Source organism: Planotetraspora phitsanulokensis (genome assembly GCF_016863295.1).
GTDB lineage: Bacteria > Actinomycetota > Actinomycetes > Streptosporangiales > Streptosporangiaceae > Planotetraspora > Planotetraspora phitsanulokensis.
On record NZ_BOOP01000035.1, the window covers coordinates 57,672 to 115,342 of the forward strand.

Genomic DNA, 57,671 nt, shown 5'->3' on the forward strand with positions numbered 1-57,671 from the left:
GCGAACGGGCTGATCGCCGCGGAGAACTCCGGATAGAGGTCGCTGTTCCGGAAGCCTTCGAGGTGGTCCTTCGCCGATGTCCACGTGATGCGCAGGATGTAGGAGCTCGGCTCCGCCGTGCTGCGGGCGAGCTCGTAGTCCACACACTGCGGGGCACGCGAAAGGCAGGCTGCCGCCCGCTCGTAGGCCCTCTCGAAATCGTCACTCAGCTCGGATGGAACGCGATAGCGGACGTACTGGACGATCACGACCTGTCACCTCGTCGGGGAGCGAATGCGTCTGTCAGCCGGAAGGCCTCCTGCAGCAGTGTAATCAAGTAAGCATCCACAAGAGGCCTCGGGCGTGTGGCGTTCGGCACCGTAGCGCCGACCGCGTAGGCCCCCCATAAGGGCCGGGCCGGCGGCGGCGGATCACGTCTCTTCGGGGTCGCGGCCGGCGGCGGACCGGCCGCCGTCGACAGGCACGATCGCGCCGTTGACGAAGCTCGCGTCGTCGGACAACAGGTAGGCCACCGCCGCCGCCACCTCGTCGGCCCGCCCGACCCTGCCCAGCGGATGCAGCAGGCCCATCTCGCCTTCGATCCGCGCGGCCTTCTCAGGAGACTGGCTCCCGAGAAGGTTCTCGTATCTCTCGGTGCTGATCGAGCCGAGCGCGACGGCGTTGGTCCTGACGCCCGAGGGTCCGTAGTCGACCGCCAGCGCCCGGGTCAGCCCCTCCACCGCGGCCTTGGCCGTCACGTACGGCAGAGCACCTCGGACGGCCCGCTGCGCCTGGTGCGAGGAGACGTTCACGATCGCGCCGCCCCGGCCGCGTGCCAGAAACCGGCGCACCGCCGTGCCGCAGCCGGTCACCGCCGGGGCGAGGTTCAACGTGATGAGGTCGAGGACGTCCCGCGCCGCCGCCGAATGCAGCGCGGCGTCGCGGAAGACCGCGGCGTTGTTCACCCACCCCGCGAGCGCGCCGGAGGACTCCGCCAGGTCGGCGGCCCGCTCGGTCACGGCCTCGTCGGCGGCGTCGCCCGCCACTGCCGTCAGACGAGACCCGGCGGGGTGGTCGTCGGTCCACGCCAGCGCCGCCGGGTCGAACTCGATGACGACGACGCCGCTCCCCCCGCCCAGCAGTCGCTCGGCTATGGCACGTCCGATGCCATGGCCGCCTCCGGTGACGATGTAGGTGTCGCCCATGATCCCTCCTCGGTCGGGCTCGCACCTACCCGAAGGAGCACGGGAATGTCGCCCGCAGGCCACAAACCGCATCGCCTCATTCCCCATCTCTTCTCTCAGTGGCGACGTGACCGGGGACGGCAGGCGGCCCGGGGAAGGACGCGCGATGAGAACAAGGATGTTGTACGGCCTGGCCGCCGCGACGTTGGTCGTCGGCCTCACGACGACGGCAGGTCAGGCACAGGCGGTGCCCACGCTGAAAGCGGCGGCGGCCCCACCCGCCTGGAAGATCTTCTACGCGGGCAGGCTGACGGAGGGATACCTCCACTCGGTGGCCGCCCCGAGCCCGTCGAGCGCATGGGCGGTCGGCCAGTACCAGGACGCGAACGGCGGCCACCACGCGGCGGTCCTGCGCTGGAACGGGCGCGCCTGGAGCCTGACACCACCCGGCTCGCTGCCGGACATGAAGTACTGGTACTCCGTCAGCGCGTCCTCGCCCCGAGACGTCTGGATCTATGGATGGAACGAGGAGCGGGCGGGGATCGCCCACTTCGACGGGCGGAAATGGCGCGAGGTCGCCTTCCCCGAGCTCCCTGAGAGCGCGCCCGTCTCCTACGCCGAACTGGCCTCAGCGCACAATGCCACGTGGCTGGTCGGAGAGACCTGGGTGTCGCGGCGCGTCCACGGAGGCTGGAAGACCACGACCTTGCCCGCGGGCGTGCGCATCAGCTCGATCGATGCCCGGTCCGCCCACGACGCGTGGATCGCCGGGACCGTCTACACCGAGGCCAGGGGGCTCCAGCCGTACACCGCGCGGTGGAACGGCCATGCCTGGAAGCGGGTGAAGACCCCGGCGAACAAGCTGGGCGTCAACGACGTGTGGGCCCAGTCCAGGAAGAGCGTGTGGGTGACCGGGCTGATCCCGAAGGGCGAGGGCTGGGTCCCGACCGTCCTGCACTGGAACGGCAGGCGCTGGAAGAACGTCAAGATGCCCGACCAGGGCCAGTGGCCGCTCGCCATCAGCGGCAACGGCGGCAAGGTGTGGGTGACCGGCGACCCGGCCGGGTTCGACGGGCCGCCGCTCTACTGGCGCTTCGACGGCAGGCGCTGGACGACGGTCGCGGGCGCCGTTCCCGCCGGCGGCCGGGTCGAAGCGGTGAACGCGTTGGCTCCGATCAAGGGAACGGCCCGTTTGTGGGGCGTCGGCAACTACATCGTCGACGACGGCCAGGTCGCCCACAGCTTCGGGCTCGTCCAGCGCGATCGCTGAACCGGGACCTGCCACCGGGGGCACATCGGAGGCCCACCGGCCCCCGGTGGCACTCCGCCCGATGCGCACGCCCGGCACACCCCGCCTGACGCGCGCGCGGGCTGGATCAGTGGGCCTTCTTGTCGATCTCCTTGCCCTTCGGCGTGATGGCGTGCCAGGCGCCCTGGGCCAGCTGGCCCTTGACGTCTCCCGGCGCCTTGTCCCCGGCGTAGAGGTAGACCGGGTGGTCGTTGATGGTGAGCTGCTGGGATCCGTCCTGGCGGGTCAGCGAGCCGACCAGCGCGGAGTCGATCCCGGCGACGTCGGTGGTGGCGGGAACGGGGGGCCACTGGGCGGCGCACTGGGCGTTGCAGTCCGACGTCGCGGGCTGGGTCTTGTCCTTGTCGTACGCGTAGACCGTGCGGCCCGTGCCGTCGACCACGATCAGTCCGAGGGACGACGTCGAGGTGCCGACCGGTCCGCCCACGACGGGGCCGGGGGACGCCGTCGCGTCCGCGGCGGCGGAGCCCGCGGTCGAATCGGGAGCGGCGGCCTTGGTGGCGGGGGCCGGGGCGGCGCCCTTCGTCTCGTCACCGGACGAGCAGGCGGTCGCGAGCCCGACGACGGCGAATGTGGCGGCCACGAGACGGCCCGCACGGGCACGAGTGTTCATCAGGGTGGTCCTTCGCATGATGGACGGCGAATGGCGTTCCGGCATGTACGGCAAGCCGCTCAGGATAGTCCCGCGTGTACGGCGAGCCGCTCAGGGTGGTCCGGCGTCCTGTGCCGCCGGCCCTTCCTGAGACGTCCATCTCACCAGCACCGGCCGGACCCCCGTCCGCCGGGTGGGGCGATCTTTACCGCCGCCTCTCTCCCGTCAGCCGACGCCCAGGCGGCGGGCGACGGCCGCGGCCTCGCCCCTGCCCGCCACCCCGAGCTTGGTGAGGATGTTCGACACGTGGACACTGGCGGTCTTGGCCGAGATGAACAGCGCGCCGGCGATCTCGCGGTTGCTCCGGCCCTCCGCGATCAGGCGGAGCACCTCGCGCTCCCGCGGAGTCAGCCCGAACGAGTCGTCCCCGGATCGCGGGCCGATCGACACGCGAACGCGGCGGGCCCGGGTCTCGATCTCCTCGAGCAGCGGCTGCGCGCCGACCGAGTGGGCCAGCTCGGCCGCACGGTGGAGCCGGGCCGCCGCGTCCTCCTTGCCTGCGGCCTCCGCCGCGCGGAGCAGCGCGTAGGCCTCCGAGTACGGTTCGCCCAGCGCCTTCCATTCCGCGGCCGCGGCGTCCCACTCGCTCTGGCTGGAACGGCCTTCGGCCCGCGCGGCCTCGGCGTGGAACACGAGGGCGTAGGCCTGCTGGATGCGGACGCGCACGGGCGTCCTGGACGCCTGCCCGCGCAGCTCGCCCAGCAGCCCGGCCGCGCGTTCTCCGCCCGCCTCGGCGCAGGCGCGTGCGGCGCTCGCCAGCACCGGCCAGCCGTACCGGGGGCTGGCGCAGAGGCAGAGCTCCTTCAGCACGTAGTCGACGACGTCGAGAGCGCCCGGCAGGTCGCCCTGGGCGACGCGGAGGTCCATCCGCAGCCGCTCGGGCGGGAAGAAGTCCTGGACGAGTGAGGAGGAGGACGCCCGCACCGTGTCGAGGGCGGCCACCGCGTCGGCGGCGGCGTCGAGGTCGCCGCGCGCCACCGCGACGCACCCGATCAGCCAGTGCAGCGAGATCCGGGTCAGCCGGGGAGGCGACAACTCCAGCGCGTGCTCGACCAGCTCGAGGACCTCGTCCCAGCAGCCGAGCGCGAACAGCGGCTCCGCCAGGTTCATCGTGAGGAACGAGCCTGACGTGCGGGCCTGGCCGTGCCGGCCCGCGGCCTCGATGCCCCGCCGCGCCGCGGCCGCGGCGCGTTCGTGCTCGCCCATCCCCTCGAGGACGTGCGCCTCGTTGGTCGCCACCCTGAGCAGCACGGAGTCGGCGGCCCCGCGCTCGGAGACCCGTACGGCCTCCGCCAGGGCGGCCACGTGCCGCTCCGCGTCCCCTTCGTCGAAGTCGCACCCGGCGAGCGTGATGAGCGCGTGGGCCTCGACGGTGGCGTCGCCCACCGCGCGGGCCATGGCCAGCGCCTCCGCGGCGAGGGCGCGGGCCTCGTCCCGGCCCGACGGCATCAGGTAGAGCCGCTGTGCCAGGGTGGACAACACCCGCGCCCGGGGCAGGCTGGGCGGGTGCGCGGGCACCAGCCTGGCCGCCTCGTGCAGGTCGTCGAGAACCGTGGCGTCCCCCAGCTTGATCTTGATCCTGGCCCGCTGTTCGAGGATTCCCGCGGCGCGCACCGGGTCGTCGATCTCCCTCAGCGCCTCCCGGGCGTACGCGATCCCCCGATCGGTCTCGCCCGCCACGTTGGCCGCCTCGATCGCCGCCTCCAGCACCGACGTGTGGTCGACCCCGAGACGCTCCTGCGCGTCCGGCACCTTCTTCCACAGGTCGAGGACGCGGTCGAGCATCTGCAGCGACTCGGTGGAGGCGGCCGCCTCCTTCGCGACCCACGCGGCCTTCCACGCGCTGACCAGCGCCCCGGTGTCGTCGTGCACGGAGTACCAGTGGAAGGCCAGCGCCGCGGGCGCGCGGCCCGGCGGCACCAGGGACGGGTCGGCCTCGAGGGCCTCGGCGAACCTGGCGTGGCTGCGGGCGTGCTCGCCCGGCAGCAGGTCGCCGTGGACCGCGTCGCGCAGCAGGGCGTGCCGGAAGGAGTACGCCTCACCGTCCACGACCACGACGTTGCCGGAGACCGCCGGCCGGAGCACCCGTGACAGGGCGGCGTCGTCGAGCCCGCTGACCGCCGCGAGCAAGGCGTGCTCGACCCGGGCGCCTCCCGCACTGGCCAGCCGCAGGATCTCCTGGGTCTCCTCGGGAAGCTTGTGCACGGCTCCGAGCATGAGATCGCGCAGCGACTCGGGCAGTTCGCCCTCGATCCTGCCGTCGCCGAGCAGTGCCTCGACGAACAGCGGGTTGCCCTCGCTGCGCTCGTAGATCCGGTCGAGCAGCCGCGGGTCGAGCTCGCGGCCGAGGATGCTGCGCGCCTGTTCCGCGACCGCCCGGCGGGGCAGGCGGTCGAGCTCGAGCCTGCGCACCCAGGGGATCCGGTCGAGGTCGGCGACCAGCGGCCGGAGCGGATGCGTGCGGTGCAGTTCGTCCGACCGGAAGGCGACGATCGCCAGGACTCCGGGAGGCAGGTTGCCGATCAGGTAGCTGAGCAGGTCGCGGGTCGAGCGTTCCGCCCACTGCGCGTCCTCGATGACCAGGATCACCGGCCTGTCCTCGGCCAGCCGCTCGAAGAGCAGCAGGACGTGGTCGAACAGGCGCGTCCTGGCCGTCGACGTGCCGGACTCGGTGTCCGGCTCGCCGAACTCGGGGAGCAGGCGGGCGAGCCCACGGGGCGAGCCGCCGGGCAACAGCGCGGTGACCCCCTCCACGCCGATCTGCCTGACGAGCCGGCGGAGCACGCCGCTGAAGGGCGCGTACGGCAGGCCCTCCGCGCTGATCTGGTGGCAGGCGCCGATCAGCGCCAGCGCCCCCTCCGCCCCCCTGCGCTGCCGGACCCGTTGCAGGAACTCCCTGATCAGCCTGCTCTTCCCGACGCCCGCCTCGCCCCCGACGAGCAGCGCCGTGGGAAGCTCCTCCATGGCCGCGTCGAGGAAGGCGAGCTCACCGGAGCGCCCCACCAGAGTCGAACTAATCCCCCGAGTAGCTGACACAAGGTAAGGATGCCATCAAAGGTCTCTCATTCGGGGCCGGCCGCCCGTTCGATCGCCTTCTCCACCCCGCCCACCCGGTCGGCGAGCAGGCCGATGGCGCCGACGGCCCGGGTCACCGGGTCGTCCCCGTCCCCGCCGAGGGCCTTCGAGCGCAGGTAGGCGGACTTCACCTCGGCCCAGCGCTCGGCCTGGCCGGGTGTCATCGTGCCGCGCAGCTCAGCCAGCTTGAGCAGGTTGGCCTCGGCCCCGGAGGTGAGCGTCTGGGCCTCCCCCAGGTAGTGGTCGTTGATCACCGCCTGGAGTTCGGCCTCGTTCATGATCGGGATGATCCGCTCGGCCAGCTTGTTCATGTTCCGGTACGACCCCTGGAGCTGGAAGGGCGGCTCGGTCCTGGAGGCGTCCGCCTGGGCCGCCGAGGCGATGTACGCCTGGTTGACGGACAACACGATCTCCTGGACCCGCAGCAGCTTGGCCAGCACCGCGACGATCTGGTCGAGCTCGACCTTCGAGTACGGATGGCTCAACTGGTCGGCGCGCACTCCCGAGTCGCCCCGGGCCAGCCGTACGAGCGACTCGACGTCGCCGCGGTCGCGTGTCGACAGCGGCGCGAGAACGGGGTTGGAAGTCAGCGCGTTCTCGATGTAGCTGAGCGCGAACAACTCCTCCTTGCCCGACAACACGTCGCCGAGGTTCCACACGTCGGCCCGGTTGGCGAGCATGTCGGGGATGCGGAAGCGCCTGCCCGCCTCGGTGTACGGGTTGCCCGCCATGCAGACGGCGAAGCGCTTGCCGCGCAGGTCGTAGGTGCGGGTCCGGCCGTTCCAGACGCCCTCCATGCGGCGCTGGGCGTCGCACAACGAGATGAACTTCTGCAGCAGTTCGGGAGAGGTGTGCTGGATGTCGTCGAGGTAGAGCAGCACGTTGTTCGAGCACTCCAACGCGAACGAGACCTTCTCGATCTCCTGCCGCGCGGTGGCGTCCGGAGCCTGGGCCGGATCGAGCGAGGTGACCGCGTTCCCCAGCGCCGGGCCGTTGACCTTCACGAAGACCAGGCCGAGCCGGCTCGCGACGTACTCCATCAGCGTCGTCTTGCCGTACCCCGGCGGGGAGATCAGCAGCAGCAGGCCCATCTGGTCGGTGCGCTTGGCGTCTCCCGCCGCGCCCAGCTGCTTGGCGAGGTTGTCGCCGATGAGCGGCAGGTAGACCTCGTCGAGCAGCCGGTTGCGCACGAACGCGCTCATCACCGAGGGCTTGTACTCCTCGAGCCGCAGCCGCGCCCGCTCACGCTCGACCAGTTCGCCTCGCCGCCGCTGATAGGCGCGGTAGGCGGGCACCCGCTCGGTGCGGAAGCGCCGGGTGCGGGCGAGCACCTCGTCGAGGCGCAGGTCGAGGCTCCGCCCGGTCAACCGGGGATGCGTGCCCAGCAGGTTCTCGACGGTGGCCGTCAGGGCCGCCGACGAGTCGTGCCGCGGCAGGTCGCACAGCTGCACGGCGACGGCCTCGGCCAGATCTCCCGCCTGTACGGCCGGCCGTCCGCCGGAGGCGTCGAGGTAGGCCCCGAGCCAGGCGTCGACCAGCTGGTGGCGGGCTCTCAGGTCGTCGCCGAGTGCCCGCAGATCGGATTCGAGCTCCCTCGCGGAACCGCCGAGCGCCCCCCGGAAACCGTCGAGGAGGCCTCTGGCGGCGGCGCTCGTGACGAAACCGGTGGGCGTGCTCGACAACTCCTCGAAGAGGTACTCCCCCGCGAGGCCGGTCTCGCGGCCCGGCAGTCCCGCGCCGCGCAGGAAGGCGTCCACGGCCGAGCCCAGCTCCGCGTGCATCTCACCGACGGCGGAGCTCCCGCGGAACATGGCCCGGGCCCTGGCCAGGGAACGGGCGCGCGTCGTCCACGTGGCGCGGGTGGCCTCCTCGGCGCCGAACGCCCAGAACAGCTGCGCGGCGGCACGTGCCTCCGGCGGGTAACGCAGCAGGCCGGCGCCGGCGTGGAGGCGTAGCAGAGCGTCGAGGACGGCCGCCGCGTCGTGATCGTGCACTCCGCGCTCGTACCCCTCGTCGTAGCGGGTCTCCACGACGCGGCGGACCACGTCGAGCAGTCCGCCGTCGGCGAGCGCGGCCGCCTGGAGCGCGTCGAGCGTGACCGCCTGGCCGTCCGTTCCGGCCTCGGCGAGGATCGCGGCGGCGAGGTGCTCCGCCCGGTAGACGTCGGCGGACTCCGAGACGAGCAGCTGGTCCCAGAACGGCCGGGTGGCGTCGAAGGACTCGTCGCCGACCGGCGCCCGGTAGTCGGTCCCGGTGATCGCGAACGCCATCCGCTCGTCCAGCGGGACGAGCGTGAGGTCGAGCGGCTGCGTGTTGACGGCGAAGCGGTGCCGGCCGAGCCGGATGGTCTCGCCGCCGTCGGCGTAGAGGTCGAGCCGGTCGCGCAGCGCACGGCCCGCGTCGAGCCGGGCCGCCTTGATCCGGCCGTCGAGCTCCTCGGCCCTGACCTGGTCGCCGAGCTCGCGCAACTCGCCGGAGACGGCGCGCAGCTTGGCCACCATGGGATCGGAGGCGAAGTAGGTGTTGACCTCCTCCAGCGATCCGAGGCTCGCGACCCGGCGTCCCAGGCTGCCGAGGATCCGGTCGGCGGAGGCGGACAGCCGGTCGGCGCGCCGTGCGCGCTCGTCGAGAAGCGCCTGCTTGCGCGAGGAGAACGCCTCGTAGACGTCCTCCCGCTTCTCCTCCAGCCGGGCCACGAGGTCGTCGAACTCGCCGAACCGCGACTCCAGCCCCTCCAGCTGGAGCATCAGCCGCCCGAGTTGCTCGTCGCACCGTTCGGGGGTGTCGGCCACGTCGAGCGCGCCGGTGATCGTCTGGCCGAGCACGGCGAACTCGGCGGCGAAGCCGGCCCGTCCCTCGGTCGCGAGCAGCTCCTCGCGCCGCGCGGTGAGCGTGGCCCTGGCCCGGTTGATCCCCCCGAGGACGTCGCCGATCCGCTCCAGGATCGCGGTGCGCACCGTCGCGTCGTCGATGTCGAGCGTGCCGACGACCTCGGTCAGGATGGCCAGGCCCTCGCCCTGCTCCGCCAGCCGCTCGGAGACGGGAGTGGCTTCCGCGACGGTGCCGATGGCCCGGGCCTGCCCGGTGAGCCGTTCCACGTCGGCGTGGTAGCCGGTGAACGCGTCGTCGCCCTGGAGGAACGCGACGGCCCGCCGCGCGGCCGTGCCGATCTCGGAGTCGAGGTCGGCCGTCAGCGCGTCCACCTTGCTCAGGTCGACGTACCGCATCTCGCGCAACGTCGCGAGGCGGCCCTGGGCCCGGCGAAGCTCGGCGAGTTGCCGGACCCAGGCGTCGGCCGTCATGGGGGTCTCGCCGCGGGCCTGCCGTACGAGCGAGACGATCCGCCCCTCCGCCTCCCCCAGCGCGGACGCGGCCTGCTCGGTCAGCGACTGGACCTTCTCGAACTCGTCCAGGACCTGCTCGGCCGTTGCGCGGACGTCTGCGAGCGGCCCGCGCAGACCGTGGTCGTTCAGCCAGTGATAGGAGTCGAAGGCCCGGACGCACGCGGCGATCAGCGCCTCGAACACCGGCACTGACGGCGCCATCTCCCCGACCATGCGGACGACGGACAGGCAGTCGGAGATCCCGCGCACCAGCTCGGCGTTGCCGACGCGTTCCAGCGGGCCGGAGCCCACCGGCTGGGCCGCGGCGAAGGTGTCCGAGACGTACGGCGTCTGCCAGACCTGCATGGGATGCACGCGGGTCGGCTCGGCGGAGGTCTCCCGGAACACGATGAGGGTGCCGTCGTCGAACAGCGAGTAGCCGTGACAGGTGATCGGGTTGGCGACCTCCTTCCGGATCACGTTGTACGGCAGGAGCAGCGTCCGGCCCTCCACCCGCGCGTGGAAGACGTAGAGCACGTCCTCGCCGTTGGGCGAGCGGATGACGCGCTCGAACTCCAGGCCCGCCACGTCGGTGTCGAAGGTCTTCGCCGTGCCGGTGGCGAGGTAGTAGCCGCCGGGGAAGATGAGGCCCTGGTCCTCGGGGAGCCGCAGGCAGGACTGGCCGATGCCGTCCAGCCTGACCACGGCCTTGGTCCGGGTGTTGAAGACCAGGTGACGCCAGTCGGCCTCGTTGTAGGGCCGGATGCGCAGCAGGATCAGCGGGCCGACCCTGGCGTGTTGGACGTCGGCGTCGGCCAGGCTCTGCAGCGGCTCGGCGACGGGCTCCCGGTAGACGCCCTCTCCGGTCTCCGTGTTGTTCTCGATCTTGATGGTGAGGTCGCCGCCGACGGTCTCGACGAACACCTCGTCCCCGATCGAGATGTGCGGATGGCGACCGAGGACGTGGTCGTCCCGGGTGGTCTGCGTCCACTCGAAGTCGTGCGACGGCGGGAAGACGTGGTCGCGTTCGCCGCGGTTGTCCAGGTAGGCGATGGAGCCGTCGGCCGCGACCGTCCACCGCAACACCCGGATGTCCTGCGGACCCGTCTGGAAGACCGCGAGCAGCCTGCCCTCCACCCGGCGCAGCTGCAGCAGCCTGGTCTCTTTGTAGTACCGGTACAGCTCGCCGAAGTCCCGCTCGAATTGGGAATCGCCGCCGAACGGCAGGGGCGCGTCGTCGAACCGGAACGCGTCGCCGTCACGGCTGAACCGGTGGGCGGAGAACACGTCCGAGACCGTCGTCTCGGACTTCAGCCCGATGAACACGTTGTAGCCGAACAACATGACCCCGTCCGCCGACACGATGTCGCGGGGCACGCAGTTGTTCTCCGTACGGACGCGGTCGGTGCCGACGAGCCGGAGCTCCGTGCCGCCGAAGACCTCGAGCCGGTCGGCGTTGAGCGCCTCGGCCCGGCGGGCGAGCTCCTTGGCCTGCTCGCCCAGCCGGGCTCTGAGCACCTCGTAGGTGCCCGCGTCGAGCCCGGCCCGCGTCCCGGCGGCGCCCTCCGCCTCAGCGCCCCCTGTTCCTGCGCCCCCTGTTCCTGCGCCCTCTGTTCCTGCGCCCTCTGCTCCGCTGGTTCCTGTAGCGATCGACTCTGTCCCGGTCACTGCGGTGTCCGTCCCGCCGGCCTCTGTCACGGAAACCTCTGTCACCCGTCCGTCAGTGCTTCACCGCGTCGAGCGCCGCCACCGGCTGTTCGGCGACGCCGAGCCGCTGCGCGGCGCTCAGCAGGGCCTGCAGCTTGTCGGCATCGGGTCCGCCCGCCTTGATGAGCTTCACCAGGAGCGCGGAGAGCGTGAGGTTCCGCACGTCGGCCGTGTCCAGCGAGCCGAGCATCCGGCTGAGGTCCTCGGTGAGGCTGGCGGTCCCGTCCAGGTACGGCCGGGCCACCGCCCGCGCGACGTCCGAGTTCTCGACGAAGCCGTCGATGCTCTTGCCCATCGAGATCGAGCTCATCAGCCGGTCGAAGAACACGGTGTCGCCGCCGACGATGTCGATGTCGGCCTTCTCCAGCCCGGCCGCCAGCACGGCCGCCTGCGCCTCGGCGATCTTGCGCTGGACGTCGATGCTCCTGAGCCGGACCTCCGTGTCGGCCTCCAGCCGCAGGCGGTACTCCTCGTGCCCCCGGCTCGCCTCGTCGAGCGCGGCCATCGCCGCCGCCTTCTCCGTGAGGCCCTCGGCCTCGGCCTTCAGCTTCTCGCCCACGGCGGCCGCGGCCGCGAGCGCCTTCGCCTGCTCGCCCTCGGCCTCCGCCTTGAGCTTCTCGCCGACGGCCAGGGCGGCGGCGAGCGCCTTCTCCCTGTCGACGGCGGCCTCCGCGCGGCCCACCTTCTCGATGGCCTCGGCGTCGCGCTCACGCACCTGGACCTCGGCGAGGCCGGCCGCGGCCGCCTCGGCCTGGATGCCCTCGGCCAGGCGGATCTTCGCCCGGCTGTCGAGCTCGGCCGCCTGCTGGCGGGCCTCGGCGAGCACGAGCTCCTCGCGGGCCTTGTGCTTCGCGGCGGCCTCGGCGGCCTCGGCCGCCTTGATGTCCTTGACGAGGTTCTCCTGCGCCTCGGCCTCGGCCTGGATCACCAGCGCCTGGCGCGTGCGTTCGGCCTCCTCGACGACCCGCAGGCGCTTGATGGTCTCCTCCTGCTCGGCGACCGTCTTGTCCACCGCGATCCGCTCGCGTGTGACCTCGGCGATGGCCCGCTTCTCGACCTCGAGCTCCTTGTCCTTGGCGATGCGGGCCAGCTCGGTCTCACGGTCTCTGGCGATCACCTCGAGCAGGCGGTCCTTCTCGATCCGCTCGGTCTCGATCGCGATGACCCGCTCGCGGTTCTTCTCCGCGACGGCGATCTCCCTGGCCCGGTTCTCCTCCTGGACGCCGACCTGCTCGTCGGTGCGGATGATGGCCGACTGCGCCTTGAGGCGTTCCTCGGCCCGCACCCGGGAGGTCTCGGCCTCCTCCCGCGCCCGCATGGTCTCGATCTCACGCTTCTGCTTGGTCTCGGCGTCGGCCTGGCGCCGTTCCAGCTCGAGGATGGCCTCCCGCGCGTCGACGTTCTGGCGGGTGATCTCCTTCTCCTCGTTGCGCTGGTACTCGTTGGTCCGCACGTGCTCGATCGCGGTCAGTTCGGTGATCTTGCGGATGCCCTGGGCGTCGAGGATGTTGGCCGGGTCGAGCTGGGCCATGGGCGTCTGCTCGAGGTAGTCGATGGCGGCGTCCTCGAGGCTGTAGCCGTTGAGGTCGGTGCCGATCACGCGGACGATCTGGTCCCGGAACTCGTCGCGCTTGGTGTAGAGGTCGACGAAGTCGAGTTGCTTGCCGACCGTCTTGAGCGCCTCGGAGAACTTGGCGTTGAACAGCTCCTGCAGCGTCTGCTCGTCACTGGCCCGGGCGGTGCCGATCGCCTGGGCGACCTTGATGACGTCCTCGACGGTCTTGTTGACCCGGACGAAGAACGTGATGCGGATGTCGGCCCGGATGTTGTCCCGGCAGATGAGCCCTTCCTGCCCGGTCCGAGTGATCTCGATGGTCTTCACCGAGATGTCCATCGTCTCCGACTTGTGCAGCACGGGCATGACGACGGCGCCGGTGAATGTGACGTCCACCTTCCGCACTTTGGAGACGATCAGGGCCTTGCCCTGCTCGACCTTGTGGAACAGGCGGCTGATGACGAACACCATGCCGATGACGACGAGAAGGATGACGCCTAAGAAAACGCCCATTCCTGTGGTGATGACATCCATGCGCTTGGTCCCCTGTCAGTGCATTTCATAGGGCATGACCCAGAAGAACTCGCCCTCCGGGTCGTAGTCGAAGATGAGGGCGGTACTGCCGGCGCGAAGGTCGTCCTCGCCGGTCTGCCGCACCTGGACGACCGCGGAGGAGCCGTCCTCCGCGGTCACCTCGGCCTGGCCGAAGTCACGCCCGACCCGTCCGGTGCGGATGACGCACATCCGCCCGACGAAGTCGTTCCGCGAGGGCGCGGCGATCGGCGGCAGGAACCGCCGGAACGGCAGCGCCAGAAGGCGGGTGAGCGACCATGCGGCGAACAGTGCGACCAGCAGGACGGCGATCCTGGCGGGCGTCCCGTCGACCAGCGTCACGCCGGCGAGGCTGACGAACCAGGCGATCGCCACCATGAGCGAAAGCGCGACGCCCGCGGGCAGCCCGCGCATCCCGATGCCGGACAGGAACTCGTCAGGAAGGTCCAGCCCGAGACCTCCGAGCAGAACGAGCACCCAATAAGCGATGACGACGACCAACATGAAGCTGAACAGGACGGCCGGAAAACCGAGCGCCGCGCCGACGAAATCCCCCATCGACTCCCACCGTTTGCGTACGTCCCCCCTGAGACGTATGCATTATTGCCTGATAGCCGCGCATTTGTAACTAACAAATTGAATGCGAATATCGGGCACTTCTCGCGGCTTCAGCCCGTTGTGTTCACAACGACTCCCTCCACTCACAGGACTCCTGCCCAGCCTCTGTCAGGAGGACGAAGCGAGCCGGGCGCATCGGCGTGCCGGATGCCGCCTCTTTCGTTTCTCATGGAATCTCGGGGCGACTTCCGCGAGAAAGGAAACCCGCGGCCGGGAGGCCGCGGGACCGGCGGGCCGCACGCCCTCAGGAGCCAGAGCCCGCGCGGGGGAAGTCACGAGCCTTGATCTTGGCCATGCGACCGTCGGGGTGGTGCCAGACGATGCCCTCGTACGGACGCGCGTGGAGCCAGGCGCGCAGTCCGTCGAAGTCGCGCGGCGCCGTCTTGACGTCCGCGTCGAGGGTGCCCGGCGCCCAGGCGTGGCGCATCAGGACATGCCCGGGGAACCCGTCCGGATTGCCGTTGACCTTGGGGCCGAGCAGTTCGTAGGTGCCCGGCTCGAACGGCTCGGTCGCCGCCGCCTCGGCCTCCGCGTGCCAGCGGGCGAAGGCGGACTGGACCATGGGCTCCCAGCCGACGGTCTTGCCCGTCTCCTCGTCGGCGGAGAGGGTGACGAACCCGGCGGGGGCCGCCTTGCCCGGCTTGACCTCGCGTCGCGCCCACCAGCCGGTCCCGTCGAACATCACGCAGGTGCCGTCCCATTTCAGGGTGGGTGTCCCCGCGCCGGCGAACACCCAGGAGCACTCCGGGTTCTCCGCACGGGTGACGAACTTGGGATTGCCGTCCCAGTCGCGGGCGTAGATGGTCGGGATCTTCCTCACGGGGGGCCGTCCTTCCGCAGGACCACGCTCGTTCGTGCCACGTCTCCCCGGGCGCGCTGAGAAACCGCGTCGGCGCCGTACGACCGGTGAGACCCGGAATGATCACCTGATTGTGCCGCCCAGGGCAGCGCGATTGCGATTGATTTGTCGCGGTGCGAGGGAAATCCCGGGGTGCTCAGGCACCGCTGCCGGCCCTCACGGCGAAGCCGCACCGAGAGAATCCGACTCTGATCCCGCGAACCGGCCGGCCCCAGGGACGTGAGGCCGGCCGGCCGTACTCAGATGGACTTCTGGTAGCTGCGGAAGGACAACGTCGACAGCAGGATCATCAGCGCAGCCAGGCCCAGCAGCCAGCCGCCGTGGACGGCGACGGCCTGCCAGTCCGGGACGTCGGCCAGGGCCCCGCGGCCGGTGTCCAGCGACCAGTTGAGCGGGTTGAACGCCGCGATGTTCCGGATCCAGTCCGGCATGAGGTCCTCGGCCATGAACGCCGAGGACAGGAAGGTGAGCGGCAGCAGGAGGAAGACGCTCAGCCCGATGATGGTCTCCCGCTGACGCACCAGCAGGCCCATCGTGCTCGACAGCGCGCTGAAAATCGCTCCGAGCAGGATCGACGCCACGATCAGCACCACCACGCCGAGGACGCCGCCGGGATACGACGCGCCCGCCAGCCGTCCGAGGAAGACGATGACCAGCGACTGGACCGCAGTGCTCACCGCCTGCTCGATGACCCCGGCGTTGAGGATGGCGCTGCGGCGCACCGGTGAGACGAGGAACCGATTCAGCGTGCCGCGCTCGATTTCGTCGATGACGCCCATGCCGGCCCACATGTTCGACGACACCGCGCTCATCACGACGACGCCGGGCACCAGGTAGTCGGCATAGGAGGCGGCGCCGAAGCCCGGCAGCTCCGCGACCTTGCGGAACAGGCCGCCGAAGAGGAAGAGCCAGATCGCGGGCTGTACCAGCGTCATGACCACGAGACCGGGATTGCGCATCAGCGCCTTGAGGCGGCGGTGGGTCATCCACCAGGTGTGCACGAAGAGTGCGCTCATCGGGCACCTCCAGCCCCGGCCGTGACGGGTTCGTCGGTGTGCGCGAAGCGACGGCCCGCGTGACGCAGGTAGACGTCGTCCAGGGACGGCCTGGCCACCGTGACCGCCGCTACCGGCACTCCGGCCTGGTCGAGTGCCGCGAGCGCGATCGGCACAGCCGCCGCGCCGTCGTCGGCCCTGGCGCTGAGCCGCCGCCCGTCGAACACGATCTCCCGGACGCCGGGAAGGGCTTCCACGAGGGACCGCACGCGCCGCTCGTCCGGCGCCTCGCGCAGTTCGAGGTGTACGGCGTCGCCGCGCAACTCGGCCTTGAGACCTTCGGGGGTTCCCTCCGCGACGACCCTGCCGCCGTCGACGATGGCCAGCCGCCTGGCGAGGCGGTCGGCCTCGTCCAGGTAGTGCGTGGTGAGCAGGATCGCCAGCGAGTCGTCACCGGCCAGCCGGGCGATCTCCTCCCACATCGCGGCCCGCGCCTCGGGGTCGAGCCCGGTGGTCGGCTCGTCGAGGAACAGGACGCGCGGACGGTGCACCAGGCCGAGGGCCACGTCCAGCCTCCGCTGCATGCCGCCGGAGTACGTCCTGACCTGACGGCCGGCGGCGTCCCCGAGGTCGAACCGGTCGAGCAGTTCCGAAACACGCCGCTCCACCTGGGCTCCGCGCATGCCGTACAGGTGGGCCTGCAGCACCAGGTTGTCGCGCCCGCTCGCCATGGGGTCGGCGCCGGAACGCTGCGACACGACGCCGATCACCCTGCGCACCCGGTCGGGGCGGCTCAGGACGTCGTGCCCCGCGATGCTCGCGGTGCCCGAATCAGGCCTGACCAGAGTCGTAAGGATCTTGATGGTGGTCGACTTGCCGGCGCCGTTCGGGCCGAGCAGCCCGAACACCTCCCCCGGCCGGACCGTGACGGACAACCCGTCGAGCGCCTTCACGCCTCCGGGATAGGTCTTCACGATGCTCTCCGCCTCGACGGCGTTCGTCGCCGTGTTCTGCATGGATTCCTCCGGTCTCGGATCTTGATCATCCGAACCGGCCCGGGAAGGGGAGCCCAGCTATCCTTGCGGTTGCCACCTCGTGCTGGTTCCCTTCCGCGGGTTCGGTTCGAGGCCGGGGATCCCGGCGGGGTGTTGCAGCACCTTCGCCGGGGTCCCTTTTCACGTGGCGTCGTTCGTACGGCTCCTCTCCGCGATGTCGAGGACCTCCTGGGGAATCTGCCCCGTCTCGTGGAACCGCCGCCAGAGCTCGAGCTCCGGAAGCGAACCCGAGGTCAGCTCGCCGAGCAGCGAGCGGACCCAGGTCGCCTCCGCCTCGCGCATGGCCAGGTCGTACTCCGCCTCGAGGAGAAGAACCCGGGGAATCTCGCCGGCGACCCTCTCAAGCGACTCCCGCGCATCGGCGATCTCCGCCTCCAGCAGGCTCAGGCGCTGACCGAGCAGCGTGGTCACCTCGTCGGGAGGAAGCACCACGAGCACCGAGAGCCCGGCCTCGAACCTGAAGAACTCACGCTCGGGCGTGGAGACCAGCTCACGCACCCAGTCGACGAGCTCAGCGCGACCGGCGTCGGTGATCCGGTAGACGGTGCGCTCGGGGCGGCCCCCCTGCCGGACGCTCTCCGTCGCCTCCAGCAGGCCGTGCTTCTCCATGTTCCGCACGACGGTGTAGAAGGAGCCCCACTTGATGTTCATGTCGCGGTCCTTGCCCCGCTCGCGGAGCACCGAGGCCATCTCGTAGGGGTGCATCGGCCGTTCCATGACCGCGGAGAGCACAGCCAGCGCCAGCAGGTTGCCGACCTTTCGACGCCTGGCCATGGACGCTCCCGCATATTCGCCACCGATTACTCGGATGCGAGTATACGTTTGCGAGTAATCGCTGACAACAGCTTCCCGCGGCCCGCCCGGCGCGCGCGTACCCTTCGAGATATGGCCGCAGACCGGGAACGGCTCCGCCGTACATTCACTGAGGACGCCGAGCTGTACGACCGGGCACGGCCCGGATATCCCGCCGGGCTCTTCGACGAGATCCCCCGTGGAAGCCGCGTACTGGAGATCGGCTGCGGCACCGGGCAGGCGACGATTCCACTCGCCGAGCGCGGATGCCGGATCGTCGCGATCGAACTGGGCGAGGAACTGGCTCGATTCGCCCGCCGCAAGCTCGCCGGCTTTCCCGACGTCGAGGTCGTCAACGCCGCCTTCGAGGACTGGCCGCTGCCGCCCGAGCCGTTCGACGTGGTCCTTGCGGCCACCAGCTTCCACTGGATCGACCCGGCCGTCCGCGTCGCCAAGTCCGCGGACGCGCTGCGTCCAGGAGGCACCCTCGCCGTCATCTCGACGCACCACATCAGCGGAGGGACGAACCCCTTCTTCGCCGAGGTCCAGCGGTGCTACGAGAGGTTCGACCCGGACACGCCGCCGGGCCTGACGCTGCAGCCGGCCGTCGCGTTGCCGTCCGACAGCGCCGAGATCGACGCTTCAGGCAGGTTCGGCATCTCACGGTTCCGCCGCTTCGAGTGGGAACGGGGCTACACCACGGCCGAGTACCTCGACGTGCTCTCCACCTACTCCAACCACCGGGCGCTGCCCGCCGACGCCAGGGCCGGGTTGCTCGACTGCATCGCCACCCTCATCGACGGCCGGTACGGCGGGCGGATCGTCAAGCGCTATCTCACCCTGCTGCGTCTGTCCGACACGCTCCTCCCGAACGGACGCTGACACGCGGCGGGCCCGCGACCCACCGCGCTTCAACGCATCACGCTGATCAGGACGACCGCCGCCCGGGCGGAAGGTCGAACTCGTCGTCGCGCATCCGCAGAAGGGCGAGGCCCGCACCGGCCATGCCGATCGCGCCCACCAACAGTCCCGCGGCGCTGCCGATCTGACCCGGGATGAACGGGTGGGTCGGACCGGCGATCATGAGAGCGACGCCGGCCCAGGCGGGCGCGACCCGGCTGCGCCAGAGCGCGGCCCCCACCAGCGCAAGGCCCACGGTGAGCCCCAGGATCCACAGCCCCGAGGCGGCGGAGACGACAGGGTTCGCCCACAGCCCCTGGTCGAGCGCGGCCGCGGCGCCCTGGTCGATCCCGTCCTGCAGGGTGACCAGCGCGATGAGGTGGTCGTTGGGCAGCAGGGCCGAGGCGAGGAACCCCAGAACCGACAGCAGGGCACCGGCCGTCGCGAGCCGGGGAGCGCCGCGGCGGGCGATCCACGCCACCGTGCACGTGGCCGGGATGAGCGTGACGGTGAAGACGGCTCCCACCCACTGCAGCGCGCCCACCGTGCCCTGGGCGGAGCCGACCATGTCCAGCGTGCTCGCGAAGTCGCCGCCGGCGGGGCCCGGCATCAGCAGCTGGTAGACCGCCTGGGCCAGCAGCGGCAACGGAGTGATCACCGCGAGCAGGACCCGCCAGAACGCGCGGACGTCTCGCAGTGGTCTGCCGGCCGCCGGCGCCGCGGCGCGGCTCGCCGTCTCGGTACGGGACTCGTCTTTCATGGATCCTCCGATGCCTGTGGTGTGCTCTCCCGCCGAGAGTGGGCCGCCGGAGCCCCCGTGTTCGTGGGCTCGTCCTCCCATCCGCCCCCAGGCCTCCTGCGGCGGGATGGGAGTCCGCTCCTATGGCTCCGGGGGTCGCCGGACCCGATGATTGGTCGCATGCCAGCCTCCCGAGCCGCTCCGATCGCCACGTTCACGATCACGAGCGTGGCGATCGCGGCCGCCTGGTGGTCGTGGTTCGCCGGCGGCTACGACCTGCGCGACGCGGCCGAGACCTACCTGCTGACGAACTCGGCGATGGGCGTGACGTTCACCGCGTTCGGCGCGCTCGTGCTGGCCCACCGGCCGCGGCATCGCATCGGGCGGTTGTTCGTCGCGTTCGGCGCCTGCTACGCGGCGAGCGTGGTCAGTCTGGGCCTGCAGTCGGGCGTGATCGCGCTGACGCCGGGGTGGGAACGGCTGATCGACGTGATCGGCATCACGGTGTGGATCCCGGCCCCCGTGGTCTGCCTGCCGCTGATCCTGCAGCTCTTCCCCGACGGGACCGTGCTGTCGCCGCGATGGCGCCCGTTGGCCGTGGTCACTCTGGCGCTGGTCGTGCTCACGCCGGCCCTCACGCTGCAACCGGGGGTCATCGAGAACGAGCCCATCGCCGACCGCAGCCCGCTGCTGCCGGAGGCGGCCGGACGCGTGGTGGCGGCGGTCGTCCCGGTGGCGGTCGCCCTCGTGGGACTCGTGCTGCTGGCCAGCGTCGCCGCGTTGTGGTCGCGGGTCCGGCGCTCGAGCGGAGACCAGCGGCTCCAGCTCATGTGGCTGCTCTGGGCGGCGGCCGTCTTCCTCGTGCTCAATGTCCAGCGCCTCGTGACGACCGACGGGCCGATCCTGTTCCTGCTGACCCTGCCGCTGATCCCGGCCGCCGCGACGATCGCGATCATCCGTCACCGGTTGTACGACATCCGGTTGGTGGTCAACCGGTCCATCGTCTACGGCGTGCTGACGGTGGGTGTGATCGGCGCCTACCTGGGCATCGTCGCGGTGCTCGGCGCTCTGGCCCGCGACCGGCTCGAGGCCAGCCCGCTGGTGGCGACCGGTGTGGTCGCGCTGGTCTTCTCGCCCGCCCGCGCCGCCGTCCAGTCCGGCGTGGACCGGCTCATGTACGGCCGGCGCCAGGATCCGGCCGCGGCGGCGGCCAGCGTGGGCGTGCGGCTCGGGGCCGGCCTGGAGGGTGTGCTCCGGGCGGTCTGCGAGGCGTTGCGCCTGCCGTACGCCGCGGTCAGCGCCGACGGCAGGCTCGTCGCCACATTCGGCGCCGCGTCCGACGGGCGGCACACCGTGCCCCTGGAGGTGGCGGACGGCACGCCCGCCGACCTGCTGGTGGGACTGCGCTCGGGCGAGTCCCGGCTGTCGGCGGCCGACAGCCGGGCGCTCGAGCTGCTCGCGGCGCCCATCGGAGTCGCGCTCCAGGCGGTCCTCCTGTCGGAGCAGTTGCGCGAGTCGCGTGCCCGCATCGTCGCCGCCAGGGAGGAGGAACGCCGGCGGCTGCGCCGTGACCTGCACGACGGTCTCGGCAGCGCGCTGACCGCCGTCACCCTGAAGGCGGACGCGGCCCACAACCTCCAGGCCGTCGATCCGGCGCGGTCCGGGGAGTTGCTGCTCGACCTGCGCGCCGACCTGACCGGCGCCATCGCCGACATCCGCCGCCTTGTCTACGACCTGCGGCCGCCCGACCTCGACGAGCTCGGGCTGCTCGGCGCGCTGCGCCAGCGCGCGGAGCAGTCCTGGCGCCGCGATGACGGCCGTTTCGTCGTCACCCTCGACTCCCCCGCGGACCTGCCCCCTCTGCCGGCTGCCGTGGAGGTCGCGGCCTACCGCATCGCCACGGAGGCGGTCACCAACGCGCTGCGTCACGGCAGCGCGGGCTCGTGCGTCATCTCGCTGCGGGCCGACCACGCCCTGCATCTGGAGGTGCGCGACGACGGCGCCGTCGGAGTGACCGCGTGGCAGCATGGAGTCGGCCTCCGGTCCATGCACGAACGCGCCGCCGAACTCGGGGGCGTCCTCAGCGCGGGACCCACCGACCGCGGCGGCCGCGTCCACGCCCTTCTGCCCCTGGAGCCGAGATGAGCACCGAGGCCGACCTGAGCACCGGGGCCGCCATCCGCGTGGTCGTGGTCGACGACCACCCGTTGATGCGCGAGGGCATGCGCGCCCTCGTCGCCTCCCTGAGCGACATCGAGATCGTCGGCGAGGCGGGAGACGGCGAGGCCGCCTGCCGGGAGACACAGCTCACCCGTCCCGACGTCGTCGTCATGGACCTGCACATGCCCGGGGTCAGCGGCGTGGAGGCGACCCGGTCGATCCTGCGCGTCGCACCCGCCACCCGGGTGCTGGTCCTGACGATGTTCGAGGACGACGAGTCGGTCTTCGCCGCGATGCGCGCGGGTGCGTCCGGCTATCTCGTCAAGGGCGCCCAGCAGGACGAGATCGTCCGGGCCGTCCGGGCCGTCGCCGCCGGTCAGGCCGTCTTCGGACCGACGGTGGCGCGCCGGATCATCGACTTCTTCGCCGGTGGCGGCCGCGACGCGACCCCCGCGGAGCCGTTCCCCGAGCTGACCGGCAGGGAGCGCGAGGTCCTCGATCTCATCGCCGCCGGACACTCCAACGCGGTGATCGCCCGGCGTCTCGTCATCAGCCCCAAGACCGTCAGCAACCACATCTCCGCGATCTTCGCCAAGCTCCAGGTCGCCGACCGCGCCGAGGCGATCGTGCGCGCCCGCCAGGCAGGTCTCGGGCACCGGCCCTGACCGGGCCGGCGGATCCCGGCCACTACGATGGCCGAAACGGGACGAAAGGGTACGGCGTGAATCTGGTCGAGCGCGGTGCGGAGTTCGCCGGGTTCTGGCGGGAGCGGCACCTGTGCACGCTCACCACCGTCCGGCCTGACGGCACGCCCCACGTGGTGCCGGTCGGCGTGACCCTCGACCTGGAGTCCGCGACGGCCCGCGTCATCACCTCGGGCACATCGCACAAGGCACGCCGCGTCGCCGCCGCAGGACCCGAGGGCACACCGGTCGCGGTCTGCCAGGTCGACGGACGCCGGTGGTCGACCCTCGAAGGCACAGCGGTCCTCCGCACCGAGCCCGAGCAGGTCGCCGACGCCGAGCGTCGCTATGCCGAACGGTACAAGCAGCCGCGTCCCAATCCGGCCCGCGTGGTGCTGGAGATCCGGGTGACCCGCGTTCTGGGAAACATGTGATCACGGTCGTCGGGATCGGCGCCGACGGGTGGGCCGGTCTGTCCCCCGCCTCGCGGGAGGCCGTCGAATCCGCCGAGGTGCTGATCGGCGGCTCCCGGCAGCTCGATCTGATCCCTGACGTGCCGGCTGAGCGGATCACCTGGCCGTCCCCCCTTATGCCCGCTCTGCCCGGCCTGATGGAGGCGCACGCCGCCAGGGCCGTCTGCGTCCTCGCGAGCGGCGACCCCATGTTCTTCGGCGTCGGCTCGACGCTGGTGCGCCTGCTCGGTCCTGAGCGGCTGCGCGTGCTGCCCCACCTGTCGTCGCTTTCACTGGCCTGCGCGAGGCTCGGCTGGCCCGTCGAGCAGGTCGAGGTCGTGAGCCTCCTCGGCCGTCCGCTCGCCGCCGTGAGCGCGGCCGTCTCGCCGGGGCGGCGCGTCCTCGTGCTCAGCGCGGACGGCGACGGCCCCGCCCAGGTGGCCGCGTTGCTGACCGCGCGCGGATACGGCGCGAGCGGCATGACGGTCCTGTCCGATCTGGGCGCGAAGGCCGAGTCACGGCAGGACGGCGTCGCGTCCCGCTGGCCGCACCCCGCCTCCCCGGCGCTCAACGTGATCGGCGTCGAATGCGCGGCCGACCCCGGCGCCCGGCCGCTCGCCCTGGTTCCCGGCCTGCCCGACGAGGCGTTCGAGCACGACGGACAGCTCACCAAACGAGAGGTGCGGGCGGTCAGCCTGTCCCGGCTCGCCCCTCTTCCCGGCGAACTGCTGTGGGACGTCGGCGCGGGCGCGGGAAGCATCGCGATCGAGTGGATGCGGACCCATCCGTCCTGTACGGCCGTGGCCGTTGAGGGCCGAGCCGACCGCGGCGAGCGCGTCCGCCGTAACGCGGAGACGCTGGGCGTGCCCGGGCTGCGCGTGGTGGACGGGTCCGCCCCGGCGGCGCTGGCGGGCCTGCCGGCGCCCGACGCGGTGTTCATCGGCGGCGGCGTGACCGTTCCCGGAGTGGTCGAGGCGTGCTGGACGGCGCTGCGGCCCGGGGGGCGGCTCGTCGCGAACGCGGTCACCCTGGAGTCCGAGTCGGTCGTCGGCCAGTGGTACGGCAGGCTCGGCGGCGACCTGGTACGCCTCTCGGTGCAGCGGGCCTCTCCGGTCGGCGGCTTCACCGGTTGGCGGGCCATGTTGCCGGTGACCGTCTGGTCCGTGGTCAAAGAGGTCCCGGTCCAGGAAGACGCGGTCGAAGGAGATTCCCCATGACGGTGCACTTCGTCGGCGCGGGCCCGGGAGCGGCCGACCTCATCACGTTACGCGGGCTGCGGGTGCTGGAGTCGTCGCCCGTCTGCCTCTACGCGGGGTCGCTGGTCCCCCGTGAGCTGCTCGACTCCTGTCCCGAGGGAGCCCGGCTGGTCGACACCGCCGATCTGACGCTCGACGAGATCGTCGCCGAGATGGCCGCCGCGCACGACGCGGGGCTGGATGTGGCGCGGCTGCACTCGGGCGACCCTTCGGTGTTCAGCGCCGTGGCCGAGCAGATGCGCCGGCTCGAGGTGCTGGACATCCCCTACGTAGTGGTGCCGGGAGTGCCGGCCTTCGCCGCGGCGGCCGCCTCGCTGGGCCGCGAGCTCACCGTCCCCGGCGTCGGCCAGACGGTCATCCTCACGCGCACGTCCGCGCGGGCGACACCGATGCCGGAGGGCGAGGACCTCGGGACGCTGTCGGCGAGCACCGCGACCATGGTGCTGCACCTGGCGGTCCAGCGGATCGAAGAGGTCGTCGCTGAGCTCCTGCCCTCGTACGGCGCGGGCTGTCCCGTCGCGGTCGTGGCACGGGCGAGCCGCGACGACGAGGTGATCCTCCGGGGCACGCTCGCGGACATCGCCGACCAGGTACGGCAGGCCGGGATCAGGCGCACGGCCGTCATCGTGGTGGGCCGGGTGCTCGCGGCGTCGGAGTTCCCCGACAGCCACCTCTACTCGCCCGGCCGCCGCCGGTCGTGACAGTGAACGGGACCCTGCCTGCCAGTCCCATGGTCACCGGCACCGCGCCGGTCCGCGTCACCGCGCAGTCAGGCGTGGTCGTGCCGTCAGACGTGCCCGTGCCGTCAGACGTGCCCGTGCCGTCAGACGTGCCCGTGCCGTCAGGCGTGGCCGCCCGCCCGTCCGACGATCACGCCGGCCCGGTCGATGACCACGATGTCGACCTCGACCGGAGCCTCCCGCAGCACCTCGACCGCCGTGGCGCGGGCACCCTCGGCTACCAAGTCGCCGAGAGGCAGCCCGGCCTCCTGGCACAGCCGCAGCGCGTGCAGCGCGGTGTTGGCCTCGCGGACCCTCTCGGCGAGGTCGGCCGTGCCTCCCGCGTCGAGCACGAGTCTCGCGAGCAGGTCGGGGTTGACCTGGGAGCGGCCCGAGTGCAGGTCGAGGTGGCCGTCGGCCAGTTTGGAGAGCTTGCCGACGCCGCCCGCGATCGTGAGCCGCGGCACGGGGTGTCGGCGCAGGTACTTCAGCAGCGCTCCCGCGAAGTCGCCCATGTCGAGCAGCGCGTCGTCGGGCAGGCCGTACAACTCGGCCGCGACGCGCTCCGAGGTGCTGCCCGTGCATCCGGCCACATGGACGTGCCCGGCGGCCCGGGCGACGTCGACCCCGCGTCTGATGGAGTCGATCCAGGCCGAGCACGAGTAGGGCACGACCACTCCGGTCGTCCCGAGGATCGACAGCCCGCCGAGGATGCCCAGCCTCGGGTTCCATGTGTGGCGGGCCAGTTCCTCGCCGTTCTCCACCGAGATCTCGACCACGAGGTCGCCGCTGCCGCCGTGCGCCGCGGCCACCTCGGCGACGTGCTCGCGCATCATGCGGCGCGGCACCGGGTTGATCGCCGGCTCGCCGACGTCGAGCGGCAGGCCGGGCTTGGTGACCGTGCCGACGCCCGGCCCGGCGGTGAACGTCACGCCGCTTCCCGGGAGGCCGGGCCGTACCGACGACGAGATCAGCGCGCCGTGCGTCACGTCGGGGTCGTCACCCGCGTCCTTCACGATCGAGGCGGAGGCGAAGCCGTCCCCGAGCGTCTCGCGGGCGAGCGCGAAGGCGGGTGTGCGGCCCTTGGGCAGCGTGATCGTCACCGGATCGGGGAACTCGCCGGTGAGCAGCGCCGTATAGGCCGCCGTGGTGGCGGCGGTCGCGCAGGCGCCGGTGGTCCAGCCGTGACGCAGCGGGGCGCTCATGAGACGGCCTGCCCGCGGACGGACGGCCCCACAGATGGGGACACGGAGGGGGACACGGTATGCGGGTGCTGATCCTGGGCGGGACCGCCGAGGCGCGGGCGCTGGCCGCCGCGCTCGACCCCGAGCCGGGCGTCCATGTGGTGTCGTCGCTCGCCGGACGGGTGAGCAATCCGCGCCTGCCGGTCGGTGAGGTGCACGAGGGCGGCTTCGGCGGGCCGGACGGCCTCGCGGCCTGGATCCGCGACAACACGATCGACGCGCTCATCGACGCGACCCACCCGTTCGCCGCGCGGATGAGCGCGTCGGCGGCGGAGGTGGCACGCCGCACCGGCGTCCCCCTGCTCGTGTTGCGACGTCCCGGCTGGGCGGAGGAGCCCGGCGATTCCTGGCATCGCGTCCCGTCGCTCCACGCGGCGGCGGACGTGCTGCCCTCGCTTGGCCGGAGGGTGTTCCTCACGACCGGACGCAGGAGCCTGCCGGTCTTCGCCGCGCTCGACGGCCTGTGGTTCCTCGCGCGTTCGGTGGACCCGCCCGAACCTCCGATCCCCGCGAATGTGCGGATCCTGCTCGCCCGGGGCCCGTACACCGTGGAGGGCGAGCGTGCCCTCATCGGGGAACATCGCCTCGACGTGCTGGTGACCAAGGACAGCGGGGGCTCGATGACCACCGCGAAGCTGGTCGCCGCCAGGGAGCTCGGCCTGCCCGTGGTCATGGTGGACCGGCCGTCGCCGCCCGACGGCGTACGGCTCGTGACCACGCCCGGCGAGGCCGCCGACTGGCTCGGCGGCCTGGCGGCGGGCCGGCGTCACGACGGGTAGCGGCGCGGTGTGTAGACCACAGGGCCGCCCTCACGTTCGACCACCCGCGTCGTCGAGGACCCGACGAGCAGCAGGCACCGCATGTCGACGGCCGACGGGTCCAGCTCGCCCAGCGTGGTGATCGTGACGCTCTCCTCCGGCCCGCCGACGTCACGCCCGACGACCACCGGCGTACCGGGATCGCGGTGCTCCAGCAGCAGGTCGCGCGCGGCTCCCACCTGCCAGGCACGGGTGCGCGAGGCCGGGTTGTAGACGGCCAGCACCATGTCGGACCTGGCCGCCGCAGTGATGCGGTCCGCGACGACCTCCCACGGCTTGAGGATGTCCGAGAGCGACAGGACGCAGTAGTCGTGGCCGAGCGGCGCCCCGGCCCTGCTGGCCACCGCCTGCGCCGCGGTGAGCCCCGGCACGATCCGCACGGGCACCCCGGCGTACCTCTCCTCGCCGGCCTGCTCCAGCACCGCGCTGGCCATGGCGAAGACCCCTGGATCGCCCGAGGACACCACCGCGACCCGCGCGCCCCCGAGCGCCATCTCCAGCGCATGCCTGGCGCGCTCGGCCTCCACCCGGTTGTCGGTGCGGTGGCGGCGCTGGCGGGGATTCTGCGGCACCCTGTCGACGTAGGGGCCGTATCCGACCAGATCGGTCGCGTCGGCGAGGGCTTCCTGCGCCTCCGGGGTGAGCCACGGGCGTCCCGCAGGGCCGAGCCCGATGACGGTGACCTGCCCTCCGCGTCCGTCGGCGGTGTGCTGGAGCGTGCTCGCCTCGGGCTGCGCCTGCTCCTGCTCGTGTTCGGTCGGCCCGGTGTGTTCGGTCCCCTCAGCATGCCCGGTGTGCTCGGGGACGAAGGTCCGCTCGGCGGGGCTCGGGATGAGCGCGAGCGAGAAGTAGGGAACCTCGGACGGGTCCACGTCCTTCAGCGGGAGGACCCGCTCGCCCTTCGTCGTGGCGCGCTCGACGTACCACGCCTCGTCGAGGCGACCTGCCTCCGCGAGCGCGTCACGGACCTTCTCGAAGGTACGGCCCAGCTTGAGCACCGCCGCCGAGTCCGTGTTCCGCAGCTTGTCGGCCAGCACGTCAGCGGGGAGCGTCCCCGGCAGGACGGTCAGCGTCTCGTCCCGCTCCACCAGCGGCCGCCCGAGCACCGCCGACGCCCCGCTGACCGAGGTCACGCCGGGCACCACCTCGGTCGGGTACCGATGCGCGAGCCGCTTGTGCATGTGCATGTACGACCCGTAGAAGAGCGGGTCCCCCTCGCACAGCACGACGACGACCCTGCCCGCGTCGAGGTGCGCGGCCAGCCTCTCCGCGCAGACGACGTAGAAGTCGTCGAGCGCGCCCTGGTAGCCGCCGGGGTGGTCGGTGGTCTCGGTGGTCAGGGGATATTGCAGGAGCTCCTCGACCTGGCCCTCCCGCATGTACGGCAGGGCGATCGAGCGGGCGATGCTCCGGCCGTGACGGGCGCTGTGGTAGGCGATCACGTCCGCCTCACCGATCAGGCGGGCCGCCTTCACCGTCACCAATTCGGGGTCTCCCGGGCCGAGCCCGACACCGTAGAGCCGACCTGTCATCGCGTTCACTCCTGCTCGCTCGCGATGGCGTTGACCGCCGCCGCCACCATCGCGCTGCCGCCCCTGCGGCCGTGGACCACCAGAAACTCCAGATCGCTGTCCGCCAGCGCCTGCTTGGACTCCGCGGCTCCGATGAAGCCCACCGGGATGCCCAGCACGGCGGCCGGCCGGGTAGCCCCCTCCGCGATCAGCTCCAGGAGACGGAAGAGGGCCGTCGGCGCGTTGCCGATCGCGACGACCGCGCCGCCGAGCCGGTCACCCCACAACTCCAGCGCTGCGGCGCTGCGGGTGGTGCCGAGCCGCTCGGCGAGCTCGGGGACGCGGGGATCGCCGAGAGTGCACACCACGTCGTTGTCCGCCGGGAGCCTCCGCCGTGTCACGCCCGAGGCGACCATCGCCGCGTCGCACAGAATCGGCGCGCCGCCGCGGAGCGCCGCGCGCGCGGACGCCACGACGGCGGGCGACCAGGCGAGGTCGTCGACCAGGTCCGTCATGCCGCAGGCGTGGACCATGCGCACGGCCACCTGGGCCACATCCGGCGGCATCCGGGTGAGGTCGGTCTCGGCGCGTATCGTGGCGAACGACCGGCGGTAGATCTCGGCGCCGTCGCGTACGTAGTCGGTCACTTTTCCCCTCTGGATGCGGGCACGCTCGACACGGCCTCGCTGGATGCGGCTGGGTTTTCGCCGGCCGCGGGATTGCCTGCGGTGCTGAATGCCGCCACGGCGGCGGCCACCTCGTCGAGGTCGGAGCACGTACGGCGGTCGCCGCCCAGTTCGACCCGGTATCCCGGGCCGGTCGACACCACTTCGACGACCTGTCCGCGCGGCCGTCCGCAGCGGCGCTGGCATCCGGCCCAGTGCACGGGCAGTCCGCGCGCGTGAACCGTCGCGTCCGCCTCCAGGGCCGCGTCGGCCTGGACGTCGGCGAGCGACTTGGCGCAGCCGGGTCTGCCGGTGCAGGCGCTCACGCCCACCCAGGGCGACGACGGGTCGGCGACCAGCCCGGCCCGGGTGAGGATCGGCGTCCAGTGGCTGGCCTGGGCGCGCGTCAGGTCCGGGACGACGACCGTCCGCCACGGCGTCAGCCGTACCGACGGCGGCTCGTCAGCCTGCCCTGCGGCCGCCGCCGCGTCGGCGAGAAGCAGCGCCTGGGCGGCGGACAGCCTGCCGAGCGGCACCACGACCTCCAGGGCGACGCGCCCGTCCCTCTGCTCCATGAGACCCGGTCTCCGCACAAAGGCGGTCGTCCGTACGGGAACGGGTGCCGGGCTGCTCACGGGCGCGGAGTCGAGGTGCATGCGTGCGGCGACGCGGGCGGGGCCGTCCTCGAGATCGGAGACGCGCCACGCCGAACCGCCCTGAGCGGCCCTCTCGTCCAGGAACCCCTCAGCGGCCGCCACCATGACGCCGACCGGAACGGCCGCCGGAACGACGGCTGGAACGGCGGCGCCACCGGTCGCCTGGACGCTTCCGGCCTCCACACCGGCGAGCAGCACCGTCCATGCCGTAAGCGACCGTGCGACGAGCGCGACGTCGGCGCCGAGCCGGTTCACGTCGCCGGTGCCGTCGTCCAGAGCGAACAGGAAGCGCCCGGACAACTCCGCCAGCCGTGGCCGGGCGCACAGGGCCCGGTCCAGCTCGGCGACCAGCGGGCGCACATCGAGCAGGGTCGAGCCGGATCGGCCGGAGAGCGGGGAGGCGATGATGTTGCGCACACGTTCGTGCGTCTCGGACGGCAGAAGCCCGGCGGCGGCCATCCGCTCGGCGAAGGCCGATGAGGAGGAGAGCCCGCGCACCTGGACGTTCGCCCGTGAGGTCAGCTCGATGACGCCCGAGCCCAGCTCGTCCGCGCAGGCGGCCAGTTCGCGCAGTTGGGCCGCCGATACGGCGCCGCCGGGCACGCGGACGCGGGCGAGACCGCCGTCGGCGGCGGTATGGACCTGTAGCGCACCTGGACATGCGTCGAGGTGCGCACGTCCGGAAAAGTCGCCAATCGCCACGAACAGGATGTTAACGCCAGTTATTGCATTCCATCCGGCTGCCGTAGTCTCATCGAAGACGACGGCACAGGGAGGAAGCCGGTGCGAAGCCGGCGCGGTCCCGCCACTGTGACCAGGGAGCGACCCCCATCGCGGGCCACGGTCCGGCTTCGGACGGGAAGGCCGGGGTGAGCGTCGATCTGGGAGCCAGGAGACTCCTGCCGTCGCGACACCCACGACCGGGGCGAGGACCCCGAGGGAGGAACCCCCGTGCGCCCTGAGCCGTCCAGCCCCATGCCGTCCGACTCCACGCCGTCCAGCCCCGTGCCGCCCAGCTCTACGCCGTCCAGCCCCGTGCCGTCCAGCTCTACGCCTTCGGGCTTCGTGCCGTCCGACGCCGCCGTGCCGTCCGACGCCGCCGTGCCGTCCGACTCCACGCCGTCGCCGACCGTCCTGTTGTTGTCGACCTCCGACACCGACCTGCTCAGCGCCCGGGGCAGTGGCGCGTCCTACCGTCTCGGCAACCCCGCCAGGCTGACCGTCGAAGACCTGCCCGCGCTGGTCGAAGGCACCGATCTGGTCGTGGTCCGGCTGCTCGGCGGGCGAAGGGCCTGGGAGGAGGGCCTCGACGCCCTGCTGGCCGGGCCGCGCCCGGTGGTCGTCCTCGGCGGCGAGCAGGCGCCCGACGCCGAGCTGATGGAGCTGTCCACGGTCAGCGCCGGCACGTGCGCCGACGCCCACGCCTACCTGGCCCACGGCGGCGCCGCCAACCTCGCCGAACTGCACGCCTTCCTCTCGGACACCGTCCTGCTCACCGGCCGCGGCTTCGCGCCGCCCGCCGCCATGCCGACCTGGGGTCCGCTGGAGCGCACGCCGGGCCGTACGGAGGGTCCCGTCATCGGCGTGCTCTACTACCGCGCGCATCACATGGCGGGCAACACCGGCTTCGTCGAGACGCTCTGCCAGTCCATCGAAGACGCGGGCGGCCAGGCGCTGCCCGTCTTCTGCTCCTCGCTCCGCACGGCCGAGCCCGACCTGTTCGAGACCCTCCGCGCCGCCGACGCGCTGGTGGTCACGGTGCTCGCCGCCGGCGGATCGCGGCCGGCCACCGCCTCGGCGGGCGGCGACGACGAGGCGTGGGACGTGGGCGCGCTCGCCGACCTGGACGTGCCTATCCTGCAGGGACTGTGCCTGACCACCAGCAGGCAGGCATGGGACGAGAACGACGACGGGCTCTCCCCTCTCGACGCGGCCTCCCAGGTGGCCATCCCCGAGTTCGACGGCCGGATCATCACGGTGCCGTTCTCGTTCAAGGAGATCGACGAAGACGGGCTCACCGTCTACGTCGCCGACCCCGAGCGGGCCGCACGCGTCGCCGGCATCGCCGTACGGCACGGCCTGCTCAGGCACGTCCCGCCGGCGGAGCGCAAGCTCGTGGTCATGCTCTCGGCCTATCCGACGAAACACTCGCGCGTCGGCAACGCGGTGGGCCTGGACACCCCGGCGAGCACCGTCAGGCTGCTGGCCAGGCTCGGCGAGGCGGGTTACGACCTGGGCGAGGGACTGCCCGGCGTGGCCGACCAGGACGGCGACGCGCTGATCCACGCCCTCATCGCCGCGGGCGGCCAGGACCAGGACTGGCTGACCGAGGAGCAGCTCGCGGGCAACCCCGTGCGCATCTCGGCGGCGTCTTATCGCGAGTGGTACGGCACGCTGCCGGACGACCTTCGCGAGGGCATGGAGCGCCACTGGGGGCCCCCGCCGGGCGAGCTGTTCGTCGACAGGTCCCGCGACCCTGACGGAGAGATCGTGCTGGCCGCGCTGCGGGCCGGCAACCTGGTGGTGATGGTGCAGCCGCCGCGCGGCTTCGGCGAGAACCCGATCGCCATCTATCACGACCCCGACCTGCCGCCGAGCCACCACTACCTGGCGGCCTACCGCTGGCTGGCCGCGGACTTCGGCGCCCACGCGATGGTGCACGTCGGCAAGCACGGCAACCTGGAGTGGCTGCCCGGCAAGTCGGCCGGCATGTCGGCGGCGTGCGGCCCCGACGCGGCGCTCGGCGACCTGCCGCTGGTCTACCCGTTCCTGGTCAACGACCCGGGAGAGGGCACGCAGGCCAAGCGGCGTACCCACGCGGTGCTGGTGGACCACATGGTGCCGCCGATGGCCCGCGCGGAGACGTACGGCGACATCGCACGCCTCGAACAACTCCTGGACGAGCACGCCTCGATCGCCGCGATGGACCCGGCCAAGCTGCCGGCGATCCGAGCGCAGATCTGGACGCTGATCCAGGCGGCGAGGCTCGACCACGACCTCGGGCTGGACGACCGGCCGCACGACACCGAGTTCGACGACTTCCTGCTGCACGTCGACGGCTGGCTCTGCGAGGTCAAGGACGCGCAGATCCGCGATGGTCTGCACGTCCTGGGCGAGGCGCCGGTCGGAAAGGTACGCGTCGACCTGGTTCTGGCGATGTTGCGGGCCCGGCAGATGTGGGCCGGCAGGCAGACCCTGCCCGGTCTGCGTGAGGCGCTCGGCCTGGCCGAGGACGGCAGCGAGGGACTGGCGAGCGTCGACCGGGCGGAGACGCTGGCCCGTGCCCTGGTCGAGGGGATGGAGGAGCGCGGCTGGGAACCGTCCGAGGTCCGCGACGTCGCCGCGGCGGTCCTGGCCGACACGACCCGCGGCGACACAACCCACAGCGGGGCGGTCCTGGCCGGCACGCTCACCGGCGACGCGACCCCTGACAGCGAGGCTCCCGGCTCGGCGGAGGAGGCCCGCCGAAAGCTCGTCGAACAGGTTCTGACGTTCGCCGCCACCGAGGTGGTGCCCCGGCTCGCACGGACGACCGACGAGCTCGACCACCTCCTCCACGCCCTGAACGGCGGCTACGTCCCCGCGGGTCCGAGCGGCTCCCCGCTCCGCGGCCTGATCAACGTGCTGCCGACCGGCCGGAACTTCTACTCGGTCGACCCCCGCGCGGTGCCCAGCAGGCTGGCCTGGGAGACCGGCCAGGCGATGGCCGAGTCACTGCTCGAGCGCTATCGCACGGACACGGGCGACTGGCCGCGCTCGGTCGGCCTGTCGGTCTGGGGGACCAGCGCGATGCGCACCGCCGGAGACGACGTCGCCGAGGTGCTCGCACTGCTCGGGGTCCGCCCCGAATGGGACGAGGCCTCGCGCCGGGTGACCCGGCTCGAACCGATCCCCCTCGAGGAGCTCGGCCGTCCCCGCATCGACGTCACCGTCCGGATCAGCGGCTTCTTCCGCGACGCGTTCCCGCACGTGGTCGCGATGCTCGACGACGCCGTGCGGATGGTCGCCGCGCTCGAGGAGTCCGACGAGGACAACTACGTCCGCGCCCATGTCACCGCCGACCAGGCCACGCACGGCGACTCCCGCAGGGCCACGATGCGGATCTTCGGTTCCCGTCCGGGAGCGTACGGCGCCGGGCTGCTGCCCCTCATCGACAGCGGCAACTGGCGCGACGACGCCGACCTCGCCGAGGTCTACGCCGTCTGGGGCGGCTTCGCCTACGGTCGCGACCTCGACGGCGTCCCCGCGCGGACCGACATGGAGAGCGCATACCGCCGGATCGCCGTGGCCGCCAAGAACGTCGACACCCGCGAGCACGACATCGCGGACTCCGACGACTACTTCCAGTACCACGGCGGCATGGTCGCGACGGTCCGCGCCCTCACTGGTACGGCTCCCGCCGCCTACGTCGGCGACAGCACCCGCCCGGACGCGGTGCGCACGCGCACCCTGTCCGAGGAGACCTCGCGCGTCTTCCGCGCCAGGGTCGTCAACCCCAACTGGCTGGCCGCGATGCGGCGGCACGGGTACAAGGGCGCGTTCGAGCTGGCCGCGACCGTCGACTACCTGTTCGGCTACGACGCCACGACAGGCGTGATCGCCGACTGGATGTACGACAAGCTGACCGAGACGTACGTGCTCGACCCCGAGAACCAGGCGTTCATGGCGAAGTCGAACCCGTGGGCGCTGCACGGGATCGCCGAGCGCCTGCTGGAGGCGGCAGAGCGCGGCATGTGGGAGCACCCGGATCCGGAGATCCTGCGCGACCTCCAGGAGGTCTACCTCAAGACGGAAGGAGACCTGGAGGACGGCGGCTCGGCCTGAGCGCAGCGCGCCCGCGGACGCCCTCCCCGAGGGCCTCGCACCGACGAACCTGCAGGTGAGCACCGGCGGGCCCGTCGGTGCTCACGGGTGGGCCAGCAGGCGGGCCTGCCCGGGGTCACAGGCGGGCCTCCCGGGGTCGCAGGTGGGCCCGCCTGGGGTCACAGCCGGCGCGTCGGCTGTGACCGCCTGCCTACCATTCGATGCCCTTCTGGCCCTTCTGACCGGCGTCCATCGGGTGGCGGACCTTGCCCATCTCGGTCACCAGGTCGGCCGCCTCGAGGAGCCTGTCCGGAGCGTCCCTGCCGGTGATGACGACGTGCTGGCTGCCCGGCCTGGCGGCGAGCGTCTCCAGCACGTCGTCCAGGTCCAGCCAGCCCCACTTGAGGGGATACGTGAACTCGTCGAGCACGTAGAACCGGTACGTCTCCGCCGCGAGGTCGCGCTTGATCTGTTCCCAGCCCTCGCGGGCGTCGGCGGCGTGATCCTCCTCGGTGCCGGGACGCTGGATCCAGGACCAGCCCTCGCCCATCTTGTGCCAGGTCACCGGGCCGCCCTCGCCGGTCGCGCCCAGCACAGTGAGCGCGCGCTCCTCGCCGATGCGCCACTTGGCCGATTTCACGAACTGGAACACGCCGATCGGCCACCCCTGGTTCCAGGCGCGCAGGGCCATGCCGAACGCCGCCGTCGACTTGCCCTTGCCGGGACCGGTGTGGACCATCAGCAGCGGCCGGGTGCGCCGCTGCCGCGTGGTGAGGCCGTCGTCGGGGACGCTGGCCGGCTTGCCCTGCGGCATCTCAGACCGCCTTCCTGTAGTCGCGCCTGTCGGCGGTGTCAGCCCGGATGCCTGCTCGGTGTCCGCCTCTGTCGTCGGGCCGGTTGTCGGGCCGGTTGTCGCGTTTGTCGCCTCGGTACTCGCGCACCAGGGCGCCCAGGTCCGCCATCGAGTCGAGGGGGACGGTCTGGGCCCGCATCTGGAACGCCAGCCGCCTCGCCAGGCCGAGCCGCACCGGACCGGTCTCGCAGTCGACGACCACACTCGCCACCCCCTTGAGCAGCCCGGCGGCCCGTTCGACGTCGCCGCCGGACGTGGCGCGCCCGTCGGTCACCAGGATCAGCAGCGGCCGGCGCGCGGGATCGCGCAGCCGCTCGACCCGCAGGACCTCGGCCGCCCGGGTCAGCCCCTCGGCCAGCGGCGTACGGCCGCCGGTCGGCAGCGAGCGGAGCCGGGCGGCGCCCGCCTCGACCGACGAGGTGGGCGGCAGGGCCACGTGGGCGGCGGACCCGCGGAAGGTCACGAGCCCGACCTTGTCGCGCCGTTGGTAGGCGTCGAGCAGCAGGCTCAGTACCGCCGTCTTGACCGCCGTCATCCGCTTGCGCGCCGCCATTGAGCCACTGGCGTCGACGACGAACAACACGAGGTTGCCCTCCCTGCCCTCGCGTACGGCTTCGCGCAGGTCGCCGTCCCGGATCACGAGCCCCGGGCCGGACCTGCCGCGTTCCCGCTGGTACGGCGCGGCGGCGAGCAACGTGCCCGTCAGATGGACCGAACTCAGCCGCCCTCCGGGCACACGGGAGCCCGTGGTCCGGCCGTGCGGCGTGCGCGCCCGCGACCGCCTCCCCGACGCGCCGTCTCCGATGCCCGGGACCTTCATGATCGGCACCTTGTACGGCCGGCCCGCCACGGCGATCTGCTCAGGACCGTCATGATCTGATGCGTTCTGGGACGCCTCGCGTGCTTCGTCCTCCCGCGTGCTGGAGGCCTGGTCCTCCCTGCGTGTCTGGTCCTCTCGGGCCTTGTGCGTCTGGCCCTCTCGGGCCGCGTCGTCCTGTGCCCCGTCGGCGTGCGGTTCGTCGCGTGTCCTGTCGCCAGGCTCCCCGCCGTCCTGCGCGTTCTTCGTCTCGTCCGCCGGGCCTGCCGTCGCCGAGCGATCATCGGGGCCGGTCTCGTCCCCCGCGTCCGGAGCGTCATCGGGGCCGTCGCCCTCTCGGGGAGACTGCCCGCCACCGTCGGGGTCGTCAGGGTCGTCGTCCGCCGCCTGGGACAGCAGTTCTTCCAGGAGCGACTCGTCCAGTCCCGGCGCGTCGAAGGGGTCACGGCGTCGGCGATGCGGCAGCGACAGCCGGGCGGCTGCGCGGACGTCCTCAGTCGTGACCATGTCACGGCCCTGCCAGGCGGCGTGCGCGATGGCGGCGTTGGCCGTGACGAGGTCGGCCCGCAGGCCGTCGACCTCGAACCCGGCGCATACGGTGGCGATCTGCCGCAACCGGGCGTCGGGCAGTCGCACCGTTCCCAGCCGCGCCCTCGCCTCGGCGATCCTGCTCGCCAGTGCCGCCTCCTCAGCGGTCCAACGGGCGGCGAATCCCTCGGGGTCGGCGTCATAGGCGAGGCGTCGCCGTACCACCTCGGCCCGTTCCCGAGGATCGCGAGAGGCCTTCACCTCGACGGTCAGCCCGAACCGGTCGAGGAGCTGAGGCCGCAGCTCCCCCTCCTCCGGATTCATAGTGCCCACCAGCAGGAACCTGGCCGCATGCCGTACCGAAACGGACTCACGCTCGACGTAACAGGTTCCCAGAGCCGCGGCGTCGAGCAGCAGGTCGACCAGATGATCGTGAAGGAGGTTGACCTCGTCCACATAGAGCACGCCCCGGTGAGCGGCGGCGAGGAGGCCGGGCTCGAAGGCCTTCACCCCTTCGGTCAGCGCCCTCTCCAGGTCGAGCGAGCCGACGAGCCGATCCTCCGAGGCGCCGACCGGAAGCTCCACGAGCGCCGCGGGGCGGTGCGCCAACGCGCTTTCCGGCTGGTGCGGGCCGTCCGGGCATTGCGGATCGGGCGCGTCAGGATCGCAGGAGAACCGGCATCCGCTGACGACCGCGACTGCCGGCAACTGCGCGGCCAGCGCACGGACGATGGTCGACTTGGCGGTGCCCTTCTCTCCGCGGACGAGCACACCGCCCACCCGGGGGGATACGGCGTTGAGCACCAGCGCCAGTTTCAAGTCGTCGAGGCCGACGACCGCGCTGAACGGGTAGGTGACGATCAAGGAGTTGCCCCTCCGGTTGACATGGCGATCCGCGGGGAAGCGGACCTCGTCAGCTCGGGAGACTCGTCAGCTCGGGAGAACGGCACGGTGACTCACGGCGGATCCTCCTCAGGGATGACGCGTCCCACGACATGAGGCCGCGGCAGCCAAGCGACCTGGCTCCCGGGATCTACGTCCCGGATACAGTGGCGCGTCCGCACCGGCATCTCACCGGATTTCCCCTGGACAACCGCAAAACCTACCGGAACGTACCGTTTCCTCCCGATCGCGTCAACCATGTGAGGATCTCCTCACATCGATGACGCGTCGGCCAGCGAATACCGCATCCGGTTGTGAGGCGTCGCACCCATGCATCGCATCCGGTCGCGAGGAGACGCGCCCCATGAAGGGACGAACCGCAGCCCGTACCGGCGCTGCGGGTGTGGGGTCCAGGTGAAGCGGGGTCCACTCCGGGAGCCCATCTCCTCGGGAATGAACTGGGCTCTACTGCGGGAGCCCGTCTCCCGGGAATCCCCGCACGGGATGCACCTCGTACGTGAAGACACCGGCACGAACTCCAGGGTCGTCATCCATGAGCGTCCGCACTTCTTCGACCGAGGCGTTGAAGATTCCGACGCCGCAGAGGTCGGAGTCGTCCATGACCGGCAAGACGACGGACAGGCTCCCCTCTGCGCGCAGGGCGAAGTTGTGCCGCACATGTTCCCAGATGACGGCGTCGCTGCCCTCCTTGCCGTAACCGTCTGCCGCCTTCAGCAACACCGCGACGAACTCTCGCGCACGGGTCAGCTGCTCTCGCATGTAATCGTCACTGATCTCCGTCATTCCGTACCTCCACATGCGCTCATGTCGGTCGGCCACCGCGCGTCGAGGCTCATGGTGGCACGGAAGATGTCACCTCGACGGTCGCGGGAGGCTGCCGCATCGACCGGATCGGCCCTGTCCTACACCCGCGTCGCCGATCCGGGACCGTGAACGCCGATCCGGGACCGTGAACGCCGATCCGCAGCCGCGGACGCCGATCCGGGTGGCCGTGGACGCCGATTCGGGGCCGCGGCGGGCGCGTCGTCGCGACGCGCGACCAAACGGCGCACGACCACAACGAGTACCACCAGACGACGCACCATCGGACGGCGCACGATCAGAACGGCGGCACGTCCCACAACAAGGAGGCCGTCCTACCCTCACTTGCCGCGTTGCGGCCAGTGCTTCGCTCACCCGCTCGCAGATCGCCTGGACCCTCAGGCGCAGGGTCGGCGTCGGGAGCCTGGCCTGCTTCCGGCGCACGTTCGGCTGCCATGATCGGAGCTTCGTCATCGCCGATGACCTCCATCGGTACGTCAGGCCAATTGCGAGGCTCTGGCCGAGGCAGCGCAGTCATGATCGGCGGGAGCTGTGAGGCGTAGTCATGGCCAAGAGGGCTGGTCCAGACGACGAGTCCGGGCTCGGACATGGTGACGAGCCAGCGACCCTGGTGTTTGGCCCGATGGTCGTGCCGGCAGACCAGGTGCAGGTTGCCCACGTCACTGGCTCCCCCAGACGCCCACTCGATGACGTGGTCCTGGTCAGTCTTGGTCGCAGGCACGCGGCATCCCGGCCGGGAACATCCCCGTCCGCGGATTTGGAGGTACCGCCGCAATGTCGCGACCGCCCGCCTCCGGTCCCTTCCAGGCGGCGGGTCACCCCGCCCGTGCCCCCATTCCTCTCCCTTGTCGTGTCCCCTTGATCGAGTGTCACCGTTTGTCGCGACCGAATCGGCGCTCTGCCGAGCGAGATCGACGAGAACTCCGGCCCAGGCGTCGAATTCCACTGAACGGCGAACAAGGTCGTCCAGTCTCCGCTGAGTGATCTGCAGTTCCACGATCCCGCCGCGTCGGCTGTCTCGCAGCGGACGAGCGCACGGGGCCACTGGGCGGTGATGAGTCAGTCCAACGTGTGTGAGTTGTCCATCGTCGGAACAGATCGCGAACCGCCACTCGCCTGCCGCCATTCCGGCCACGATGCGGCGCGCCAGACCTGCGTGGACCAGCCCCCATCCGGGCACTTCCGCCGGATGCTCGTCCAGCCCGAGAAGAGTGGTCAGCTCAACCCGCACCTCACCGACCGTCCACCTCTTCGCTCTGGTCCTGCTGCCGGGTACGTGGGCGTCGTCGTGGTCCGCGCTGCGAATCGCGTTGAGAGCTGAACCACCTTGTCGCTGAGTGTGCGGAGGTTCGTCTCGCTCCACCGATTCCGGACCGGGTTCGTACGCCGATGCCGAGTCAGGCCCGCAACCCGGAGGGTTGCTCGGCGCGATGCCACCTCCGCAGGTCTCGTCACCATCGTGGTCGCCCCCGAATCGGGGACCGATCCCATCGGAAGCACCCTCATCGGCAGAGTCAGGTCCGGCACCGCCGACGACGCCTCCGTCGGAATCCTGCGTCGCGCGGCTGTGAGGCGTCCTCTCCGCATGGTTCGAGGGACAACTCTCGCTCTGGCTCTCGGCGTGACTCTCGGACCGGCTCCCAGCACGGTCTTCGGACCGGCACTCATCATGGCTCCCAGAAGGGCCCTCCATGTGGCTCTCAGGGCGATTGCCGGCGCGCTCAGCATCCTCTGAATCGTCGGATTCACTCCGGCCGGTGCCGTTCCTCGTGGTGGGGCTGGTCGGATTGGCACAGCCATGTCGATCGGCACGCCTGGCTCCGCGTCGGCCCCCGGCGGTGCTCGCATGATTCGGGCTTCCAGCCGAAGATGAAAGATCGGAGTCGGGGTCGACAGTAGATGGCAGCTCGGCGAACGGATGAGCCAGAACGTGAGCGACCACCTGCTGGTCGGCCAGCCCTTCGAACGACCCGTCCAGCGAACCCAGAAACAGGTCCACCCGAATGTGATCAATGGGCCGACCATCTCCCGCACGCTTGCAGGCGCGTGCCAGCTCATCGATTCGCTCGCACCCGGCCGCCGCCCTGTCCATGGGGAGGTCCAGGCCCGACACCGTCGCGGTTCCGTCCTCCTGACGGACTCCGATCACCCGGCGACGCCGTACTGCCTCCCGGTAGCGCTTCTCCGCCCACTGCGGATCGATCGCCAGCACGAGCCGCTGAATCTGCTCGACCAGCTCTCCGACCGTCCATCCAGGCGCCTGCGGCAGTAGGAGCTCGCAAACCCGGGCCGCCTGTTCGCATGTCAGCCCGGCTGTCCAGCGGACAAATGCCTCGGCCCGAGGCTCATCCAGTCGCCCGGCCAGCATCTCCTCCCCCAACAGGGGCAGTCGCCGGTGCACGTTCCAGGCCCGCTCGAACGTCGCGTCCGACCGACGCCGCGACCAGACCAAGGCCGCCCGGACCTCATCGGGGCCGAACTCGTCGGGCACCTCCAATCGGCGCACCGAACCACCAGACAGCGGCTCCCTCAGGCCCACCTCCAGCACCGCCTGAAGGAAGCGCGCACGCTCGTGACACAACTGCCGATACGCCGCTTTCACCACCTCAACCGCATCGAACCCCGACACCTGAGCGACGTCGATCTTCGCCAACATCGCGCTCAACTCGGAGCCGGCCGGCACCTCAGCCAGACCTTCCGGGAGCGGGATGGGGAGCGTGCTGTTACCGCCGCCGAGCCCGGGACACCCCGAGGACAACCATCCCGATCCGGCAGATGCATCAGGAGAACGGGGTGAAAATGGGACGGAGGAGGAGGACGAGGGCGCAGGAGGAAATGAGGTCGAAGAAGCCGCAGACGCAGACGCCGGCGGTGGCGGTGATAGCACTGGCGAGGGCGCCGACGGGGAGGAGAAAGGCACAGCGGCAAGCGGCACGGAAGGCTGCGCACACCCCTGCGACGAGCCGTACACGGCGAGCCCTCCTTGCCGGAGACGAAACGACGGACTGCGATTTCCCGGCCGCCCGGACCAGGACCTTCTCTGCAGGCAATCGACGACTTCATCACGCGGCGTACGGCCAAGCGGCCCGCCAATCAAGCTCACCTGTAACGGCTAGCCCAACCATATATCGAACACACGATCGATGCAAGATGTCTATGCTGCGCAACGACCCTCATCGACCCGCGATCCGGTGGCCAACCACCACCTGCCCGCAGGAGACCCCCACAGAGCGCGCGACGCCGAGGCCGACGCGGAGATCTGGTGGGGATTCGGTACGGCACGAGACCATGGCCTGCTAGGGGCGATGCGGTAGCCGGCTTGGTGCGCGCGACCTGGCCCCGTGCGATGGAGTAGCTCAGTGCTGTGGCGGGGTGGCCCGTGTGATGCGGGACGTCGCGGAGAGCTGGTGCCGGGGAGGCGGCCCGCTGGGACGGATGGCTGGCCAGCATCGTGTGCGCCTGCCCCGGCTCTGCCCTTCTCCGCCTTTACCCTGCCCTGCGTCCCCCCCTGCCCCGGCTCTGCCCCTTCTGTCGCATATCTGGACAAGTCGATCAACGGTACGGCTCGGTTTGGGGACCTCCCATCGAATCCCAGGAGTGCCAGACCTAGGCTGCTGTTTCAGAGGGACATCATTTGAGGGACACCACCCGAGGGATACCAACCGAGGGACAAGGGACACCATCTTCGCGACGCGACGGAGGTGAGCCGAGTGAACGACTTCCGCGTCTCGACCGAGCTTCACCCGCCTTTCACCATCATCAATGTGTGCGGCGAGCTCGACATCGCCACAGAACCGGAGCTACGCAGGCGGGTCGAAGCGATCCTCGACCACCCAACGGCGCGACTGCTCTTCGACCTCAGCAATGTGGAATTCCTCGACAGCACAGGGCTTCAAATCATCTTTGACACCTATGTCCGTCTTGGCCGGGGGCATCGTGTGGCCGTCTGCGGCCTGTCTCCACGGATCAAGAAGGTCTTCGACGCCCTCGGCCTTTCAGAAGAAATCATCATTTATGCGGACTGTTCGGACGCGTTGTCGCACCCGGACGCCTGACGCACCTCACCCGGACGCCTGACGCGTCGCACCGGAACGCGTCACACCCGGGCTCCCTAGGCCCCCCACCCCGGGACGCCTGAACGCACCCCTCCCAGACGTCTGACTCCCATGAAGCTCGGACCCGGCAGATCGCCCACAGGAATGAAGTCCCGCGAACCGAACGGCCGGTGATCCCGGCCCGAAGGCCCGAATCACCGGCCGGCATCGGCATGGAGCCGACGTGAAACGTGCGGCCTACGTGGAGCCCATACGGGACCCACGTAGAGCCCGCTCAGTTGGTGATCAGATCGAACGACTCCCACGGGCCGATTGCGTCACGGTTGGCGATCAGCGGCTGGGCGCCGCCGCCCTCCGCGCAGACGTACTTGCTGTTCACCCCGGCCCTGAGGCTGACGGAGCCGTCCGGGTTGTTGATCAGCTGGAAGGTCTCCCACGACCCTGCCGACGGCCGGTTGGCGATCAGCGCCGCGGCCCCGGCGTTCTCCGCGGTCACGAACTGGTTATTGCTCTTGGCCCGCAGGGCGATGTTGCCGTTGCCGAGGTTGACCCGTTCGAACTGCTCGCTCGTCCCGATGGCCGTCTTGTTCGCGATCAGCGGCGTTCCGGTGGGCGCGGTGACGTACAGGTTGTTCGCCCGGGAACGCAGGCTGACGGTCCCCGCGCCGGAGGAGCCGCTGGTGACGCGCACGGCGTCGACCATGCCCACCGCCGTCGCCTTGTTGACGATCTTCAGGGTGTGCTGGCCGTTGGACAGCCCGGTCTTGCTGTACACGACCTGCTGGACCTGGCGTCCTCCGGACACGTTCAGGTTGACGTTGGTCTGGAAGACGTTGTCGATGTAGACGTCGACGTTGCCCATGTCGCCGTTGCGCTCGGACAGGTAGTCGATGCCGGTCCCGGTGAAGGTGTACGTGGCGGTGGCGCCGACGGTGTTGGTGTGGTGGGTGTCGTCGTTGTAGTCGCCGTAGCCACGGGACGTGGTCTGGTACCAGTTCGAGTCGTACGTCAGCTCGGTGTCGTTGATGAGCGAGTTCGACGTCTGCGCCGCCGTGCCGAGCGCCGAGGCGGTGCCGCTCAGGGTCTTGACGCCCTGGTTGGCCGTGCCGGTCAGCGTGGTCGAGGTGTACGTGCTGAGCGGCTTGGCGGTGCGCTCCACGACGTAGACCGTGTTCGCGGCGGTCGGGAAGGTGACCTCACCACTGGAACTGGTCGTGATGATCGCGTTGTCGGACGTCCTGCGGACCTGGACCTGCTGGGTGCCCCAGGGGTTGACGACCGTGGCCTGCTTGCCGTACTGGCTCCTGAGCCCGACGTACTTGATCTCGCCGGCCTCGCGCTCGGAGCTGACGAGGAAGCCGTCCTTGGCCAGCAGGGTGAACTTCCCGACGAACGACGAGTCGCCAGGCACGGCGGGGAACACGCGGATCTTGTCGTTGTAACTCTGCAGCAGCGTCTCGTTCATCGCCGTCAGGTGCACGCCGAGGTACTCGAAGACGCCGTTGGTGTTGTTGGTCATGCCGTTCGGGTAGTTCTGGTACTTCTGCAGCATCGTCTTCATGCCGTTGTACGCCTGGTCTCCGAGGCCCAGCCGGGCGGCCTGGACGGCGTCGTTGGCCCACACGTTGCCGTACGGGAACGGCCGCTGGTTCCAGGTGTTCACCGCGGTCTGGTAGTCGGAGTAGCCGATGCCGGTCAGGTCGTACGGCCAGATCAGCTCGGACGAGACGTTCTCGCCGTTGCGCGTCTGCGAGATCGGCGGCTGGTGCGGCTGGTAGGCGCCGTTGGACACGACGTACGGAACGAGGTGGTCGAGCACGTTCTGCCACGTCGACCGCAGCCCCGCGTCGACGCCGAGCTGCTGGCTGACCTGGATGGTCAACGGGAAGATGCTGCGCACGGCGGCCAGGTCCGTGATCGCGTTGCGGACGTTCCAGTACGTCTCGTGCGAGTTCGAGTTGGCCATGTAGTACGTGTTGTTGCTCGTGTCGTGCGTCAGCATCGCCGAGTAGAACTTCGCGGTCTCCCGCATGAACGGGTAGGCGACGGTCTGCAGGTAGTTCGCGTCGTTGGTGTACCGGTAGCGCATGTACATGCTGTAGGCGGCCTCGTAGCCCGTCGACAGGATGTTCTTGGTGTAGTCGCTGCCGACCGTGCCGCGCGCGTTGCCGTCCCAGCCCATGGTCTCCGGCACCCACAGGCCGTCCACGCCGTACCGCGTCTGCGTGTACGACTTCAGCGCGTTGTAGTTGCGGCTGTAGAGGTTGTTGTGCCGGTCGATCAGGTCCGGATGGTTGGAGGCCAGGAAGGACAGGTACACGTCGCGCTGGTTCCAGTACCAGTACGCGTTGCTCCACTTGCTCTGGTCCTGGGTGGCACGGAAGACGCCGTTGATGAAGTGGGCCGGGTAGTTGCCGAAGCCCGCCGCGGCGATCATGTACGTGCTCAGGTAGTAGACGTTCTCCATGTAGTCGGCGTCCTTGGAGCCGTTGGAGTACTGGACGAACGACTTGTTCCAGAACGAGTGCCAGAAGTTCTTGTAGTTGGTGAACGTCGTGGCGTATCCGGTCGCCTTGACCGAGGCGAGCTGGTTGCGCGCCTGCGTCACCGAGTCCCGGTTGGGGGCGTTGATCCTGCTCGCCGCCGTGAGCCAGATCGTGTAGCTGGAGGTCGGCGTGATGTTCAGCCGCACCTTCCGCCCGTCCACGACCTGTGTGGTGAAGTTCGCGCCCTCCACGGTGGCGGCCATCGAGTAGCCGAAGCCGTTGGCGTCGGTCTGGCCGCGGCTGAAGCCGGCGACGTTGGCGTCGGAGAACGTCGAGATGGTCTTCCACGTGTTCAGGTCGGGCACGTCGGCCATGTTGGTGACGGTCGCCGGGTCCCACATGCTCAGGTCGAACGCGACGCTGGAGACGCCGCCGCGTGTGTCGTCCACGTGGATGCCCATGACCTCGGAGTTGGGCGATCCCATGATGGTGACGGTGCGGTTGGAGTCGTACTTGGTGGTCAGGGTTCCGTCATAGAGCGAGAGCCGCTGCTGGTAGTTCGTGTACCCGGTGTCCATGCCCGGGTTCGTGTACAGGTTCGCGGTTCCCGCGGCGTACGCCGACTGTTCGGACAGGTCGACGCCCGACACCTGCATCGTCAGCCCGTTCTGATTCCACACCATGGCGCCCGTACGGCCGTTGCCCACGGTCAGGCCGTACAACGGGTTGGTGTTGGGACGGTTGTAGACGATGTCGTGCTTGGACAGGTAATTCGCGTAGTCGACCTTGAGCGTCCCCGCCGTCTGGTCGAAGGCCGAGTCGGTGGTCGAGGCCTGCGCCGGTGCGGCCAGGCCACCCGCCGCCAGAGAACCGGCGAGAAGTAATAAGGAAAGGGAACGCAGCAACCTCATCTACATGATCTCCCTTACTCGCTGCTGCTGTGACGCCACCTGGGCAGCGGCCTCGCCTGGCCGTACCTCGATCGATCGCGCGACTCACCCACACCAAGATCACCAAGGGTGCGGGGGACGCGAAACTGGCAGGGGGACGGCTCCGCCCCCGCCACCGGTGATCGGCGACCGGCGGCGACGGTTTCACCGCCCCCCTGCGCAGCGAAGACCGGTGCGAACCGGCACGGATGCGAGACCCGAACCAGTCGCACCCATCACAGCTGCAGACTGTTACGCGTAGTTAACATTGGATGTCTGAGGGCGTCAAGAGACGTTAAGACGCCCAATCGATCAGCCCAAATCGGGCATTTGTTGGGCTATGGCCAGCTATCTGGGCGGATTTCGTCCAGAGACATCAACCAGTTATGAACGCCGGTCAAAAAATACATCCGATGTATCAACCTGCTGCTCAGCGGACGATGCTGTGCTTGCTCTTCGACAGCCCCTCGATCATGGAGCGCGGGACGTTGAGCGTGTCGGCGCTGACCTGTGGCGGCGTGTTGGCCATCCACTGGGTGGCCGAAATGTCCTCGAAACGCGGGTTACGGAACATCTCGAGGAACACGAGCGGCTCCTTCCCGAGGTTCTCGATGTAGTGCCCGTAGGCGAACGGCACGTAGCCGACGTCGCCCGCCTGGAAGTTGAAGGTCCGCGACAGGCCCGAGCTGGCGAACACCCCCATCCGGCCGAACCCGGAGATCCAGTACTGCCACTCGTCGTCTGTCGGATGCCAGTGCAGCTCACGCAGGCCACCGGGCTCGATCTCCACCAGCGCGGCGCAGATGGTGGTGGCCGCGGTGAAGGTCTTCGAGTCGACGATGCGCACGGTGCCTCCGTCGAACCGGATCGGCTCCTGCGAGAGCATCCGGTGCTTGAACGTCCGGGGCACGTCGCCCGTGGGGCTGACGACCCGGTCGGACTCCAGGGAGGGCGGCACCTGGCCCGGGAAGATGTACTTCTCCTTCTCCGGCATGTTCTCCATCTGCTGCATGGTCCAGCCGAAGTTCTTGGCCAGCACGCTCTTGGGCGTGTTCGCGAAGAAGTCGCTGATCATGAAGGTGGAGTTCTCGGAGAAGTTGCCGTCGTCGAAGACCAGCAGGAACTCCACGCCCTCGTCGAGCGCCTGGATGTAGTGCGGAATGCCCTTGGGGAAGAACCAGAGATCGCCCTTCTGCACGTCGTCGACGAAGTTGCAGCCCTCCTGGTCGACGGCGCCGATCCGGCAGCTGCCCTCGAGGACGTACGCCCACTCGGACTCCTTGTGCCAGTGCAGCTCACGGTAGGCCCCGGGGTTGAGGTGCATGTCGACGCCGGCGAGCGTGGTGGCGACCGGCAGCTCCCGCGCGGTCACCTCCCTGGTCCAGCCGCCCTCCTCGATGCGGGTGTGAGCCATCGAGAAGGAGAACTTCATGTTCGGCAACGTGCCGTGGTCGGTGATCGGCGGAGTGAGCAGGTCCGGATTCTGCAGGTCCAGCTCGATGTTGCGCGGACCCGTGTCGACGCCGCCCTGCCCGTCGCGTTGGGGCTGCGGAATGTTCCTGAAAGTACGGTCGGACATACGTGCTCATCCTTTCGAGCGAGATTAATAAGTGATTCCGGGAAAATCCGGATTGATCAGTCAGCAGGGCGGGACTCCGGGCACGACGTCGGCACAACAGGCGAGAAAACGAACAACGGCCGGCGGGAACGGATTCGGGCGAGACCACGAACACAAGCACGGACACACGAACAAAACGGAGACGAACAATAAAGACGGTCGAGATGGTCGAGGCGGCCGATGCGAAGGCACGCTCGGCCGCCCCGGCTGAGATCCGGCTCCGCCCGTCAGCCGGTCAGAGAGAACCAGGCAGAACGGATCAGAAGAGGAGCGTCAACGGCAGGCAGACCCCGAGCCCGGCTACAAGCGCACCCGTCACCGCGGCGATCCTCGTGGTCAGTGGGGCGTTGACGAGCGAACCCATCAGTGTCCCGTCCCGGCAGAACCGGACGAGCAGGAACAGCGCCACAGGCACGCCCAGCGAGATCACCACCTGGCTCGCGACCAGCAGGCCGGTCAGCGGCACGCCCAGAGTGAGAGCGAGCACGGCAGGTGCCATGGTCACGATCCGGCGCGCGTGCGCGGGCACCCGCCAGCCGAGGAAGCCCTGCATCACCACGTCGCCGGCCAGCGTCCCCACCCCTGACGAGGAGACTCCCGAGGAGAGCAGTGCCACGGCGAACGCCAGGGCGGCCAGCCCGCCGATCCTGGCGGCCAGTTCCCCGTGCGCGGCGACCAGGTCGCCGGTCCAGGCGCCTCCGGTCGCCGCGCCCAGCCCGGCGCCCAGGGCGATCATCGACACGTTGACCACCGTGGCGACGCCGAGGGCGAGCACGCAGTCGAGTCGCAGGGCACGGCGCACCAGCGAGGGATTCCTGCGTGCCGCCTCCGCCGACAACCCTCGCCCCTGCACCAGCGCCGAGTGCAGGTAGACGGCGTGCGGCATGACGGTGGCGCCGACGATGCCCATGGCCAGCACCAGCGAGTCCACGCCGTCGAATCCGGGGAGGAGGCCGCCGACCAGCCCCGCGGCCGACTGATGCCCCACGGTGAGGATGTCGTAGCCCACGCCGGCGCCGACGAGCAGCAGCGCGGCCGCGCTCATGAGCTCGAAGCGCCGGGTACGGCCCTGCCGCCGCAGTTCCAGCAGGAGGAGCGAGACGACGGCCGTCACGGCCGCGGACAGCGCCACGGGCATCCCGAACAACAGGCGCATCCCGATGGCGGCGCCGACGAACTCGGCGAGGTCGGTGGCGAGCACAACGATCTCGGCCTGCACCCACATCAGCCGCGTCCCCCATCGCGGGAGGTGCTCGCGGCACAGCTCAGGCAGGCTCTTCCCCGTCGCCGTGCCGAGCTTCGCCGCCTGGAACTGGACGAGGATCGCCACGAGACTGGCCACCACGACCACCCAGACGAGCAGGTACCCGTAGGTCGCTCCCGCGGTGAGGTTGGTGGCCACATTGCCGGGGTCGACGTAGGCGATGGCCGCCACGAAGGCGGGGCCCAGTATCGGCGCGATCCGCGAACGCGCTCCCGCCGCCGGCGCCCGGTCGCCCCTGAGCGATCCGCCGCGTCTGGGCGATCCGGAGGCGGGGGTCATGCTGCGAACGATCACGTACCTTTCCCCATTCAGGTCGATGTCCGATAAATCAGAGTTTCAGGACGTATTCCGAGAGAAGGGATTTGAGTCACGAATACCCGACCCAAGAGATGCCAACACGGCTAGAGGCCCCAGAAGAAAGTAAATAGGCGACAGGATCCAGGGAACGAGCGATTTCTTCCCTAAATAGGAATTTTCGTAAATCACGGTAAGCATCCCTACCGGATTAATCCCCTCACATCCGTCGATAATTCGACAGGAGGGCCGGTGGTCACCCGGGGCGAACCACCCGAAACACGTTCGCGGAGACTGGAAGACAGGGACGCCGCCGAGGGAAGGGCACACGACATGACCACCGAATCCACGGAGAAGGTCTCGTGGTCGGGCAGGTACTTCGAGGACTTCGCGGTCGGGGACGTGTACCGGCATCCACTCGGGCGCACGGTCACCGCCACCGACAACGTCTGGACCACCCTCCTGACCCAGAACACGATGCCGGTCCACTTCGACGCCCACTACGCAGCGCAGACCGAGTTCGGCCGGAGGCTGGTGGACTCGACGTTCACCCTGGCGCTGGTCACCGGCCAGAGCGTGACGGACGTGTCGCAGCACGTCATGGCCAACCTCGGCTGGGACAGGGTGCGGCTGCCGCATCCGGTGTTCGAGGGCGACACGATCTACTCGCAGTCGGAGGTGCTCAGGCTCAGGGCGTCAGGGTCGCGCCCGGGCGTCGGGATCGTGACCGTCCGCACGATCGGGTTCAACCAGCGCGGTGAGATCGTCATCGTCTTCGAGCGGACGATGATGGTCTACCGGCGCGGCCACGGCCCCGACGTGACGGCCGTGCGTCCGGTCTGGGACGAGCGGGCGCGCCGGGCGGTGGATCGATCATGAGAGTGCGTTCCTGGCTGTTCACGCCCGGCGACCGCCCGGACCGGTTCGCCAAGGCCGCGGCGAGCGGCGCCGACGTCGGCATCCTCGATCTCGAGGACGCCGTCACCCCGGAGAACAAGGCGGCGGCGCGGGCCGCCGTCGCCGACGCGCTGGGCTGGCACGGGGCCTACGTACGGGTCAACGGCGTGGACACCGTGTGGCACGACGACGACATGGCCGCGATCACCGGCCGTCCCGGCCTGCTGGGCGTGCTCCTGCCCAAGGCGGAGAGCCCGGAGGACCTGGACGGGCTCGGCGTCCCCGCGGTCGCGCTCGTCGAGACGGCTCTCGGGCTGGAGAACGCCGCGCTCATCGCGGCGCATCCGGACACCGTACGGCTGGCCTTCGGCAACGTCGACTTCTCCCTCGACATCGGGGCCACCGACGAGGACCTGCTGTACGCGCGGTCCCGCCTGGTGGTCGTCTCGCGGGCCCACGAGATCGCCCCGCCCCTCGACGGGGTGACCGTCGACCTGTCCGATCCGGCGCGGACGGCCTCCGACGCGCGGCGGGCCAGGCAACTCGGCTTCGCCGGCAAGTTGTGCCTGCACCCGCGCCAGGTCGAGCCGGTCAACCAGGCCTTCTCCGTGACCGACGCCGAACTCGATTGGGCACGCCGGGTGGTCGAGGCCGCCGCGGGCGGCGGGGCCGTACGCGTCGACGGCCAGATGATCGACAGGCCCCGGCTCGAACTCGCCCACCGTCTGCTCGCCGAGGAGGGGCCATGAACGCTCCCGCCGACGTGCTCGGCCACATCCCGCCCGGCGCGGACGTGATCGTGCCCATCGGGCTGGGCGAGCCGGTCACGCTGCTCGACACCCTGGAGGCGAACGCCGACCTCCTCGACGGTGTGCGGATCCACCGGATGGACCCCTACCGGGAGCGGGCCTACATCCGCGGGGAGTTCGGCGATCATCTGCGGCACGTCGACTACTTCCTCGGCCCCGGCTCGCGCGAGGCGTTCTGGGCGGGCCAGGTCGAGCTGGTCCCCACGCACTTCAGCGAGGCGGCCCTGCTGATGCGGCGCTCGACCAAGTGCACGATCGCGCTGGCCATGGTCAGCCCGCCGGACAGGCACGGATACGTCAGCCTGGGCACCAGCGCCGACTACACCGCCTCGTTCATCGGCGAGATCCCGTTCTTCGTCGAGATCAATCCGAACATGCCGCACACCTTGGGTGAGAACCGGCTCCACGTCAGCCAGTTGGCGGGGTGGTGCTCCTCCGACCTGCCGCTGATCGAGATGCCGCCCGCCACGCCGGACGAGCGCGATCTCGTGATCGCGGGGCACATCGCCGGGCGCATCCCCGACGGGTCCTGCCTCCAGGTCGGGGTCGGGCGCATTCCCAACGCGCTGCTGTCCGCGCTCGTGGACCACCGCGACCTGGGGGTGCACACCGAGGCGTTCTCCGAGGGGATCATGGACCTCGTCGAGAAGGGCGCGGTCACCGGCACGCGCAAGCGGCGGCATCGCAACGAGCACGTCGCCACGTTCTGCGTCGGCACGCGACGGCTGCTCGACTGGCTCGACCACAACGAGGCCGTGTCGCTGTTGCCGGCCGCGTGGGTCAACGACCCGCGCGTCATCGCCAGGGAGCCGAACTTCGTCTCGATCAACGCGACCAGCGAGGTCGACCTCATGGGCCAGGCCGCCAGCGAGACCATCGCCGGGCGCTACTGGTCCGGCTCGGGCGGCCAGTCCGACTTCGCCCGGGGCGTGCAGTACTCCGAGGGCGGCCAGGGATTCCTGGTGCTGCACTCGACCACGAGCACCGGGCTGGGAAGGATCAACGTACGGCTCACGCCGGGCAGCGTCGTGACCACGCTCAAGAACACCGTGGACAAGGTCGTGACGGAATACGGGGTCGCCGAGTTGCGCGGCAGGAGCCTGTCGGCGCGGGCGAAGGCGCTCATCGAGATCGCCCACCCCGACCACCGCGAGCGGCTCCGGCACGACGCGGAGCGGGCCGGCCTGTTCAGCTGACCGGGACGCCGCTACGTGCTGGTGGCCTCCAACGGCGGCGCGCCGGACCACCCGTTCTGGTACCTGAACCTCCTCGACTGCGCGGACGTCACCGTCCAGGTCGGCGCGGAGACGTTCGCCGCCAGGGCCGAGGTCGCGCAGGCCGACGAGCGGCCCCGGCTCTGGGAGCTGATGGTCTCGGTCTTCGCCCGCTACGCCGCCTACCAGGCGCAGACCGACAGAGTGATCCCCGTCGTGGTCGTCACCCGGACGCCGGAACCGCTTGTCACAGGGACTTGACAGACCTATTGACAAAGAAACTTTACAGTAATACGTTTCCCGGCGGCGGCCTGGCCACAAGCCGGGCGCCGCCGTACCCGCCCGCCCGGACGGCGCACCCGGGCGGTGATTCGCCTGCCTTTCAGAGGGCTGCACGACTCAGAAGGCTTCACCGACCGCACCCGTCCGCGGGCGTCTCCCGCCGCCCCGGGACGGGCGAAGAACGACGTCCGCCATGTGCGCACCGGACTGCGGGGCGTACCGCGGCAAGAGGAGATCCTTTGACTCTGGGACGCGACGACACCGGCCTCATCCCTCCCCCTCCCCGGCGGCGCCGGCCCTTCATCCCGGCCCTGGCGACTGTGGCCGCCGCCGCCCTGACACTCGCGGTGGCCCCGAGCGCCGGCGCCGCAGCCGGCACAGCAGTTGGTACAACGGCCGGTACAACAGCCACTGCGGCCGCCCCGCCCACCGGCTTCACAACCGTTGTCAACGTCGGCAGCGGCAAGTGCGTGGACGCGCGGGCCGCCGCCACCGCGAACGGCACGGCCGTCCAGCAGTACGCCTGCAACGGGACCGGCGCCCAGCTGTGGCAGTTCCAGGCGACCAGCGGCGGCTACTACCGCGTCAACGTGAGCACCAACACCGCCCAGTCGTGGGACGTCAAGGACGTCTCCGCCGCCGACAACGCCCCCATCCAGCTGTGGAGCTACTCCAACGGCAACAACCAGCAGTGGTTGCCCGTCGAGGAGGCCGGCGGCGCCTACCACTTCGTCAACCGGTACAGCGGCAAGTGCCTGGACGTGCCCGCGGCCTCCACCGCGGACAGCGTCCAGCTCGGGCAGTACACCTGCAACGGGACGGCGGCGCAGAGTTTCACCATGGGCACTCCCTCGACTCCCCCACCACCCCCCGGCACCCCCGACCTCGGGCCGAACGTCTTCGTCTTCGACCCGTCGATGCCCGCCTCGACCATCCAGAGCCGCCTGAACTCCGTGTTCGGCCAGCAGCAGTCCAACCAGTTCGGCAACAACCGCTACGCGCTGCTGTTCCGGCCCGGCTCGTACAACGTCGACGTGAACGTGGGCTTCTACACCCAGGTCCTCGGTCTCGGCATGTCCCCCGACAACGTGACCATCAACGGGGGCGTGCACGTCGAGGCCGACTGGTTCCAGGGCAACGCGACCCAGAACTTCTGGCGCGGCGCCGAGAACCTCTCGGTGAACCCCCCGTCCGGCACCGACAGGTGGGCCGTCTCGCAGGCGGCGCCCTACCGCAGGATGCACGTGCGGGGCAACCTCAGGCTCGACGACGGAGGCTGGTCGAGCGGCGGCTGGATCTCCGACTCGAAGATCGACGGTCAGGTCAACTCCGGCAGCCAGCAGCAGTGGCTGACGCGCAACTCCCAGATCGGCAGCTGGACCGGTGAGAACTGGAACATCGTGTTCACCGGGGTGACCGGCGCGCCCGCGACCACCTTCCCCAACCCGTCCTACACGACGGTCGGCACGACGCCGGTGGTGCGGGAGAAGCCGTTCCTCTACGTCGACCAGGCGGGCGCCTACCAGGTCTTCGTGCCCGCGCTGCGCTCCAACGCCCAAGGCGCGACCTGGACCTCGGGGACGACGGCCGGCTCCTCGATCCCGATCGACCAGTTCTTCATCGCCAAGCCCGGCAACTCCGCCGCCGACATCAACGCCGCGCTCGCCCAGGGCAAGAACCTGCTGTTCACCCCGGGCATCTATCACCTCACCGACACCATCAGAGTGACCAGGGCCGACACGGTGGTGCTCGGTCTCGGGCTGGCCACGCTCCAGGCCGACAACGGCGTCATGGCCATGTCGGTCGCGGACGTCGACGGCGTGAAGATCGCCGGCCTCCTCATCGAGGCGGGCACGACCAACTCGCCGCTGCTGATGCAGGTCGGCCCGGCCGGTTCGACGCAGAGCCACGCGGCCAACCCGACGTCGCTGCACGACGTGTTCTTCCGCATCGGCGGCCCCATCGCGGGCAAGGCCACCCAGAGCCTCGTGATCAACAGCCACAACGTGATCGGCGACCACATGTGGCTGTGGCGGGCCGACCACTCGGACAGCTCCCATCCCGGCACCGTCGGCTGGACGGTCAACCCCGCCGACACCGGGCTGGTCGTCAACGGCGACAACGTCACGATGTACGGCCTGTTCGTCGAGCACTACCAGAAGTACCAGGTGATCTGGAACGGCAACGGCGGCCGGACGTACTTCTTCCAGAACGAGCTCCCCTACGACCCGCCCAACCAGTCAGCCTGGATGAACGGCTCCACCCAGGGCTGGGCGGCCTACAAGGTGGGCAGCTCGGTCACCAGCCACGAGGCCTGGGGGCTCGGCAGCTACGCGTACTTCAACGTGAACCCGAGCGTGGTCGAGGCCCGCTCCTTCGAGGTGCCGAACACGCCGAACGTGAAGTTCCACAGCTTGATCACCGTCTCGCTCGGCGGCACCGGAACGATCAGCCACATCATCAACGACACGGGCGCCGCGGCCAATTCGTCGCACCTCGAGTCCCCCCTGGTCAACTACCCGTAAGGGGCGCCGGCTCGCGGATTCGGCAACTCACGGTGAAGCCCGCGCCGCTCCCGGCGGCGCGGGCTTCCGCGCCATCGGCGGTGAAGTGCCTCAGCCGGCGGACAGCATGTCCTCCGTGGAGGACCGGCGGACGGTCGGGCGTTCACGTTTGCGACGCACCGGCATCGTGCACCTGAATCCCCAACGACTCCGGACCCGGGCACCGAGGAGATCCTCGAGCCCGCGCTCGAGGCGGTTCGCGGGACCAGGCTCCGGCCGGGCACTGATCCACTTCTGGGAAGGAGGCGCGAGCCGGGCCGTCTCCGGACACTCGGAGCACTGCTCCTCAGCCGCCGGTCCGACGGCGGGGAGCCGGGCGACGAAGCGGGCACCGCCCGAAGCCGTGCCGTCCACCTCCAAGGTCCCCCCATGGGCTCTGATGATCTCCCTGGCGATCGACAGGCCCAGTCCCGCCCCGCCCTTCCTGCGATCCCGGGCTGCGTCGAGCCGGGCGAACGGCTCGAAGATCCGCTCCCTGTCCGCGGCGGCCACTCCCCCGCCGTCGTCGGTGACGGACAACTCGGCCGCCTCACCGTCCCACCGCACCTCGACGCGGATCGAGCTCTTGGCATGGCGGTAGGCGTTGTCCACCAGGATCGCCACCACCCGCCGGACCTGGAAGCGGTCGGCGTCGACGACGACCCCGGCGTCACCCCCCGTCACGAGGAGCACAGGCGTCCCATAACGGTTCCCGTAGCTCAAGACCTCGAGCCCGACCAGATGGGCCAGATCGAACCGTTGCCGGTCGATGGGCGCGGTGGACTGGGCCCGTGCGAGCGTCAGCAGATCGGTCACGATCGTCTGCAGGCGGTCGACGTTCCCCAGCGCGCGATCGAGCAGCTCGCACAGGTCGGTCTGCTCAGGGTGCAGCCGGGCCTCCTCCAGTTCGACGCGCAGCGCCGCGACCGGCGTGCACAGTTCGTGGGCGGCGTCGGAGGCGAACCGGCACTGCACCTCGGTCGGCGAAGGCTCCCGAGGTGCGTCGACGGCCGTGGTCTCACGGTCGGACGGTGGGATCGAGCCGGTCATCGATGGTTCCTTCCTTGGTCGGGCTTTGTCGGCCACTCGCCACCATTCCAGACAACCACGATCGACCGGCCCATAGCGTCTTTGACCAGGCCCTATCCAGACACGGACCAGCAGGGCCACCCTGAGCCCTCAAACTGTGCCATAGGGCACATAATGGACGAATGGACCGCCTCGTGAGGCTGGGGGACTTCCTCCGCTCACGCCGAGCCCGCCTCCAGCCCGTCGAGGCGGGAACGGTCGCTCATGGCCGTCGACGGGTCCCTGGACTGCGGCGTGAGGAGCTGGCGCGACTCGCCGGCGTCAGCGTCGAGTACTACACCCGGCTGGAACAGGGCCGCAGCAGGAACGCCTCCCCTACGGTGCTCGACGCCATCGCCCGCGCGCTCCGGCTCAACGAGACCGAACGTGATCACCTGTTCGCGCTGGCCAGCCCCCTTCTGCACCCGATCCGCGATCATCCCGGCACCAGGCAGCGGGTGCCGCCCGCCACCTACGAGTTGCTGGACACCCTGGAGCAGGCCGGCGTCCCCGCGTGCGTGCTCAGCCGGTGCCTGGACGTCTTGGTCGCCAACCGGCCGTACCGTGCCCTGCTGATGTGGTCGGACGACAGACCGGCCCGGGACAGGAACCTGGCGAGGTTCTGCTTCCTGGATCCGAGCGCACGCGAGTTGTACGCCGACTGGGAGACCGTGGCGGCCGACCTCACCGCGGTTCTCCATTTCGCGGTCGGCAGGCATCCCGGCGAGCCGAAACTCAACGAGCTGATCGGAGAGTTGCTCGAAGACGAGGACTTCAGGCGGGTGTGGGCCGCCCACCACGTCCACGAACGGACCTCGGGAACGAAGGGCTTCCATCATCCGATCGCCGGAGACATAACGACGACTTACCAGATCCTGCGCCTCCCCGAGGAGCAGGAGCAGTTCCTGTGTGTCTGCACGGCCGCCCGGGGATCACCGTCCGCCTCGTCCTTGGCCCTGCTCGTCAAGTGGGCGACATCCGGCGATGCCCCTCACCACGACCAAAAGTGACGTAAAGCACATACTGGACACATGAACCGCCTCGTGAAGCTGGGGGACTTCCTCCGCTCACGCCGAGCCCGCGTCGACCCCGAAAGCGTCGGGTTGATCGTTCGCGGACACAGACGCGTCACCGGGCTGCGCCGCGAGGAACTGGCCCAACTCGCCGGCGTCAGCGTCGACTACTACACCCGGCTGGAACAGGGCCGCAGCAAGAACGCCTCCCCCGTGGTGCTCGACGCCATCGCCCGCGCACTTCAACTCGGCGAGACAGAACGCAAACACCTGTTCCATCTCGCCAACCCCATCTGCATCCCGACCCGCTGCGGGAAGGTCCGCCCTCAACGCGTACGCCAGGCGACCCACATCCTGCTCGACACCCTGGAGCGCGGCGACATCCCGGCCGCCGTGATCGGCCTTGGTACGGACATCCTCGCCGCCAACCTGATGTTCCGCGCCATGATGACCGGCTTCGACGCCATGTCGCCACGCGAACGCAACCTGGCGAGATTCGTCTTCCTGGATCCCCGGTCCCGGGCGCTCCACCTCGACTGGGAGGTCATCGCGGCCGACGCCACCGCCATGCTGCGCTTCTCCATCGGCAGGCATCAGCACGACCCTCGGCTCCATGAGCTGACCATGGAGCTCTGCCTGCACAGCGAAGACTTCCGGCGGATCTGGGACGAACACCACGTCATCGATCGCATCTCCGGGACCAAGCGCTACCAGCACCCGGCCGTCGGCGCGTTCACCCTCGGCTACCAGGCGCTCACCCTTCCCGGGGACGCCGACCAGATGCTGCTGATCTACACCGACGATCCCGCCTCGCCGTCCGGGAGCGCCCTCCAACTCCTCGCCAAGTGGGCGAGATCCAGCGACTACGACGCCTCGGACTCCCCAGCCCGTTCCCCAGCCTGACCGACCTGACATGTGAGCTCAATGTCCGGTTAAGAACTCTGTGACGCCCCGGTGACATCCCGTCGTTAGCGTCGCAGGAATGTCCTCCAAGATCGGCAAGGTCCTGGCCGCC

Annotated in this window: 42 protein-coding genes and 1 riboswitch (2 of these 43 cut by a window edge); of the genes, 18 read left to right on the top strand and 24 right to left on the bottom strand. The window is 70.3% G+C overall.

What is annotated here, in order from left to right:
• Window positions 1-248 carry the 5' end (the start) of a globin domain-containing protein gene (locus tag Pph01_RS32940; RefSeq protein WP_204077097.1) on the bottom strand. It extends 514 nt beyond the left edge of the window, so only the first 248 of its 762 coding nucleotides appear in the window; it begins with the start codon at window positions 246-248; its stop codon lies off the left edge, out of view.
• Window positions 249-410: 162 nt separating this feature from the next.
• Window positions 411-1,184 (bottom strand): SDR family NAD(P)-dependent oxidoreductase, encoded by a 774-nt coding sequence (locus Pph01_RS32945; RefSeq protein ID WP_239117191.1) that lies wholly within the window; start codon window positions 1,182-1,184, stop codon window positions 411-413.
• A gap of 145 nt (window positions 1,185-1,329) precedes the next feature.
• On the opposite strand from Pph01_RS32945, the gene Pph01_RS32950 reads away from it, so the two are divergent.
• Window positions 1,330-2,433, top strand: a complete 1,104-nt coding sequence (locus tag Pph01_RS32950; RefSeq protein WP_204077098.1) for a hypothetical protein — start codon at window positions 1,330-1,332, stop codon at window positions 2,431-2,433.
• A 106-nt stretch (window positions 2,434-2,539) separates the two neighbouring features.
• Here the strand turns inward: Pph01_RS32950 and Pph01_RS32955 are convergent, their stop codons facing one another.
• From Pph01_RS32955 to Pph01_RS32995, 9 genes are all read right to left on the bottom strand, one after another.
• Window positions 2,540-3,085, bottom strand: coding sequence for a COG4315 family predicted lipoprotein (locus Pph01_RS32955; RefSeq protein ID WP_204077099.1), 546 nt, complete (start codon window positions 3,083-3,085; stop codon window positions 2,540-2,542).
• Between the two features lie 204 nt (window positions 3,086-3,289).
• The gene (locus tag Pph01_RS43465) at window positions 3,290-6,127 is read right to left on the bottom strand and encodes a helix-turn-helix transcriptional regulator (RefSeq protein WP_275412903.1); all 2,838 of its coding nucleotides are present in this window, start codon (window positions 6,125-6,127) and stop codon (window positions 3,290-3,292) included.
• Between the two features lie 59 nt (window positions 6,128-6,186).
• Window positions 6,187-11,040 (bottom strand): DNA repair ATPase, encoded by a 4,854-nt coding sequence (locus tag Pph01_RS32965; RefSeq protein WP_239117203.1) that lies wholly within the window; start codon window positions 11,038-11,040, stop codon window positions 6,187-6,189.
• Window positions 11,041-11,242: 202 nt separating this feature from the next.
• Window positions 11,243-13,318: a flotillin family protein gene (locus Pph01_RS32970; protein ID WP_204077100.1), complete on the bottom strand. Its 2,076-nt coding sequence runs from the start codon at window positions 13,316-13,318 to the stop codon at window positions 11,243-11,245.
• 15 nt (window positions 13,319-13,333) lie between these two features.
• A complete protein-coding gene (locus tag Pph01_RS32975) occupies window positions 13,334-13,894 on the bottom strand; it encodes a hypothetical protein (protein WP_204077101.1) in 561 nt (186 codons plus the stop codon).
• A gap of 304 nt (window positions 13,895-14,198) precedes the next feature.
• Entirely contained in the window at window positions 14,199-14,774 is a 576-nt protein-coding gene (locus tag Pph01_RS32980; RefSeq protein ID WP_204077102.1) for a hypothetical protein, read from the bottom strand.
• 278 nt (window positions 14,775-15,052) lie between these two features.
• Window positions 15,053-15,829: an ABC transporter permease gene (locus Pph01_RS32985; RefSeq protein WP_204077103.1), complete on the bottom strand. Its 777-nt coding sequence runs from the start codon at window positions 15,827-15,829 to the stop codon at window positions 15,053-15,055.
• Window positions 15,826-16,824 (bottom strand): ATP-binding cassette domain-containing protein, encoded by a 999-nt coding sequence (locus Pph01_RS32990; RefSeq protein WP_204077104.1) that lies wholly within the window; start codon window positions 16,822-16,824, stop codon window positions 15,826-15,828. Before Pph01_RS32990 ends, Pph01_RS32985 begins: the two co-directional genes overlap by 4 nt.
• 159 nt (window positions 16,825-16,983) lie before the next feature.
• A complete protein-coding gene (locus tag Pph01_RS32995) occupies window positions 16,984-17,637 on the bottom strand; it encodes a PadR family transcriptional regulator (RefSeq protein WP_204077105.1) in 654 nt (217 codons plus the stop codon).
• Window positions 17,638-17,748: 111 nt separating this feature from the next.
• On the opposite strand from Pph01_RS32995, the gene Pph01_RS33000 reads away from it, so the two are divergent.
• On the top strand, window positions 17,749-18,537 hold the full coding sequence (locus Pph01_RS33000) for a class I SAM-dependent methyltransferase (RefSeq protein WP_204077106.1): 789 nt from the start codon (window positions 17,749-17,751) through the stop codon (window positions 18,535-18,537).
• A 46-nt stretch (window positions 18,538-18,583) separates the two neighbouring features.
• On the opposite strand, the gene Pph01_RS33005 is transcribed toward Pph01_RS33000, so the two are convergent.
• The gene (locus Pph01_RS33005) at window positions 18,584-19,315 is read right to left on the bottom strand and encodes a hypothetical protein (RefSeq protein WP_204077107.1); all 732 of its coding nucleotides are present in this window, start codon (window positions 19,313-19,315) and stop codon (window positions 18,584-18,586) included.
• Window positions 19,316-19,474: 159 nt separating this feature from the next.
• Here Pph01_RS33005 and Pph01_RS33010 point away from each other — a divergent pair, with 159 nt between their 5' ends.
• Genes Pph01_RS33010 through cobM form a run of 5 tightly spaced genes read left to right on the top strand, consistent with a single transcriptional unit; the run spans window position 19,475 to window position 24,546 of the window.
• Window positions 19,475-21,439, top strand: a complete 1,965-nt coding sequence (locus tag Pph01_RS33010; protein ID WP_204077108.1) for a sensor histidine kinase — start codon at window positions 19,475-19,477, stop codon at window positions 21,437-21,439.
• Window positions 21,436-22,119, top strand: a complete 684-nt coding sequence (locus Pph01_RS33015; protein ID WP_204077109.1) for a response regulator — start codon at window positions 21,436-21,438, stop codon at window positions 22,117-22,119. The genes Pph01_RS33010 and Pph01_RS33015 overlap by 4 nt, the downstream gene beginning before the upstream one ends.
• 56 nt (window positions 22,120-22,175) lie before the next feature.
• Window positions 22,176-22,571: a pyridoxamine 5'-phosphate oxidase family protein gene (locus tag Pph01_RS33020; protein WP_204077110.1), complete on the top strand. Its 396-nt coding sequence runs from the start codon at window positions 22,176-22,178 to the stop codon at window positions 22,569-22,571.
• Window positions 22,568-23,806, top strand: a complete 1,239-nt coding sequence (cbiE, locus tag Pph01_RS33025; RefSeq protein WP_204077111.1) for a precorrin-6y C5,15-methyltransferase (decarboxylating) subunit CbiE — start codon at window positions 22,568-22,570, stop codon at window positions 23,804-23,806. Before Pph01_RS33020 ends, cbiE begins: the two co-directional genes overlap by 4 nt.
• Window positions 23,803-24,546, top strand: coding sequence for a precorrin-4 C(11)-methyltransferase (gene cobM, locus Pph01_RS33030; protein WP_204077112.1), 744 nt, complete (start codon window positions 23,803-23,805; stop codon window positions 24,544-24,546). The genes cbiE and cobM overlap by 4 nt, the downstream gene beginning before the upstream one ends.
• A 140-nt stretch (window positions 24,547-24,686) precedes the next feature.
• Here the strand turns inward: cobM and Pph01_RS33035 are convergent, their stop codons facing one another.
• A complete protein-coding gene (locus Pph01_RS33035) occupies window positions 24,687-25,769 on the bottom strand; it encodes a cobalt-precorrin-5B (C(1))-methyltransferase (RefSeq protein ID WP_204077113.1) in 1,083 nt (360 codons plus the stop codon).
• Window positions 25,770-25,828: 59 nt separating this feature from the next.
• On the opposite strand from Pph01_RS33035, the gene Pph01_RS33040 reads away from it, so the two are divergent.
• Window positions 25,829-26,587 (top strand): cobalt-precorrin-6A reductase, encoded by a 759-nt coding sequence (locus Pph01_RS33040; RefSeq protein ID WP_204077114.1) that lies wholly within the window; start codon window positions 25,829-25,831, stop codon window positions 26,585-26,587.
• Here the strand turns inward: Pph01_RS33040 and Pph01_RS33045 are convergent.
• From Pph01_RS33045 to cobG, 3 genes are read right to left on the bottom strand one after another with little or no spacing between them, the layout of a single operon-like run.
• Complete coding sequence (locus Pph01_RS33045) at window positions 26,575-28,158, bottom strand: precorrin-2 C(20)-methyltransferase (protein WP_204077115.1); 1,584 nt, start codon at window positions 28,156-28,158, stop codon at window positions 26,575-26,577. The two genes, Pph01_RS33040 and Pph01_RS33045, sit on opposite strands and share 13 nt — an antisense overlap.
• Window positions 28,159-28,163: 5 nt before the next feature.
• On the bottom strand, window positions 28,164-28,784 hold the full coding sequence (locus tag Pph01_RS33050; RefSeq protein ID WP_204077116.1) for a precorrin-8X methylmutase: 621 nt from the start codon (window positions 28,782-28,784) through the stop codon (window positions 28,164-28,166).
• A complete protein-coding gene (gene cobG, locus Pph01_RS33055) occupies window positions 28,781-30,160 on the bottom strand; it encodes a precorrin-3B synthase (protein ID WP_204077117.1) in 1,380 nt (459 codons plus the stop codon). The genes Pph01_RS33050 and cobG overlap by 4 nt, the downstream gene beginning before the upstream one ends.
• A gap of 21 nt (window positions 30,161-30,181) precedes the next feature.
• Window positions 30,182-30,376: riboswitch (cobalamin riboswitch) on the top strand.
• Between the two features lie 33 nt (window positions 30,377-30,409).
• Between cobG and cobN the strand changes: the two genes are divergently transcribed.
• Window positions 30,410-34,282: a cobaltochelatase subunit CobN gene (gene cobN / locus Pph01_RS33060; protein WP_239117192.1), complete on the top strand. Its 3,873-nt coding sequence runs from the start codon at window positions 30,410-30,412 to the stop codon at window positions 34,280-34,282.
• Window positions 34,283-34,472: 190 nt separating this feature from the next.
• Here cobN and cobO read toward each other — a convergent pair whose 3' ends face one another.
• The 4 genes from cobO to Pph01_RS43770 form a co-directional block, all read right to left on the bottom strand.
• Entirely contained in the window at window positions 34,473-35,075 is a 603-nt protein-coding gene (cobO, locus tag Pph01_RS33065; protein WP_204077118.1) for a cob(I)yrinic acid a,c-diamide adenosyltransferase, read from the bottom strand.
• A 1-nt stretch (window position 35,076) separates the two neighbouring features.
• Window positions 35,077-37,323 (bottom strand): magnesium chelatase subunit D family protein, encoded by a 2,247-nt coding sequence (locus Pph01_RS33070; RefSeq protein WP_204077119.1) that lies wholly within the window; start codon window positions 37,321-37,323, stop codon window positions 35,077-35,079.
• A 483-nt stretch (window positions 37,324-37,806) separates the two neighbouring features.
• Window positions 37,807-38,145 (bottom strand): YciI family protein, encoded by a 339-nt coding sequence (locus tag Pph01_RS33075; RefSeq protein ID WP_204077120.1) that lies wholly within the window; start codon window positions 38,143-38,145, stop codon window positions 37,807-37,809.
• 316 nt (window positions 38,146-38,461) lie between these two features.
• Complete coding sequence (locus Pph01_RS43770; protein ID WP_204077121.1) at window positions 38,462-40,840, bottom strand: DUF222 domain-containing protein; 2,379 nt, start codon at window positions 40,838-40,840, stop codon at window positions 38,462-38,464.
• Between the two features lie 1,054 nt (window positions 40,841-41,894).
• Here Pph01_RS43770 and Pph01_RS33085 point away from each other — a divergent pair.
• Window positions 41,895-42,239, top strand: coding sequence for an STAS domain-containing protein (locus Pph01_RS33085; RefSeq protein WP_204077122.1), 345 nt, complete (start codon window positions 41,895-41,897; stop codon window positions 42,237-42,239).
• A gap of 274 nt (window positions 42,240-42,513) precedes the next feature.
• Here the strand turns inward: Pph01_RS33085 and Pph01_RS33090 are convergent, their stop codons facing one another.
• The 3 genes from Pph01_RS33090 to Pph01_RS33100 form a co-directional block, all read right to left on the bottom strand.
• Window positions 42,514-45,636 carry a glycosyl hydrolase family 95 catalytic domain-containing protein gene (locus Pph01_RS33090; RefSeq protein WP_204077123.1) on the bottom strand — a complete coding sequence of 1,041 codons (3,123 nt, stop codon included), beginning with the start codon at window positions 45,634-45,636 and terminating at the stop codon, window positions 42,514-42,516.
• A 448-nt stretch (window positions 45,637-46,084) separates the two neighbouring features.
• On the bottom strand, window positions 46,085-47,233 hold the full coding sequence (locus Pph01_RS33095; protein WP_204077124.1) for an oxalate decarboxylase family bicupin: 1,149 nt from the start codon (window positions 47,231-47,233) through the stop codon (window positions 46,085-46,087).
• A 298-nt stretch (window positions 47,234-47,531) separates the two neighbouring features.
• Complete coding sequence (locus tag Pph01_RS33100; protein ID WP_204077125.1) at window positions 47,532-48,815, bottom strand: Nramp family divalent metal transporter; 1,284 nt, start codon at window positions 48,813-48,815, stop codon at window positions 47,532-47,534.
• Between the two features lie 348 nt (window positions 48,816-49,163).
• Between Pph01_RS33100 and Pph01_RS33105 the strand changes: the two genes are divergently transcribed.
• The 5 genes from Pph01_RS33105 to Pph01_RS33125 all read left to right on the top strand — a co-directional run bounded on the left by Pph01_RS33105 (window position 49,164) and on the right by Pph01_RS33125 (window position 54,557).
• Complete coding sequence (locus tag Pph01_RS33105) at window positions 49,164-49,709, top strand: MaoC family dehydratase (RefSeq protein WP_204077126.1); 546 nt, start codon at window positions 49,164-49,166, stop codon at window positions 49,707-49,709.
• Window positions 49,706-50,476, top strand: coding sequence for an HpcH/HpaI aldolase/citrate lyase family protein (locus Pph01_RS33110; protein WP_204077127.1), 771 nt, complete (start codon window positions 49,706-49,708; stop codon window positions 50,474-50,476). Before Pph01_RS33105 ends, Pph01_RS33110 begins: the two co-directional genes overlap by 4 nt.
• Window positions 50,473-51,732, top strand: a complete 1,260-nt coding sequence (locus Pph01_RS33115) for an acetyl-CoA hydrolase/transferase family protein (protein ID WP_204077128.1) — start codon at window positions 50,473-50,475, stop codon at window positions 51,730-51,732. The genes Pph01_RS33110 and Pph01_RS33115 overlap by 4 nt, the downstream gene beginning before the upstream one ends.
• Before the next feature lie 15 nt (window positions 51,733-51,747).
• On the top strand, window positions 51,748-52,011 hold the full coding sequence (locus Pph01_RS33120) for a nitroreductase/quinone reductase family protein (protein ID WP_204077129.1): 264 nt from the start codon (window positions 51,748-51,750) through the stop codon (window positions 52,009-52,011).
• A 260-nt stretch (window positions 52,012-52,271) separates the two neighbouring features.
• Window positions 52,272-54,557, top strand: a complete 2,286-nt coding sequence (locus Pph01_RS33125; protein WP_204077130.1) for an RICIN domain-containing protein — start codon at window positions 52,272-52,274, stop codon at window positions 54,555-54,557.
• Window positions 54,558-54,647: 90 nt separating this feature from the next.
• Here Pph01_RS33125 and Pph01_RS33130 read toward each other — a convergent pair whose 3' ends face one another.
• A complete protein-coding gene (locus Pph01_RS33130) occupies window positions 54,648-55,625 on the bottom strand; it encodes a sensor histidine kinase (protein ID WP_204077131.1) in 978 nt (325 codons plus the stop codon).
• 161 nt (window positions 55,626-55,786) lie between these two features.
• Between Pph01_RS33130 and Pph01_RS33135 the strand changes: the two genes are divergently transcribed.
• The 3 genes from Pph01_RS33135 to Pph01_RS33145 form a co-directional block, all read left to right on the top strand.
• Window positions 55,787-56,653, top strand: coding sequence for a helix-turn-helix transcriptional regulator (locus tag Pph01_RS33135; RefSeq protein WP_204077132.1), 867 nt, complete (start codon window positions 55,787-55,789; stop codon window positions 56,651-56,653).
• Window positions 56,654-56,674: 21 nt separating this feature from the next.
• Entirely contained in the window at window positions 56,675-57,559 is an 885-nt protein-coding gene (locus Pph01_RS33140; RefSeq protein ID WP_204077133.1) for a helix-turn-helix transcriptional regulator, read from the top strand.
• Between the two features lie 79 nt (window positions 57,560-57,638).
• Window positions 57,639-57,671 carry the beginning of a bifunctional metallophosphatase/5'-nucleotidase gene (locus Pph01_RS33145; RefSeq protein WP_204077134.1) on the top strand. The gene runs 1,752 nt beyond the window's last position, so only the first 33 of its 1,785 coding nucleotides appear in the window; its start codon is at window positions 57,639-57,641; its stop codon lies beyond the right edge, outside the window.

What these genes read in the sequence shown, in the direction of transcription:
- Pph01_RS32945 (WP_239117191.1), bottom strand. Translation starts at nt 1,184, where the DNA reads ATGGGCGACACCTACATCGTCACCGGAGGCGGCCATGGCATCGGACGT.
- Pph01_RS32950 (WP_204077098.1), top strand. Translation starts at nt 1,330, where the DNA reads ATGAGAACAAGGATGTTGTACGGCCTGGCCGCCGCGACGTTGGTCGTC.
- Pph01_RS32955 (WP_204077099.1), bottom strand. Translation starts at nt 3,085, where the DNA reads ATGAACACTCGTGCCCGTGCGGGCCGTCTCGTGGCCGCCACATTCGCC.
- Pph01_RS32970 (WP_204077100.1), bottom strand. Translation starts at nt 13,318, where the DNA reads ATGGATGTCATCACCACAGGAATGGGCGTTTTCTTAGGCGTCATCCTT.
- Pph01_RS32975 (WP_204077101.1), bottom strand. Translation starts at nt 13,894, where the DNA reads ATGGGGGATTTCGTCGGCGCGGCGCTCGGTTTTCCGGCCGTCCTGTTC.
- Pph01_RS32985 (WP_204077103.1), bottom strand. Translation starts at nt 15,829, where the DNA reads ATGAGCGCACTCTTCGTGCACACCTGGTGGATGACCCACCGCCGCCTC.
- Pph01_RS32990 (WP_204077104.1), bottom strand. Translation starts at nt 16,824, where the DNA reads ATGCAGAACACGGCGACGAACGCCGTCGAGGCGGAGAGCATCGTGAAG.
- Pph01_RS32995 (WP_204077105.1), bottom strand. Translation starts at nt 17,637, where the DNA reads ATGGCCAGGCGTCGAAAGGTCGGCAACCTGCTGGCGCTGGCTGTGCTC.
- Pph01_RS33000 (WP_204077106.1), top strand. Translation starts at nt 17,749, where the DNA reads ATGGCCGCAGACCGGGAACGGCTCCGCCGTACATTCACTGAGGACGCC.
- Pph01_RS33005 (WP_204077107.1), bottom strand. Translation starts at nt 19,315, where the DNA reads ATGAAAGACGAGTCCCGTACCGAGACGGCGAGCCGCGCCGCGGCGCCG.
- Pph01_RS33010 (WP_204077108.1), top strand. Translation starts at nt 19,475, where the DNA reads ATGCCAGCCTCCCGAGCCGCTCCGATCGCCACGTTCACGATCACGAGC.
- Pph01_RS33015 (WP_204077109.1), top strand. Translation starts at nt 21,436, where the DNA reads ATGAGCACCGAGGCCGACCTGAGCACCGGGGCCGCCATCCGCGTGGTC.
- cobM (WP_204077112.1), top strand. Translation starts at nt 23,803, where the DNA reads ATGACGGTGCACTTCGTCGGCGCGGGCCCGGGAGCGGCCGACCTCATC.
- Pph01_RS33035 (WP_204077113.1), bottom strand. Translation starts at nt 25,769, where the DNA reads ATGAGCGCCCCGCTGCGTCACGGCTGGACCACCGGCGCCTGCGCGACC.
- Pph01_RS33040 (WP_204077114.1), top strand. Translation starts at nt 25,829, where the DNA reads ATGCGGGTGCTGATCCTGGGCGGGACCGCCGAGGCGCGGGCGCTGGCC.
- Pph01_RS33045 (WP_204077115.1), bottom strand. Translation starts at nt 28,158, where the DNA reads ATGACAGGTCGGCTCTACGGTGTCGGGCTCGGCCCGGGAGACCCCGAA.
- cobO (WP_204077118.1), bottom strand. Translation starts at nt 35,075, where the DNA reads ATGCCGCAGGGCAAGCCGGCCAGCGTCCCCGACGACGGCCTCACCACG.
- Pph01_RS33075 (WP_204077120.1), bottom strand. Translation starts at nt 38,145, where the DNA reads ATGACGGAGATCAGTGACGATTACATGCGAGAGCAGCTGACCCGTGCG.
- Pph01_RS43770 (WP_204077121.1), bottom strand. Translation starts at nt 40,840, where the DNA reads ATGTTGGCGAAGATCGACGTCGCTCAGGTGTCGGGGTTCGATGCGGTT.
- Pph01_RS33090 (WP_204077123.1), bottom strand. Translation starts at nt 45,636, where the DNA reads ATGAGGTTGCTGCGTTCCCTTTCCTTATTACTTCTCGCCGGTTCTCTG.
- Pph01_RS33095 (WP_204077124.1), bottom strand. Translation starts at nt 47,233, where the DNA reads ATGTCCGACCGTACTTTCAGGAACATTCCGCAGCCCCAACGCGACGGG.
- Pph01_RS33100 (WP_204077125.1), bottom strand. Translation starts at nt 48,815, where the DNA reads ATGACCCCCGCCTCCGGATCGCCCAGACGCGGCGGATCGCTCAGGGGC.
- Pph01_RS33105 (WP_204077126.1), top strand. Translation starts at nt 49,164, where the DNA reads ATGACCACCGAATCCACGGAGAAGGTCTCGTGGTCGGGCAGGTACTTC.
- Pph01_RS33110 (WP_204077127.1), top strand. Translation starts at nt 49,706, where the DNA reads ATGAGAGTGCGTTCCTGGCTGTTCACGCCCGGCGACCGCCCGGACCGG.
- Pph01_RS33115 (WP_204077128.1), top strand. Translation starts at nt 50,473, where the DNA reads ATGAACGCTCCCGCCGACGTGCTCGGCCACATCCCGCCCGGCGCGGAC.
- Pph01_RS33130 (WP_204077131.1), bottom strand. Translation starts at nt 55,625, where the DNA reads ATGACCGGCTCGATCCCACCGTCCGACCGTGAGACCACGGCCGTCGAC.
- Pph01_RS33135 (WP_204077132.1), top strand. Translation starts at nt 55,787, where the DNA reads ATGGACCGCCTCGTGAGGCTGGGGGACTTCCTCCGCTCACGCCGAGCC.
- Pph01_RS33140 (WP_204077133.1), top strand. Translation starts at nt 56,675, where the DNA reads ATGAACCGCCTCGTGAAGCTGGGGGACTTCCTCCGCTCACGCCGAGCC.